Source organism: Streptomyces sp. NPDC127108 (genome assembly GCF_042677545.1).
Taxonomy (GTDB): domain Bacteria; phylum Actinomycetota; class Actinomycetes; order Streptomycetales; family Streptomycetaceae; genus Streptomyces.
In genome coordinates, this window is record NZ_JBHXTE010000014.1 from 90,340 (window position 1) to 147,027 (window position 56,688).

Annotated in this window: 49 protein-coding genes (2 of these 49 cut by a window edge); 26 read left to right on the top strand and 23 right to left on the bottom strand. The window is 72.5% G+C overall.

What is annotated here, in order from left to right:
- The 4 genes in view from ACFVHO_RS14110 to ACFVHO_RS14125 are tightly spaced (at most 45 nt apart) and all read right to left on the bottom strand, a layout consistent with a single transcriptional unit that may run on beyond the window.
- Positions 1-1,057 carry the 5' portion of a MoxR family ATPase gene (locus tag ACFVHO_RS14110; protein ID WP_385713328.1) on the bottom strand. 269 nt of this gene lie to the left of the window's left edge, so only the first 1,057 of its 1,326 coding nucleotides appear in the window; its start codon is at positions 1,055-1,057; the stop codon falls past the left edge of the window.
- Positions 1,054-3,333, bottom strand: coding sequence for a trypsin-like peptidase domain-containing protein (locus ACFVHO_RS14115; RefSeq protein WP_385713330.1), 2,280 nt, complete (start codon positions 3,331-3,333; stop codon positions 1,054-1,056). The genes ACFVHO_RS14110 and ACFVHO_RS14115 overlap by 4 nt, the downstream gene beginning before the upstream one ends.
- Positions 3,334-3,335: 2 nt before the next feature.
- The gene (locus ACFVHO_RS14120; RefSeq protein WP_385713332.1) at positions 3,336-3,773 is read right to left on the bottom strand and encodes a CU044_2847 family protein; all 438 of its coding nucleotides are present in this window, start codon (positions 3,771-3,773) and stop codon (positions 3,336-3,338) included.
- Positions 3,774-3,818: 45 nt separating this feature from the next.
- Positions 3,819-5,033 (bottom strand): ADP-ribosylglycohydrolase family protein, encoded by a 1,215-nt coding sequence (locus ACFVHO_RS14125; RefSeq protein ID WP_385713334.1) that lies wholly within the window; start codon positions 5,031-5,033, stop codon positions 3,819-3,821.
- A 308-nt stretch (positions 5,034-5,341) separates the two neighbouring features.
- On the opposite strand from ACFVHO_RS14125, the gene ACFVHO_RS14130 reads away from it, so the two are divergent.
- Positions 5,342-6,463 (top strand): glycerate kinase, encoded by a 1,122-nt coding sequence (locus ACFVHO_RS14130; protein WP_385713484.1) that lies wholly within the window; start codon positions 5,342-5,344, stop codon positions 6,461-6,463.
- 83 nt (positions 6,464-6,546) lie between these two features.
- On the opposite strand, the gene pssA is transcribed toward ACFVHO_RS14130, so the two are convergent.
- The 9 genes from pssA to ACFVHO_RS14175 form a co-directional block, all read right to left on the bottom strand.
- The gene (pssA, locus tag ACFVHO_RS14135; protein ID WP_385713336.1) at positions 6,547-7,404 is read right to left on the bottom strand and encodes a CDP-diacylglycerol--serine O-phosphatidyltransferase; all 858 of its coding nucleotides are present in this window, start codon (positions 7,402-7,404) and stop codon (positions 6,547-6,549) included.
- Positions 7,391-8,047, bottom strand: coding sequence for a phosphatidylserine decarboxylase (locus tag ACFVHO_RS14140; RefSeq protein ID WP_030361809.1), 657 nt, complete (start codon positions 8,045-8,047; stop codon positions 7,391-7,393). Before ACFVHO_RS14140 ends, pssA begins: the two co-directional genes overlap by 14 nt.
- 182 nt (positions 8,048-8,229) lie before the next feature.
- Positions 8,230-9,435: an acyl-CoA dehydrogenase family protein gene (locus ACFVHO_RS14145; protein WP_385713338.1), complete on the bottom strand. Its 1,206-nt coding sequence runs from the start codon at positions 9,433-9,435 to the stop codon at positions 8,230-8,232.
- A 2-nt stretch (positions 9,436-9,437) separates the two neighbouring features.
- Complete coding sequence (locus ACFVHO_RS14150) at positions 9,438-10,007, bottom strand: MaoC family dehydratase (RefSeq protein ID WP_385713339.1); 570 nt, start codon at positions 10,005-10,007, stop codon at positions 9,438-9,440.
- Between the two features lie 5 nt (positions 10,008-10,012).
- The gene (locus ACFVHO_RS14155; RefSeq protein ID WP_385713341.1) at positions 10,013-10,996 is read right to left on the bottom strand and encodes an HpcH/HpaI aldolase/citrate lyase family protein; all 984 of its coding nucleotides are present in this window, start codon (positions 10,994-10,996) and stop codon (positions 10,013-10,015) included.
- A complete protein-coding gene (locus ACFVHO_RS14160; RefSeq protein ID WP_385713343.1) occupies positions 10,993-13,044 on the bottom strand; it encodes a protein meaA in 2,052 nt (683 codons plus the stop codon). The genes ACFVHO_RS14155 and ACFVHO_RS14160 overlap by 4 nt, the downstream gene beginning before the upstream one ends.
- 17 nt (positions 13,045-13,061) lie before the next feature.
- The gene (ccrA, locus tag ACFVHO_RS14165; RefSeq protein WP_385713344.1) at positions 13,062-14,399 is read right to left on the bottom strand and encodes a crotonyl-CoA carboxylase/reductase; all 1,338 of its coding nucleotides are present in this window, start codon (positions 14,397-14,399) and stop codon (positions 13,062-13,064) included.
- A gap of 691 nt (positions 14,400-15,090) precedes the next feature.
- The gene (locus tag ACFVHO_RS14170; protein WP_385713486.1) at positions 15,091-15,918 is read right to left on the bottom strand and encodes a TetR family transcriptional regulator; all 828 of its coding nucleotides are present in this window, start codon (positions 15,916-15,918) and stop codon (positions 15,091-15,093) included.
- Positions 15,919-16,036: 118 nt separating this feature from the next.
- Positions 16,037-17,818, bottom strand: coding sequence for a 3-hydroxyacyl-CoA dehydrogenase family protein (locus ACFVHO_RS14175; protein WP_385713346.1), 1,782 nt, complete (start codon positions 17,816-17,818; stop codon positions 16,037-16,039).
- A 381-nt stretch (positions 17,819-18,199) separates the two neighbouring features.
- On the opposite strand from ACFVHO_RS14175, the gene ACFVHO_RS14180 reads away from it, so the two are divergent.
- A complete protein-coding gene (locus tag ACFVHO_RS14180) occupies positions 18,200-18,793 on the top strand; it encodes an adenylosuccinate lyase (protein WP_385713347.1) in 594 nt (197 codons plus the stop codon).
- 4 nt (positions 18,794-18,797) lie between these two features.
- Here ACFVHO_RS14180 and ACFVHO_RS14185 read toward each other — a convergent pair whose 3' ends face one another.
- Positions 18,798-19,298 (bottom strand): SRPBCC family protein, encoded by a 501-nt coding sequence (locus tag ACFVHO_RS14185; protein WP_385713349.1) that lies wholly within the window; start codon positions 19,296-19,298, stop codon positions 18,798-18,800.
- Positions 19,299-19,376: 78 nt separating this feature from the next.
- On the opposite strand from ACFVHO_RS14185, the gene ACFVHO_RS14190 reads away from it, so the two are divergent.
- The gene (locus ACFVHO_RS14190; RefSeq protein ID WP_385713351.1) at positions 19,377-19,982 is read left to right on the top strand and encodes a TetR/AcrR family transcriptional regulator; all 606 of its coding nucleotides are present in this window, start codon (positions 19,377-19,379) and stop codon (positions 19,980-19,982) included.
- Here ACFVHO_RS14190 and ACFVHO_RS14195 read toward each other — a convergent pair.
- From ACFVHO_RS14195 to ACFVHO_RS14205, 3 genes are all read right to left on the bottom strand, one after another.
- A complete protein-coding gene (locus tag ACFVHO_RS14195) occupies positions 19,979-20,395 on the bottom strand; it encodes a RidA family protein (protein ID WP_385713353.1) in 417 nt (138 codons plus the stop codon). The genes ACFVHO_RS14190 and ACFVHO_RS14195 overlap by 4 nt on opposite strands.
- 101 nt (positions 20,396-20,496) lie before the next feature.
- Complete coding sequence (locus tag ACFVHO_RS14200) at positions 20,497-22,098, bottom strand: alpha/beta hydrolase (RefSeq protein WP_385713354.1); 1,602 nt, start codon at positions 22,096-22,098, stop codon at positions 20,497-20,499.
- Positions 22,099-22,242: 144 nt separating this feature from the next.
- The gene (locus tag ACFVHO_RS14205; RefSeq protein ID WP_385713356.1) at positions 22,243-23,277 is read right to left on the bottom strand and encodes an Rv2578c family radical SAM protein; all 1,035 of its coding nucleotides are present in this window, start codon (positions 23,275-23,277) and stop codon (positions 22,243-22,245) included.
- Between the two features lie 149 nt (positions 23,278-23,426).
- Here ACFVHO_RS14205 and ACFVHO_RS14210 point away from each other — a divergent pair, with 149 nt between their 5' ends.
- From ACFVHO_RS14210 to ACFVHO_RS14220, 3 genes are all read left to right on the top strand, one after another.
- Positions 23,427-23,870, top strand: coding sequence for an SRPBCC family protein (locus tag ACFVHO_RS14210; protein WP_385713358.1), 444 nt, complete (start codon positions 23,427-23,429; stop codon positions 23,868-23,870).
- Between the two features lie 239 nt (positions 23,871-24,109).
- Positions 24,110-26,608 (top strand): MFS transporter, encoded by a 2,499-nt coding sequence (locus tag ACFVHO_RS14215; RefSeq protein WP_385713360.1) that lies wholly within the window; start codon positions 24,110-24,112, stop codon positions 26,606-26,608.
- 167 nt (positions 26,609-26,775) lie between these two features.
- Positions 26,776-29,223: a SpoIIE family protein phosphatase gene (locus ACFVHO_RS14220; RefSeq protein ID WP_385713362.1), complete on the top strand. Its 2,448-nt coding sequence runs from the start codon at positions 26,776-26,778 to the stop codon at positions 29,221-29,223.
- An 18-nt stretch (positions 29,224-29,241) separates the two neighbouring features.
- On the opposite strand, the gene ACFVHO_RS14225 is transcribed toward ACFVHO_RS14220, so the two are convergent.
- Positions 29,242-30,516, bottom strand: a complete 1,275-nt coding sequence (locus ACFVHO_RS14225) for a cytochrome P450 (protein ID WP_385713364.1) — start codon at positions 30,514-30,516, stop codon at positions 29,242-29,244.
- A 76-nt stretch (positions 30,517-30,592) separates the two neighbouring features.
- Positions 30,593-31,960, bottom strand: coding sequence for a glutamine synthetase family protein (locus tag ACFVHO_RS14230; RefSeq protein ID WP_385713366.1), 1,368 nt, complete (start codon positions 31,958-31,960; stop codon positions 30,593-30,595).
- A gap of 299 nt (positions 31,961-32,259) precedes the next feature.
- Between ACFVHO_RS14230 and ACFVHO_RS14235 the strand changes: the two genes are divergently transcribed.
- From ACFVHO_RS14235 to ACFVHO_RS14265, 7 genes are all read left to right on the top strand, one after another.
- Positions 32,260-32,448, top strand: a complete 189-nt coding sequence (locus ACFVHO_RS14235; protein ID WP_385713368.1) for a ferredoxin — start codon at positions 32,260-32,262, stop codon at positions 32,446-32,448.
- Positions 32,449-32,452: 4 nt separating this feature from the next.
- Entirely contained in the window at positions 32,453-33,670 is a 1,218-nt protein-coding gene (locus ACFVHO_RS14240) for an NAD(P)/FAD-dependent oxidoreductase (RefSeq protein WP_385713370.1), read from the top strand.
- A 12-nt stretch (positions 33,671-33,682) separates the two neighbouring features.
- Positions 33,683-34,489: an acetoacetate decarboxylase family protein gene (locus tag ACFVHO_RS14245; protein WP_385713372.1), complete on the top strand. Its 807-nt coding sequence runs from the start codon at positions 33,683-33,685 to the stop codon at positions 34,487-34,489.
- Between the two features lie 94 nt (positions 34,490-34,583).
- The gene (locus tag ACFVHO_RS14250) at positions 34,584-36,122 is read left to right on the top strand and encodes an aldehyde dehydrogenase (protein WP_385713373.1); all 1,539 of its coding nucleotides are present in this window, start codon (positions 34,584-34,586) and stop codon (positions 36,120-36,122) included.
- Positions 36,115-37,065 carry a 3,4-dihydroxyphenylacetate 2,3-dioxygenase gene (locus ACFVHO_RS14255; protein ID WP_385713375.1) on the top strand — a complete coding sequence of 317 codons (951 nt, stop codon included), beginning with the start codon at positions 36,115-36,117 and terminating at the stop codon, positions 37,063-37,065. Before ACFVHO_RS14250 ends, ACFVHO_RS14255 begins: the two co-directional genes overlap by 8 nt.
- A gap of 1 nt (position 37,066) precedes the next feature.
- The gene (locus tag ACFVHO_RS14260; RefSeq protein ID WP_385713377.1) at positions 37,067-37,912 is read left to right on the top strand and encodes a fumarylacetoacetate hydrolase family protein; all 846 of its coding nucleotides are present in this window, start codon (positions 37,067-37,069) and stop codon (positions 37,910-37,912) included.
- 159 nt (positions 37,913-38,071) lie between these two features.
- Positions 38,072-38,803: a gamma-glutamyl-gamma-aminobutyrate hydrolase family protein gene (locus ACFVHO_RS14265; RefSeq protein ID WP_385713379.1), complete on the top strand. Its 732-nt coding sequence runs from the start codon at positions 38,072-38,074 to the stop codon at positions 38,801-38,803.
- A gap of 32 nt (positions 38,804-38,835) precedes the next feature.
- On the opposite strand, the gene ACFVHO_RS14270 is transcribed toward ACFVHO_RS14265, so the two are convergent.
- On the bottom strand, positions 38,836-39,414 hold the full coding sequence (locus ACFVHO_RS14270; protein ID WP_385713380.1) for a MarR family winged helix-turn-helix transcriptional regulator: 579 nt from the start codon (positions 39,412-39,414) through the stop codon (positions 38,836-38,838).
- A 281-nt stretch (positions 39,415-39,695) separates the two neighbouring features.
- On the opposite strand from ACFVHO_RS14270, the gene ACFVHO_RS14275 reads away from it, so the two are divergent.
- The 8 genes from ACFVHO_RS14275 (at position 39,696) to ACFVHO_RS14310 (ending at position 47,355) form a co-directional block, all read left to right on the top strand.
- Positions 39,696-40,316 carry a cysteine hydrolase family protein gene (locus ACFVHO_RS14275; protein ID WP_385713381.1) on the top strand — a complete coding sequence of 207 codons (621 nt, stop codon included), beginning with the start codon at positions 39,696-39,698 and terminating at the stop codon, positions 40,314-40,316.
- 608 nt (positions 40,317-40,924) lie between these two features.
- Positions 40,925-42,325, top strand: coding sequence for a pyridoxal phosphate-dependent decarboxylase family protein (locus ACFVHO_RS14280; protein WP_385713383.1), 1,401 nt, complete (start codon positions 40,925-40,927; stop codon positions 42,323-42,325).
- Positions 42,322-43,875: a hypothetical protein gene (locus ACFVHO_RS14285; RefSeq protein WP_385713384.1), complete on the top strand. Its 1,554-nt coding sequence runs from the start codon at positions 42,322-42,324 to the stop codon at positions 43,873-43,875. The genes ACFVHO_RS14280 and ACFVHO_RS14285 overlap by 4 nt, the downstream gene beginning before the upstream one ends.
- Positions 43,876-43,926: 51 nt before the next feature.
- Positions 43,927-44,361, top strand: coding sequence for a hypothetical protein (locus ACFVHO_RS14290; RefSeq protein WP_385713386.1), 435 nt, complete (start codon positions 43,927-43,929; stop codon positions 44,359-44,361).
- A gap of 55 nt (positions 44,362-44,416) precedes the next feature.
- Positions 44,417-45,295 (top strand): hypothetical protein, encoded by an 879-nt coding sequence (locus ACFVHO_RS14295; RefSeq protein ID WP_385713387.1) that lies wholly within the window; start codon positions 44,417-44,419, stop codon positions 45,293-45,295.
- A 14-nt stretch (positions 45,296-45,309) separates the two neighbouring features.
- Positions 45,310-45,741 (top strand): hypothetical protein, encoded by a 432-nt coding sequence (locus ACFVHO_RS14300; protein WP_385713389.1) that lies wholly within the window; start codon positions 45,310-45,312, stop codon positions 45,739-45,741.
- A 13-nt stretch (positions 45,742-45,754) separates the two neighbouring features.
- A complete protein-coding gene (locus ACFVHO_RS14305; RefSeq protein WP_385713391.1) occupies positions 45,755-46,336 on the top strand; it encodes a hypothetical protein in 582 nt (193 codons plus the stop codon).
- Positions 46,337-46,620: 284 nt separating this feature from the next.
- Positions 46,621-47,355 carry a class I SAM-dependent methyltransferase gene (locus ACFVHO_RS14310; protein WP_385713393.1) on the top strand — a complete coding sequence of 245 codons (735 nt, stop codon included), beginning with the start codon at positions 46,621-46,623 and terminating at the stop codon, positions 47,353-47,355.
- 72 nt (positions 47,356-47,427) lie between these two features.
- Here the strand turns inward: ACFVHO_RS14310 and ACFVHO_RS14315 are convergent, their stop codons facing one another.
- The 3 genes from ACFVHO_RS14315 to ACFVHO_RS14325 all read right to left on the bottom strand — a co-directional run bounded on the left by ACFVHO_RS14315 (position 47,428) and on the right by ACFVHO_RS14325 (position 50,443).
- Positions 47,428-48,303, bottom strand: a complete 876-nt coding sequence (locus ACFVHO_RS14315; RefSeq protein ID WP_385713394.1) for a DUF4436 domain-containing protein — start codon at positions 48,301-48,303, stop codon at positions 47,428-47,430.
- Positions 48,304-48,349: 46 nt separating this feature from the next.
- Positions 48,350-49,498 (bottom strand): agmatine/peptidylarginine deiminase, encoded by a 1,149-nt coding sequence (locus tag ACFVHO_RS14320; protein WP_385713487.1) that lies wholly within the window; start codon positions 49,496-49,498, stop codon positions 48,350-48,352.
- Positions 49,499-49,759: 261 nt separating this feature from the next.
- Complete coding sequence (locus tag ACFVHO_RS14325; protein ID WP_385713396.1) at positions 49,760-50,443, bottom strand: TetR/AcrR family transcriptional regulator; 684 nt, start codon at positions 50,441-50,443, stop codon at positions 49,760-49,762.
- A gap of 202 nt (positions 50,444-50,645) precedes the next feature.
- Here ACFVHO_RS14325 and ACFVHO_RS14330 point away from each other — a divergent pair, with 202 nt between their 5' ends.
- The 5 genes from ACFVHO_RS14330 to ACFVHO_RS14350 all read left to right on the top strand — a co-directional run.
- Entirely contained in the window at positions 50,646-52,421 is a 1,776-nt protein-coding gene (locus ACFVHO_RS14330) for a serine/threonine-protein kinase (RefSeq protein WP_385713398.1), read from the top strand.
- 65 nt (positions 52,422-52,486) lie between these two features.
- A complete protein-coding gene (locus ACFVHO_RS14335; RefSeq protein ID WP_385713400.1) occupies positions 52,487-53,068 on the top strand; it encodes a TetR/AcrR family transcriptional regulator in 582 nt (193 codons plus the stop codon).
- A gap of 357 nt (positions 53,069-53,425) precedes the next feature.
- Positions 53,426-54,139, top strand: coding sequence for an urease subunit gamma (gene ureA, locus ACFVHO_RS14340; RefSeq protein WP_385713402.1), 714 nt, complete (start codon positions 53,426-53,428; stop codon positions 54,137-54,139).
- Positions 54,136-55,884 (top strand): urease subunit alpha, encoded by a 1,749-nt coding sequence (locus ACFVHO_RS14345; protein ID WP_385713404.1) that lies wholly within the window; start codon positions 54,136-54,138, stop codon positions 55,882-55,884. Before ureA ends, ACFVHO_RS14345 begins: the two co-directional genes overlap by 4 nt.
- Positions 55,885-55,986: 102 nt before the next feature.
- Positions 55,987-56,688: the 5' portion of an agmatine/peptidylarginine deiminase gene (locus ACFVHO_RS14350; protein ID WP_385713406.1), read on the top strand. 339 nt of this gene lie beyond the right edge of the window; the window shows 702 of its 1,041 coding nt (coding positions 1-702); it begins with the start codon at positions 55,987-55,989; its stop codon lies beyond the right edge, outside the window.

Below are 56,688 nucleotides of genomic sequence, written 5' to 3' on the forward strand. Positions count from 1 at the left end.
ACTCGCGCTCGCCGTTGCTGGTGATCACGACGACGGGGAACTGCGAGCAGCGCACCCGGCCGCGCAGCACGGGCGCCCGGACCTGCGGGTCCGCCGTGAGCACGTCGACCCGCGACTCCTCCTCCGGCAGCCGCGCCAGCTCCGGGATCTCGAACTCGCCCTCCTCGAAGACGGTGAGCAGGTCGTTCGGCAGGTCCACATCCCCCTTGTCGAGCTCGTCGACGAGCAGGACGCGGGGGCGCTCGCCGGGAACGAGGGCGGTACCGAGCGGCCCGAGCCGGACGTACGAGCCGATGTCGGTGCCGGTCGCACCGGGTGAACCGGACGGGCCGGACTGGCCGGACTGGCCGGACTGGCCGGACTGGCCGAGTGTGCCGGACGTTCCGGGTGCGCTGGACGTTCCGGGTGCGCGAAGTGGACCGGACGGACCCGGCGCATCCGCCGCCCCCGGCACACCCACCGCTCCCGGCACACCCACCGCCCCCGGCACACCCACCGCCCCCGCCGCGCCGCCGGAGTCCTCCGCCCGCTCCTTGCGCAGGTTGGACTCCCGCAGCCGCCCGATCGCGTCGTACCCGTACAGCGCGTCGCGCAGCGTGGAGCGGCTGTTGACCGGCCAGGTCAGGACGCGGCCGAGGCTCAGCTCGTGCGCGATGGCGTGCGCGAGCGAGGACTTGCCGGTGCCGGGATGGCCGGTGACGAGCAGCGGACGGCGCAGCAGCAGCGCGGCGTTGACGATCTCCGACTCGTCGGGGCCGATGAGGTACGGGCGGTGCGCCCGCGCGTCCGTACCGTCGGCGTCGCCCGCCCGGGCGCCGCCGCCGGGCGGGCCGAAGCGACGCCACGGCGGCGCCTCCGGGAACGCGACGCGCCGGGTCTCGCCGTCACCGCGGAACAGCCGCCAGTCCCCGGACGCCCCCGAGCCACTGGGGGAGCCGGTGCCGCCGGGCGGCCCTGAGCCGCCGGATGCCCCTCCACCTCCGGGCACCCCTCCACCCCCGGACGCCATCACACCCCCAGCCGCCCCCACCTGCTCCTGATCCCACTGCTCGTTCATGCGCTGCCTGCTCCTCGGCCGGGGGCGGGGGTCGGGGTCGTACTCGGTAGGGGGTCGTGGTCCATCCGCTGCGGGGGGACGTCGGGGTCGGTCAGGTGGGTTCGGGGGGCCTCCCACATGCTGGGCTCCCAGGTCGAGGGGTCCTCCCACGCGGTCGGCTCCTCCCACACCAGGGACGGGCGGCCGGCCGCAGGGCGGCTTGACAGTGCCTGGCCCCGGAACTCGCGTACGCGGTCGGGGAGGCGGTGCAGCAGCCCCGTGGGGGAGAGCGGGTCCAGGCGGTCCGCGTCGCCGTCGCCGCGGGCGTCGCGGTCCCACAGGACCACCGGGACGCCGAGCGCGAGGCAGACCTCCAGGAGCTGGCCGCGCAGGGCGGGCGGGCCGTGCAGGACGACCTGGTTGGCGTCGTGGTGGCCGACCGTCAGGAGCGCGGCGACCTGCCGGGCGTCGGCGTGCGTGCCGTCGACGACCAGGGGGCGGCCGTGGCCGTCGGCCCAGCGGCGCCGGTGCTCGGCCTCGCGGCGCGGCACCCGGCGGCTCATCTCCGGGCAGCGCAGCGTGAGCGGGTAGCAGACGCCGAGCGGCAGGCTCGGCACGAACTCGTTGGGGCTGCCCGCGTCCCACTCGTCGACGGGAAGGTGCAGGCCCACGCGGTCCACGGCGACGTCCACGGCGAGCGGAGTGCCGGCCGGGGCGGACAGCTCGGCGGCCTCCCGGATCAGCGCGCCCACCTGCTGCGGTGTCAGGGTCGCCTCGCTCGTACCGGTCTCCACGCGGCGTATGCCGCCGTCCGCGAGCCGCTGCCACAGACGGCAGCGGTAGCGCTCCGGCTCCCGCGGGCCGTCCTGCGCGAGTTCCGCGAGGAGCCGGACGACCGGCTCGCCCCGGGACGCCACCGCCCCCCAGTGCGTGGCGTCCGCGCGCCGCTGGTCGCGCGCCGCCGCGTGCACGCCGAGCCGGGCGCACACCCGCTCGCTCCAGACGCGCAGCGCGTCGCCCGGACCGGGCTCGGCGGCCGCCGCGACGTACTCGACGAAGTGCACGAGCGGCGGCACGGGCGGCGAGCCGGAGACCGGCACCGGGTCGTGGTACTCCTCCAGTCGCGCGATCACCGTAGCCACCTCGGGCTCGCGCAGCCGGGCGGTGCACAGCGGCCGCGGCAGCGGCGTGAAGCGCAGCGCCTCCCGTGCGGCCCGCGCGGGCAGCGTCGCGTCGGCGGCCACGACCTGGCTCAACGCCCGCTCCAGGGAGGCGAACTCGGACATCGAGAGCAGCCCGGCCGCGGTGACGGCCCGGCCGAGGGCGAGCAGCGGCGTCAGCTGCTCGGGCCGCGCGCCGTACGGCCCGGCCGTCGCCAGGGACTCGCTGAGCGTGGGCAGGGCCCTCGGCGCGGCGAGCAGGTCGGCGGCGAGCTCCTCGACGGCCGGGGCGGGCGCGCCGTGCGCGGGGGCGCGGCCCAGTTCGGCGTGGAGCCTGCGGACATGGTCGGCGCGTACCGCCGGGTCGCCCAGCAACGACCGCAGCAGGACCACGAGTTCGGCGGCCACCGGGTCGTCGGGCATCGGCGTCCGCGTGGTGCGGCAGCCGTCGACGACGGCGGCGGCCCCGGCGGCGTACAGCTGCTCGCGGATCGCCTGCCACGGCAGCGCCCACGTGCGCCGCACCGTCTGCCCGGCGCGCACCCCGTGGCCCGCCTCGCCTCCGCCCGCCGACCCGCCGTGCGCGAGCCGCCCCACGACCAGTCCGGCCGCGCCCGTCCCGCACTCCGTCCACAGCGGACCGCCGCTGAAGCCGGGGCCGATCGCGGCACCCGAGAACTCCCCGTCGAGATAGCCGAGCCGGTCATCGAGCAGTTTCAGGCGCGCGTCCGCGAACGTGATCGGGTCACCGCAGCCGTGCCAGGCCCGCAGCCGCTGCCCCTGCGCCATCTCCGTCCAGGCGACCGGCGCCGTCCCGGGCGGCGCCGGTTCGCTCAGCGCGAGCACGCACAGGTCGCCCTGCCACGCGGCGTCCCCGCCCCGGCGCGGCGGCAGCCACACCTCGATCTGCGCCTTGATCCGCACCGTCCGCCGCTCGAACCCCACCTGCAGTACGTCCTCGACGGGCCGCGACTCGCTCAGCGGCGCCAGACCGAGCGCTTCGTTGACGACGTGCGCGCAGGTCAGCACGCGGTGCGCGGACAACAGCGCGGCCGCGCCGACGGCCGCCTCGTCCGCCCGCGCGAGCACGGCGACGACGGGCGGCGCCCCCGCCGCCGCGCGCTGCCACCCGGTCACGCTCAGCCCTCGCCCCCGCCGCCCGCGGGCAGCCCGTCCGTCGGCTCCCCGGACCCCGTACGTTCCGTGTCCTCCGTACGCCGCCACGTCGCCGACACCGTCATCGTGGCCGTGCCCTTCACCCCGACGATGCCGAGCTTGAGGTCCTTGCCCACCTCGACGCCGAACTCGACACCGAACTCGTCCGGCGGGTGCTCCGCCCCGGACACCGAGGCGTGCACCTGGTCGAGGAGCGGCCCGAGCGGCCGCAGCGTCGCCCGCAGCGTGTCGGCGGCCAGCGCGGCGGCCCGGCCGCCCCCGCTGGACACCGGGCCCGGCACACCGAACTCGGCGGGCAGCCCGCCGTCGTCGGGGACGCCGATCGGCGGCGCTTCGCCCACGTCGGCGAGTCGCACGCGCAACGCGGCGCCGGAAAGGTCGAGTTCCAGGTACTCGGGCATGAGCACATTGTGCCGATCACCGCCCGGCGACGGCAGAGCTTCGCGCTACTCCACCGAGCCCGCCGACTCGGCCGACGCCCCTGACGGCCCCGGCTCCCCTGACGCGGCCGACTCCACCGGCCCTTCGGCCACCCCGCCCGCCCGCGCCACGTCCGCCGCTCCGCCAGCCCCCGCCACATCCGCCGCCCCGGCCCCCCGCGCCGCCAACCGTGCCGTCCGCTCCGCCAGTTCACTGATCCGTGCCCCGTCGTAGCCGAACACCGCGCTGCGCACCCGGTCCCGCAGCGGCTCGCGCCACCGCGCCGGGATGGCCGCCGCCCCGCACAGCACGCCCGCGACCGACCCCGCCGTCGCACCGTTCGAGTCGGTGTCCAGGCCGCCGCGGACGGTCAGCGCGATCGTGCGGGTGAAGTCCCCGTCGCCGTACAGCAGCCCGGCCGTGAGGACGGCGGCGTTCGGCACGGCGTGGATCCAGCCGAGCCCCGCCGTCTCGCTCTCCACTGTCGCCAGGGTCTCCTCCCAGCTCAGCGACGCCTCGTACAGCGACATCACCCGGCGCACCGTCCGCGCGAAGCGGCTGCCCGCCGGGATCACGGTGAGCGCCGCGTCGAGCGCGTCCCGCGGCCCGGCCGCGGTGAACGCCGCCGCGACCAGCGCCGCCGCCCACATCGCCGCGTACACGCCGTTGCCGGAGTGCGAGAGCACCGCGTCCCTGCGGGCGAGGGACGCGGCCCGGTGCGGGTCGCCGGGGCAGGTCCAGCCGAAGACGTCGGCGCGGATCAGGGCCCCGATGAACTCCTGGTACGGATTGTCGTACGTCGCCGTCAGCGGCGGCTTGAGCCCGTTCGCGAGATTGCGGTACGCGACGCGCTCCGCCGTGAACGTCTGGAGGTACGGAAGGCGCCGCAGCCACAGCTCGCCCACCTGCTCGGTGCTGAAGCCGAACCCGTGCGACTCCAGGAGTTCCAGGCCGAGGATCGCGTAGTCCACGTCGTCGTCGCGGCAGCTGCCGTCGATACGGCCGCGCACGCAGGCGGGCCACTCCGGCCGCAGCTCGAAGCCCACCGCGCCCTCCGGCGGCTCCGGCAGGTAGTCGGTGAGGGGGAGCGCGTCGGTGAGCCGCAGATAGCGGTCGATGCGGTCGCGCGTCCAGTGGTCGCCGCGCTCGACGGGCTTGCCGAGCATGTTCCCCGCGACCCGGCCGAGCCAGCCGCCATGGACGCGGTCCGCGAGCGGGATGTCCGGTGCCGTCGACGTCATGGGTCCGGTCTACCCGAAGGCGGGGGCGCGCCGCGCGCCGTCGACCGCGACCGGGGGATGATCGATCATCTCCTGCTCGACCTCCGCACCGCTTTGCCCCGACATGAGCGGAAATCTCGGGGCAGTGGATCAAGGCGTGACCCGGTCGACCATGGGCAGCGGCCCCCTCCTGCGGTTATGGTCGCAGCGGCGCGACTGCCTTGACGCGAGCAAGGCCCGGAGAGCAAGGGGAATGCAAGGTGGCGGACGCTGCAGAGACGGCGGGAGTCGGCGCGGCACACGGCGCCGGGGGCACGGGCCGCGGCCACGTGCTCATCGCCGCGGACAAGTTCAAGGGGTCCCTCACGGCCGTGCAGGTCGCCCAGCGCGTGACGGCGGGCCTGCGGGGCGTGCTGCAGGACCTTGATGTGCGGGCGCTGCCCGTTGCCGACGGCGGTGACGGGACGGTCGACGCGGCCGTGGCGGCCGGTTTCGAACGCCGTGAGGCGCGGGTCACCGGGCCGCTCGGCGCGGAGGTGGTGGCCGCGTACGCGCTGCGCGACGGCACGGCGGTCGTGGAGATGGCCGAGGCCTCCGGGCTGCAGCTGCTGCCCGCGGGGACGTTCGCGCCGCTCACGGCGACGACGTACGGCAGCGGCGAGCTGATCCGCGCGGCGCTCGACGCGGGCGCGCGCAGCATCGTCTTCGGCGTCGGCGGCAGCGCGACGACCGACGGCGGCGCGGGCATGCTGGCGGCGCTCGGCGCGCGGTTCCTGGACGCGGACGGTGAGCCCGTCGCGCCCGGCGGCGGCCCCCTGCGGGATCTTGCGTCGGCCGACCTGTCCGGCCTCGACCCGCGGCTCGCGGACGTCGACATCGTGCTCGCCAGCGACGTCGACAACCCGCTGACGGGCCCCAAGGGCGCGCCCGCGGTGTACGGGCCGCAGAAGGGCGCCACGCCGGACGACGTCGCCGCCCTCGACGCCGCGCTCGCGCACTTCGCGCGGGTCCTCGCGCGGGACGCCGGGCCGAAGGCCCTGGAGTACGCGGACGCGCCGGGCGCAGGAGCGGCGGGCGGCATCGGCTACGGAGCGCTGGTCGGCCTCGGGGCGTCGTTCCGGCCGGGCATCGACGTCATGCTGGACGTCCTCGGCTTCGCGCCCGCGCTGGACGGGGCGACGCTCGTCATCACGGGGGAGGGGTCCCTCGACGAGCAGACCCTGCACGGGAAGGCTCCCGCCGGGGTGGCGGCCGCGGCCCGTGCCGCCGGGGTCGACGTCGTCGCCGTCTGCGGGCGCCTCGCGCTGCCCCCGACGGCGCTCGGCACGGCCGGGATCCGCCGGGCCTACGCCCTCACCGACATCGAGCCCGACGTGGCCCGCTGCGTGGCCGAGGCGGGCCCTCTCCTGGAGCGCCTCTCGGCCAAGATCGCCACGGACTTCTTGACCTGAGCCCGCCCCGGGGCTACGAACGCCTGAGGGCCCGAACCGTACGGTTCGGGCCCTCAGGCCACGTACAAGCGTCGAACGCGCCGCTACGGCAACTGCGTCGCCCGCGCCTCACGCCGGTTGTCCCGGAAGTTGTTCACCCGGCGAGCCGTGGCGAACAGCGGAATCACCGCACCGAGGACGAGCTGCAGCGCGCAGCCGGTCTGGAGCAGCAGCTGCCCACCGGGCGCGTCGAAGGCCCAGGCGGCGAGCAGCCCCATCGCGGAGACGATCCAGGCGAGCATGGCGACCGCGAGCGGCCCCCGAGGCTTCGGGTACTCGACCCGGCTCACCATCAGCCAGGCCGTGCCGATGATCGCGAGGAGCGTGGCCACGAAGGGCAGCTCCAGGAGCACGATCGAGACCACCGTCAGCGCCCCGAAGGGCGAGGGCATGCCCTGGAACGTGCCGTCCGGCAGCGTCACGCAGGAGAATCTCGCAAGCCGCAGCACCACCGCCAGCAGGACCACGATGGCGCCCACCGCCGCGACCCGCTCGTGCGCGTCCCTCGCGACCATGCCGTACACGAGCACGAAGTACGCCGGTGCCAGACCGAAGCTGATCAGGTCGGAGAGGTTGTCCAGCTCCGCGCCCATCGGCGACGACCGCAGCTTGCGGGCCACGAGGCCGTCGAAGAGGTCGAAGACCGCCGCGCAGAGCATCAGGATGACCGCGGTGGCGGCGCTGTTGCGGGCCATGCCCGACTCGTCGCCCGACAGGTGCGGGATGAGGATTCCGGTGGTGGTGAAGTACACCGCCATGAATCCGCACGTGGCGTTGCCGAGCGTGAGGGTGTCCGCTATCGAGAGGCGCAGCGACAGCGGCATGTCCTCGTCGGCGTCGTCCACGTTGTCCACGGACTCGGGCACCCAGCCCGCCTGTGTCTCCGGATCAGTCACGGTCAATGCGAGTCACCCCAGCCACGGTCTTCTGACCCACTTCGACGTCCACCTCGACACCCTCGGGCAGGTAGATGTCGACGCGCGAGCCGAAGCGGATCAGGCCGATGCGCTCGCCCTGCTCCACCTTCGTGCCCTGGGGCACGTACGGCACGATGCGCCGGGCGACGGCGCCCGCGATCTGGATCATCTCGATGTCGCCGAGCTCGGTGTCGAAGTGCCAGACGACGCGCTCGTTGTTCTCGCTCTCCTTGTTGAACGCCGGGACGAACCCGCCGGGGATGTGCTCCACGGACGTCACCGTGCCCGCGAGGGGCGCGCGGTTGACGTGGACGTTCAACGGGCTCATGAAGATCGCGACGCGGGTGCGTCCGTCCTTCCACGGCATGATGCTCTGCACCACGCCGTCGGCCGGGGAGATCACCCGGCCCTGGGTGATCTCACGCTCGGGGTCGCGGAAGAACCACAGCATTCCGGCCGCGAGGGCGGTCGCGGGCACGGCGACCGCCGCCGCGCCCTTGGAGCGGCGGGCCTTGGCCAGGCTGAGTGCCGCGGTGGCGACGGTCGGCAGGAGCCACGGCGATGCTCCGCGCGCGAGGCGTACGCCGGCCAGGCTGTCGCGAGGTGCAGAGGTTTGGCTGTGGGGCATGGATGACCTTCGTAGCGGATGATGCCGCACTGCATACGGGGGGACGGCGGCTTTCCCGGGATCGTATCGGTTGCGAGCCACAACTGGGCAAGCCAGGAAGCCGAGTCGGCCGCCGGAGCGTGCTGACTGGGTGTGATCTTCTTCTCGAATAAATCTCGAAGGAATCACCCCAAGTCGGACATTCAGCCCTGGAATCGATACTCTTCGAGGAGTCGTCGGCCAATGATCATTTTCTGGATCTCGGCGGTACCTTCACCGATGAGCAACATCGGTGCCTCACGGTAGAGACGCTCGATCTCGTACTCCTTCGAGAAGCCGTAGCCACCGTGAATCCTGAACGCGTCCTCTACGACTTCCTTGCAGTATTCGGACGCCAGATACTTCGCCATTCCGGCTTCGAGGTCGTTTCGCTCCCCGGAGTCCTTTTTGCGTGCTGCGTTCACCATCATCGCATGGGCGGCCTCGACCTTGGTAGCCATCTCGGCCAGCTTGAACTGAATCGCCTGGTGCTGGGCGATCGGCTTTCCGAAAGTGTGACGTTGCTGGGCATAGGAGACACCCAGTTCGAAGGCACGCTGCGCGACCCCACAACCACGCGCGGCCACATTCACGCGGCCGACCTCGACGCCGTCCATCATTTGGTAAAAGCCGCGGCCGGTCTGTCCGCCGAGCACGCGATTGGCCGGAATGCGCAGGCCATCCATGATCAGTTCGGTGGTGTCGACACCCTTGTAACCCATCTTGTCGATCTTCCCGGGGATCGTGAGGCCCGGACGCACCTCACCGAAGCCCGGTTCCTTCTCCACCAGGAAGGTCGTCATCGACTTGTGGGGGGCCGTGCCCTCAGGGTGTCCTTCGTCACTTCTGACGAGTACGGCGACCAGCGTTGACGAGCCCCCGTTGGTCAGCCACATCTTCTGACCGTTGAGGACGTACTCCTCGCCGTCCTTGACCGCCTTCGACGTGATCGCCGACACGTCCGAGCCGAGCCCCGGCTCCGACATCGAGAACGCGCCCCGTACCTCGCCCGTCGCCATCCGCGGCAGGAAGTGGTCCTTCTGCTCCTGCGTGCCGTGCTGCTTGAGCATGTACGCCACGATGAAGTGGGTGTTGATGATGCCGGACACCGACATCCAGCCGCGCGCTATCTCCTCCACGCACAGCGCGTAGGTGAGCAGCGACTCGCCGAGACCCCCGTACTCCTCCGGGATCATCAGGCCGAACAGGCCCAACTCCTTGAGGCCGTCCACGATCGCTTGCGGGTACTCGTCACGGTGCTCGAGCTCCGTGGCCACCGGAATGATCTCTTTGTCGACGAATTCCCTGACGGTGGACAGGATTTCCCGCTGGACGTCGGTGAGCCCGGCGGTCTGGGCGAGTCGGGTCATGGCTACTTCTCCTGGCTCTTCAGCTCCGAGACGGGGGTGTCGCCCCGCAGGGGTGTCGGTTGAGGGTGGTGGTGGGAGACGGGCGGGCGGCCGGGCTGTTCGCCGCCGCGCTCCTTGATGTACGTCTCGGTGGGCACCATCACCTTGCGGCGGAACACGCAGACCAGCGTGCCGTCCTGCTTGTAGCCCTTGGTCTCCACGTACACGATGCCCCGGTCCGACTTGGACCTCGACGGCGTCTTGTCCAGGACGGTCGTCTCGCCGTAGATCGTGTCCCCGTGGAACGTCGGCGCCACGTGCTTGAGCGACTCGACCTCCAGGTTCGCGATCGCCTTGCCGGAGACATCAGGCACGGACATGCCGAGCAGCAGCGAGTAGATGTAGTTGCCGACGACGACGTTCTTGCCGAAGTCGGTCGTCTTCTCCGCGTAGTTGCTGTCCATGTGCAGCGGGTGATGATTCATGGTGAGCAGACAGAAGAGGTGGTCGTCGTACTCCGTGACCGTCTTGCCGGGCCAGTGCTTGTACACGGCGCCGACTTCGAACTCCTCGTAGGTGCGGCCGAATTGCATGATCCCTACGCCTCCGGGGCCTCGAACGTGCTGGTGCGCTTCATGCCCGCGGCCCGGCCCTTGCCGGAGATGACGAGCGCCATCTTGCGGCTGGCCTCGTCGATCATCTCGTCGCCGAGCATCGCGGAGCCCTTCTTGCCGCCCGCCTCGGACGTGTAGTAGTCGTACGCGTCCAGGATCAGCTCGGCGTGGTCGTAGTCCTCCTGGGACGGCGAGAAGATCTCGTTGGACGCCTCGACCTGGCCCGGGTGCAGCACCCACTTGCCGTCGAAGCCGAGCGCCGCGGCGCGCTGGGCGACCTCGCGGTAGCCGTCGATGTTGCGGATCTGGAGGTAGGGGCCGTCGATCGCCTGGAGGTTGTTGGCGCGGGCGGCCATCAGGATCTTCATCAGGATGTAGTGGTAGGCGTCCGCCGGGTAGCCGGGCGGCTGCTCGCCCACGACCAGCGACTTCATGTTGATCGACGCCATGAAGTCGGCCGGGCCGAAGATGATCGTCTCGACGCGCTGGGAGGCCGTCGCGATCTCGTTGACGTTGTTGAGGCCCTGGGCGTTCTCGATCTGCGCTTCGATGCCGATCTTGCCGACCTCGAAGCCCATCGTCTTCTCGATCTGGGTGAGCAGCAGGTCCAGGGCCACGACCTGCTGGGCGTCCTGGACCTTGGGCAGCATGATGCAGTCCAGGTTCGGCCCCGCGCCCTCGACGACGGTGACGACGTCGCGGTACGTCCACTCCGTCGTCCAGTCGTTGACGCGCACGACCCTGGTCTTGCCCGTCCAGTCGCCCTCGTTGAGGAACTTGACGATGGTGTGCCGCGCCTCCGGCTTGGCGAGCGGCGCGCACGCGTCCTCCAGGTCGAGGAACACCTGGTCGGCGGGCAGGCCCTGGGCCTTCTCCAGGAAGCGCGGGTTCGAGCCCGGCACGGCCAGGCAGGAGCGGCGCGGGCGGAGCCGGTTCACGGCGCCGGGCTGGGTCTGGGACGGGGTCATGCGGGGACCTCCAGGGGGTCGAGGTGGTTCGCTTTCCGGATCTCGTCGACGATACGGCCGATGATCTCCGTGATGCCGAAGTCCTTGGGGGTGAACACGGCGGCCACACCCGCCGCCTTCAGGTCCTCGGCGTCGCTGGTGGGGATGATGCCCCCGGCGATGACGGGAATGTCGTGCGCGCCCGCCGCGCGCAGACGCGTCAGGACGTCCGGCACGAGCTGCGCGTGCGAGCCGGAGAGGATCGACAGACCCACCGCGTGCACGTCCTCCGCGAGCGCGGCGTCCACGATCTGCTCGGGGGTCAGCCGGATGCCCTGGTAGACGACCTCGAACCCGGCGTCACGCGCGCGCACCGCGATCTGCTCGGCGCCGTTGGAGTGCCCGTCCAGGCCCGGCTTGCCGACCAGGAAGCGCAGCTTGCCGCTGCCGAGGTCGGCGGACGTCTTCTCGACCTTCTCGCGGACCAGGGCGAGCGGCGTGCCCGCCTCCGCGGTGACCGCCACCGGCGCCCCGGACACGCCCGTGGGCGCCCGGAACTCGCCGAAGACCTCCCGCAGCGCGCCCGCCCACTCGCCGGTCGTGACTCCGGAGCGCGCGCACTCCAGGGTGGCCTCCATCAGGTTGCCGGTCCCGGCCGCGACCTCCTTGAGCCGGTCGAGTGCCTGCTGGACGGTGGGGAAGTGGTACGGGTCGCCAAGGCCCTGCCGGTCCGAGGACTCCTGCCGGGTGGTGCGCCAGGAGCCGATGGCGTCCACGACGCGCGCCTCCACCGCCGGGTCGACCGTCATGATCGCCGTGTCCAGGTCGGCGGTGAGCGGGTTCGGCTCCGTCGTCTCGAAGACGTTCACACCGATGATCTTGTCCTCGCCGGCCTCGATCCGCGCCCGGCGCTCGGCGTGCGAGGACACCAGCTGCGCCTTCAGATAGCCCGACTCGACGGCGGCCATCGCGCCGCCCATCTGCTCGATGCGGTCCATCTCCGCGAGGGACTCCTCGACCAGGGCGTCCACCTTGGCCTCGATCACGTGCGAGCCCGCGAAGATGTCCTCGTACTCGAGCAGGTCGCTCTCGTGCGCGAGGACCTGCTGGATGCGCAGCGACCACTGCTGGTCCCAAGGGCGGGGCAGGCCGAGCGCCTCGTTCCAGGCGGGCAGCTGCACGGCACGCGCGCGTGCGTCCTTCGACAGCGTGACGGCGAGCATCTCCAGGACGATGCGCTGGACGTTGTTCTCCGGCTGCGCCTCGGTCAGGCCGAGCGAGTTGACCTGCACGCCGTAGCGGAAGCGGCGCTGCTTGGGGTTGGTGATGCCGTACCGCTCGCGCGCGACCCGGTCCCAGATGCGCCCGAAGGCCCGCATCTTGCACATCTCCTCGATGAACCGCACCCCGGCGTTCACGAAGAACGAGATCCGCGCGACCACGTCGCCGAACTTCTCCTCGGGCACCTGCCCGGACGCGCGCACCGCGTCGAGCACCGCGATCGCCGTGCTCATCGCGTACGCGACCTCCTGCACCGGCGTGGCCCCGGCCTCCTGCAGGTGGTAGCTGCAGATGTTGATCGGGTTCCACTTCGGGATGTTCGCCACCGTGTACGTGATCATGTCGGTGGTCAGCCGCAGGCTCGGCCCCGGCGGGAACACGTGCGTGCCGCGCGACAGGTACTCCTTGACGATGTCGTTCTGCGTCGTCCCCTGGAGCTGGGTGATGTCGGCGCCCTGCTCCTCGGCGACGACCTGGTACAGCGCGAGCAGCCACATGGCGGTCGCGTTGATCGTCATGGAGGTGTTCATCTGCTCCAGGGGGATGTCCTGGAACAGCCGCCGCATGTCGCCGAGATGGGACACCGGGACGCCGACCCGGCCCACCTCCCCGCGCGCGAGGATGTGGTCCGGGTCGTAGCCGGTCTGCGTCGGCAGGTCGAAGGCGACCGACAGGCCGGTCTGGCCCTTGGCGAGGTTGCGCCGGTACAGCTCGTTCGACGCCTCGGCCGTGGAGTGACCGGCGTAGGTGCGCATCAGCCACGGCCGGTCTTTCTGGCGCTCAGTCATGTATGGGCCCTCGCCCCTCAGATGTTGCGGAAGCGGTTGATGGCGTCGAGGTGCAGGGCCCGCTTCTCCGCGTCGCGCACGCCGAGTCCCTCCTCGGGCGCGAGCGCGAGGACGCCGACCTTGCCCTGGTGGAGGTTGCGGTGCACGTCGTAGGCGGCCTGCCCGGTGTCCTCCAGGGAGTACACCTTGGAGAGCGTCGGGTGGATCTTGCCCTTGGCGATCAGGCGGTTGGCCTCCCAGGCCTCGCGGTAGTTGGCGAAGTGCGAGCCGATGATGCGCTTCAGGGACATCCACAGATAGCGGTTGTCGTACTCGTGCATGTAGCCCGAGGTGGAGGCGCAGGTGGTGATGGTGCCGCCCTTGCGGGTGACGTAGACGGACGCGCCGAAGGTCTCGCGGCCGGGGTGCTCGAAGACGATGTCGATGTCCTCGCCGCCGGTGAACTCGCGGATGCGCTTGCCGAAGCGCTTCCACTCCTTGGGGTCCTGGGTGCGCTCGTCCTTCCAGAACCGGTAGCCCTCGGCGTTGCGGTCGATGATCGCCTCGGCGCCCATGGAGCGGCAGATCTCCGCCTTCTGCGGGCTGCTCACCACACAGATCGGGTTGGCGCCGCCGGCCAGCGCGAACTGCGTCGCGTACGAACCGAGTCCACCGCTCGCGCCCCAGATCAGGACGTTGTCGCCCTGCTTCATGCCGGCGCCGTTGCGGGAGACGAGCTGGCGGTACGCGGTGGAGTTCACCAGGCCGGGGGCCGCGGCCTCCTCCCAGCTCAGGTGGTCCGGCTTCGGCATCAGCTGGTTGGACTTCACCAGGGCGATCTCCGCGAGGCCGCCGAAGTTGGTCTCGAAGCCCCAGATGCGCTGCTCGGGGTCGAGCATCGTGTCGTTGTGGCCGTCGGAGGACTCCAGCTCCACGGACAGGCAGTGCGCGACGACTTCGTCACCGGGGTGCCAGGCGTTCACGCCGGGGCCGGTACGCAGGACGACGCCCGCGAGGTCGGAGCCGATGACGTGGTACGGCAGGTCGTGGCGCTTGGTGAGGTCGCTCAACTTGCCGTACCTCTCCAGGAACCCGAAGGTCGAGAGCGGCTCGAAGATGGACGTCCACACGGAGTTGTAGTTCACGGACGAGGCCATCACGGCCACCAGGGCCTCGCCCGGGCCGAGTTCGGGCACCGGCACCTCGTCCAGGTGCAGCGACTTGCGCGGGTCCTTGTCGCGCGTGGCGAGCCCGGTGAACATCTCCGTCTCGTCCTTGTGCACGGTCACCGCGCGGTACGACTCGGGCAGCGGCAGCGCGGCGAAGTCGGCGGCCGAGGTGTCCTGCGATTGGATCGCGTCCAGGATTTCCTGCATGGGTTGCCTCCGGCGAAGGGCGCTTCGAGGGGGAGCGCTCTGAGGGGTACGTCGGGGTGGTCCTTGAAAACGGGGTGGTGCCGTCGGTTCGGCGGAGGTGGTGCTCTGGCGGCGCCCTGGTGGGGCGCGGGGTGCCTGTGACGCAGGCGTCCGGGCGCGCTTGCCAGTGGCTCGCGGGGACAGCCGGTGGGGGAAGTTCTCCACCCGTCGGCCGCCCGGACAACATCAACGTATGACACCGCGTGCCAGTCGGCAAGACACTCAGTGCCAACAATTTCTCTCAGTTGTCACCGGGTGGGTTCATCTGAGCGATGATCGATCATTGCAGGTCAGGTGGGGTGCGGGTGGCTTTCCCTCGCGGGGCGCCCCAGTCCCGCCCCTTCTCCGAAACCGGGGCTGTGCCCCTGGACCCCCTGGGGGTGGGTGTCCCGTGCGGGTGGGACGGTCCTCCGCCGAATCGGCGCTCCGCGCCTCGTCCTCAAACGCCGGACGGGCTGAAAACTACTTCGCCGGGGCGGGCTGAAGGCACACCGGGGTGTGCCGAAGGTGCACCAGGGCGGGCTGAGGGGGCACCGAGGCGGGCTGAAGGTGCCGGGCTGTTGGTCAGCCGGTTCAAGGTTGGGCGGGTGGGTGGGAGAAAGCCTGTCCGGCGATTGAGGACGCGGCGCGAAGCGCCGAACGGGGGTGCGGGTCAGGTGCGGGTGCGGAGGGCCTTCTCGATGGTGCGCATGACCTCGTCGAGGGGCGCGTCCGTGCGGGCGACGGTGACGAGGACCTCGCCCCCGTCGGAGACGGTGGCCGCCGCCGAGGAGGGCGCCGTGTCCCGCCCGGCGGGGATGCCCGTGCCGAAGGTCCGCCGGACGATGCCGAAGGCGTGGTCCAGCTGCCCCTCCACGTCCCCCTGGCCCCCGGCCCGCAGCCAGCGCCGCAGGACGTGGTTGTGGGCCGTGACGACGGCGGACGCGGCGACCTCCGCGAGCAGCGGATCGTCGTTGCCGTGGTGGTGCGCGTGCTCGTCGAAGTGCCCGAGGAGATAGCGGGTGAAGAGCCGTTCGTAGCGCGCCACGGAGGCGATCTCACGCTCGCGCAGCGTGGGCACCTCACGCGTGAGCCGGTACCGCTCCACGGACACGGCGGGCGAGGCCGCGTACATCTTCATGACTTCCTTGATGCCGCGGCACACCGTGTCGAGCGGATGCTCGTGCGCGGGCGCCGCGTTGAGCACGGCCTCCGCGCGGATCAGGGTGTCGTCGTGGTCGGGGAAGATCGCCTCTTCCTTGGACCGGAAGTGACGGAAGAAGGTCCGGCGGGCCACCCCGGCCGCGGCGGCGATCTCGTCGACCGTCGTCGCCTCGTAGCCCTTGGACGCGAAGAGTTCCATGGCGGCGGCCGCCAGCTCGCGGCGCATCTTGAGCCGTTGTGCGGCGGCGCGGCTGCCCGCGGCGCTCTCCGGAGCGTCGGGCGTAGCTGTCGTACGTGAGGACTTGGCGGCCTTGGGCATGCCCCGAACGTACTGCATGTGCGCAGCTGAGTGCGCCTGCGGGACCGGGCTGCCCGACGGATCGAGCAGCCCGCCCCAGTCCGCGCGCTCGGCGCGCACCGCCTCGTGTGCTCTGGCCCCGGGGTCCGCGCGCCGGTCAGCGCCGGGCATATTCGCGGAATCCCCGGCCCGTCTTGCGGCCGAGGCAGCCCGCGGCCACCAGGTGTTCCAGGAGCGGCGCGGGGGCGAGCCCCGGCTCGCGGAACTCGCGGTGCAGCACCTTCTCGATGGCGAGCGAGACGTCCAGGCCGACGACGTCCAGGAGCTCGAAGGGCCCCATCGGGTAGCCGCCGCCGAGCTTCATGGCCGCGTCGATGTCGTCGAGGGACGCGTAGTGCTCCTGGACCATCTTGATCGCGTTGTTCAGGTAGGGGAAGAGCAGCGCGTTCACGATGAAACCGGCCCGGTCACCGCAGTCCACCGGGTGCTTCTTGATCGACGCGCACACCTCGCGGGCGGTGGCGTGCACGTCGTCCTCGGTCAGGACGGTGCGCACGACCTCGACGAGCTTCATGGCGGGCGCCGGGTTGAAGAAGTGCAGGCCGATCACGTCGCCGGGCCGTGAGGTGGCGCGGGCGCAGGCCACCACGGGCAGCGAGGACGTGGTGGTGGCGAGGACGGCACCGGGCTTGCAGACCTTGTCGAGCGTCGCGAACAGCTGCTGCTTGATCTCCAGGTCCTCGGCGACCGCCTCCAGGGCGAGGTCGACGTCGGCGAACGCGTCGTACGTACCGCTCGGAGTGATCCGGTCCAGCGTCTTCGCCGCCGCCTCGGACGTGAGCCGCCCCTTGTCGACGGAGCGCGAGAGCGACTTGGCGACCCGGGCCCTGGCCGCGACGGCCTTCTCCTCGCTGCGGGCGACGAGCACCACGTCGTACCCGGCCTTCGCGAAGACCTCCGCGATCCCGGACGCCATGGTGCCGGAACCGGCCACGCCGACGGAGCGGATCTCGCGCCCGCGCGCCTGCCGGGTGCCCTCCAGCGGAGTCGCCGCGTCCCGCACCACCTCGTCGCTGTCGGACGCCGCGTAGGTGTAGAAGCCCCGGCCCGACTTGCGCCCCGTCAGACCCGCCTCGCTGAGCTGCTTGAGGATCGGCGCGGGCGCGTGCAGCCGGTCCTGGGACTCGGCGTACATGGCGTCGAGGACGGTGCGGGCGGTGTCGACGCCGATCAGGTCGAGCAGCGCGAGCGGCCCCATCGGCAGGCCGCAGCCGAGCCGCATCGCCGCGTCGATGTCCTCGCGGCTCGCGTACTTGGCCTCGTACATCGCCGCGGCCTGGTTGAGGTAGCCGAAGAGCAGCCCGTCGGCGACGAAGCCCGGGCGGTCGCCGACGGCGACGGGCTCCTTGCCGAGCGCGCAGGCGAGGTCGGTCACCGCCGCCACGGCGGCCGGCGCGGTGAGCACCGACGAGACGACCTCGACGAGCTTCATGGCGGGCGCCGGGTTGAAGAAGTGCAGGCCCAACACCCGCTCCGGGTGCGCGGATTCGGCGGCGAGCCGGGTCACGGACAGCGCGTTCGTGCCGGTGGCGAGGACCGTGTCGGGGCGCACGATGCCGTCGAGCTCACGGAAGATCCGCTGCTTGATCTCGTACGACTCGGGGGCCACCTCGATCACCAGGTCGGCCTCGGCAGCCGCCCGCAGGTCGGTGAAGGCGCGGAAGCGGCTGAGGATGTCCTCGCGCTCGCCCTCGGTGAGCCGTTCGCGGCGCACGGCGCGCGCGGTGGAGGCCTCCAGGGCGGCGACGGCGTGGGCCGTGGCCTGTTCGCTGATGTCGATGCCGATGACCTCGCGGCCCGCGTGCGCGAGCACCTCGGCGATGCCGGTGCCCATCGTGCCGAGGCCGACGACGGCGACCGTGCTGAAGGGAGCGTCCATGTGTGGACTCCAGGAAGTGAGTGACGACTGAGGGGCGCACGCGCACGGCGCGTGGCGGGGGCGCACCGGACACGGGCCACGCGAGCGTGCGGGGCGACCGCGCGAGCGGGCGTGAAGTGGCGTACGGCGTGCGGAGGTTGCGCGAGAGGGGAACCGGCAGGCCCTGTCCCGTGGCCACGCCGTCCTGCGGTACGTGCGTACCGAACCGACAACACCCAAGACGGCTGCGTCACCAGGCCGTCAGGAGCTGAGATGCGAAGTGCGAGTACTGCGAACGAACTCTACGCGGGGAGTGTGCCCCGCTCACATGAGATTAACCCGCGAGTAACGAGCGCGCCAGCCCCCGGTGTCTGTGACGTCCGTCGCGACTAGGCTCGGCGCATGGATGCGGAGTTGCGGACGGTGACGGATCGCTTACGACGCGAGGCGGTGGCGTCGGGAGCGCTGGACGCGTACGAGAGACTGCTGGCCGCCGGTACCGCGGACGAGCTCGCGGGGGTGCTGCTCGCGGCCGGACAGCCCTTGTGGGCGCGGGAGTTGGCGGCGGTCAGGCTGGGGGTCCTGGGGGACCGGCGGGCCTTCGAGTCGCTGGTGCTGCTCCTGAACCACCGAGATCCGCCCCGCTGCGCCGCCGCCGCGTACGCCCTCGCGCGGCTCGGTGACCGGCGCACGGCGCGCGCGGCGGCGGCGCTCGCCACGAACGAACTGCGGGTGGCCTACGCCCTGCATCCGGTGCGACTCCTCACGGAACTGCGCGCCCCGGAGTCGGCGCCCGCGCTGATCGTCACCCTCCAGCGCCGCCTGACCCCCAACGACCCTTACGGCAAGGTCGCGCTGGCGTGCGTCGAGGGGCTCGGGGCCCTCGGGGACCCACGGGCCATACCGGTGCTCACGGCCGCCTGCGCGCACCCGCGCCTCGCGGCGGCCGCGGCGGCGGCGCTGGCCCGGGTGTCGGTGCGGGCGCAGGGTTCATGAAGGGTCACGAGGGCCGGTCGGGCGTGAGGCGGCGCAGGAGGCGCACGTAGGGGCTCCAGCGGGCGGGGCGGCGGACCGTGCCGGTCAGGGCGTGCTCCGCCCGGTCGAGGCTGTCCTCGAGGCAGGCGTCGTGGAAGGCGCGGTACGCCAGCGGCCAGGTCAGCCGGGCCGCGCCGCGAGCGCGCATCGTCAGGGTGTGGCGCAGGACCGTGTGCCCGCTGCCGTCGTCCAGCGGATGCACCGTGTACTCGTGGAACCCGTCGAATCCGCGCGGGCCGGTGAAGGCGAACCGCACCCACTGCCGGGGCGCGTACGCCGCCACGGTGTACCTGACCGGGCCGTGGCCGCCGCGCGACCCGGGCGTGAGCCCCCGGTCGAGCCTCATGGGCGGCCAGTCGGCCGTGGGCCACAGCGGGTCGTCTGCCCCGGCGAGGGCGTCGATGAGCCCGCCGACCGCGCTCGGCTCGACGGGCAGGAGGCGTTCGTGGACGTTGAGCACGGCCATGGTGGCTCCAAGGTCCTGAAGCGGGGGCTCCCGTTTTGGAGGGGCCTCTCTATTTAATTGGAGGGTACTCTCCAATACATGGCGAGACCACCCCGGTACGACGTGCACCGCTTTCTCGACGCCGCCGTCGAACTCGTCGCGGACTCGGGCCCGTCCGCGGTCACGATGGCGGCCGTGGCCAAGGCGGTCGGCGCGCCCAGCGGTTCGGTCTACCACCGGTTCCCGGGGCGTCCGGCGCTGCTCGCGGAGGTGTGGCTGCGGACCGTCGAGGGCTTCCAGGAGGGGTGGTTCGCGGCGCTGGGGTCGGGTGCCGGTGATCCGCGCGCGGCGGCCCGGGCGGCGGCCGTCCATGTGGTCGCGTGGAGCAGGGCGCACCCGCGCGCCGCGGCCCTGCTCCTGTACGGCGCCGCCGAGTTCGCCCAGGACGACTGGCCCGGGCCGAGCGTCCTGCGCGCGGAGGCGGGGCACCGGCGGGTGGGCGAGGCCGTGGCCGGGCTGTGCGCCGCGCTCGGCGCGGAGGCCGGGCCCGCCGCGGACCGGGTCGCGCTCGCCGTGATCGACCTGCCGCTGACGATCGTCCGCCGCCATCTGCGTCGGGGCGAGGAGCTGCCCGCGCACGCGGAGGAACTGGCGGGGGACAGTGCGCTGTTGCTGCTGGGCGACGGGCCCGGTCGGTACAGCTAGGCGTCCGTCGCGGCCTCCTCCGGGACCACCGCGAGTGCCTCGATCTCCATCAGGAACTCGGGCCCCATCAGCGCCGCCACCTGCACCGCCGACGCGGCGGGCAGCCGGGCCGGGTCGAGGAAGGCGTCGCGGGCGGCGCGGACCGCGGGCATGTGCGCCACGTCCGTGACGAAGTACGTCAGCTTGATCACGTCGTCGAAGTCCGCGCCCGCGGCCGCCAAGCAGCGCCGCAGGTTCTCGAAGACCTGGCGGGCCTGCGCCGCCGCGTCCCCCGCGCCGACCAGCTTGCCCTCCTCGTCCAGGGCGAGTTGACCGGAGACGGCGACGAGGCGGCCCGTGCCGGACACCACGTGGGTGTACGCGGTCGCGGGCGCGACCCCGTCGGGGGCGCTGATGTGTGTCAGTCGACTCATGGCCACCATGGTGGACCACGGCTCTGACAGCGCCCCCGGCGGAGTCCGGAGCCCGCGTACCGGCCGCGTGTCAGCCGCGGACGGCCGCGTGCGACCGGATGTCAGCCGCGGAAGCCCAACAGCCGGTGCAGTTCCGCCCCGCTGCTCGCCGCGTCGCCCCGGGTCGCGCCCGCGCGCGCCGCGCCCTTCGGCTTCGGTTCGGGCAGCGGCTTGCACACCGCGTCGACCTCACCGCCGCTGTGCGGCACCTTGCCGTTGGTCAGATACGTCGCCAGATACCGGTCCAGGCAGGCGTTCCCGCTCAGCGTGATGCCGTGGTTGCCGCCGCCCTGCTCCACCACCAGGCTCGATCCGCGCAGCTTGCGGTGCATGGTGATCGCGCCCTCGTACGGCGTGGCCGCGTCGTCGGTGGCCTGGAAGAGCAGCACCGGCGGCAGGGAGGTGTTGGTGACGTCGGGGTGGTGCAGCGACCGCACCGGCCAGAACGCGCACGGGGCGTTGTACCAGGCGTTGTTCCACGTCATGAACGGCGCCTTCGCGTGCGTGCGCCAGTTGTCGCGGCGCCACTGCGCCCAGTCACGCGGCCAGGCCGCGTCCCGGCATCCCACGGATGTGTACACCGAGTAGCTGTTGTCGCCCGCCGCGTCCACGGCGCCGAAGTTCTCGTACGCCTCGACCAGGAGGTCGGTGTCCTTGGTGCGCGCGTACGAGGAGAACGCCTCCGCCAGGAACGGCCAGTAGCCGTTGAAGTAGCCGCCCGGCATGAAGGTGTCCTCCAGCTCGGCGGCGCCGACCTTCTTGCCGGCCGGCTTCTTGGCCAGGGCGGCGCGCATGGCGTACCACCTGGCCTCGATCTTCGCCGGGTCCTTGCCGAGCCGGTACTGCTTGTGGTGCTTGGCCACCCAGGCCATGAAGGCCTTGTGGCGGCTGTCGAAGGCGTGGTCCTGGGTGAGGTTCGCGTCGTACCAGACGTTGTGCGGGTCGACCACGGAGTCCAGGACCATGCGGCGCACCCGGTCGGGGAACAGCTTCGCGTAGACGGCGCCGAGGTAGGTGCCGTACGAGTACCCGAAGTAGTTGATCTCGGGGGCGCCCACCGCCGCGCGGATCGCGTCCATGTCCTTGACCGCGCTCACCGTGTCGATGAACGGCAGGACGTCCGCGTACTTGGCGGCGCACGCCTCGGCGAAGGCCCGCGCCCGGTTGATGTTGGCCTTCTCCAGGGCGGCCGTGTGCGGCACCGTGGCGGGCCGTACCGGCTTGAAGTGGCCGGGGCGGCAGGTGAGGGCGGGCTTGCTCCTGCCGACGCCGCGCGGGTCGAAGCCGATGACGTCGTAGCCCGCGGCGACCTTCGCGGGAAGCGTCTTGGCGACGAACCCGGCCATGGACAGTCCGCTGCCGCCGGGGCCGCCGGGGTTCACCAGGAGGGGGCCCTGGTAGCGCTTGCCGGTGTGTGCGATCCGGGACAGGGCGAGCGTGATCTGCTCGCCGTGCGGGTGGTCGTGGTCGAGCGGCACCTTCAGGGAAGCGCACTGGAGCTTCGGGTGGTCCTTGGTGGCGCACTTCTTCCACGTGAGGGGGTGCGGGGTGTGCGCGGTGCGCGGCACGGCCCGGGTGTCGGTGCCCGCGGCGGACGGCACCGCCACGACGAGACCGGTCACCAGCGCGGCGGCGCCGCACAGTGAGACGGCGGTTGCTCTCATCGAGCCTCCCAGAGCGGAGGGTTCGGGGCCGCGAGGCCCACGACCCCCGCGGCATCGTCCCGGAAACCCCGCCGGGAAGCGGCGCTTCTCCGGGCGAACTACCTGAAAGGAGCATGACGAAGCCCGCCGATGGCCCAGCCGGGATCAGAGCAGCGTGAGCTGGGTGGCACCGGGTGCGGGGGCCGTCTCCCGGGGCTCCGGTATGCGGCGCGCGGCGCCCGCGCGGGACGGGCCGATGCCGAACTCCCGGGCCAGGTCGTGCACCTGGCGGGTGATGCGGCGCTGGTACCACTTCGGGGCGTACGCGCCGTCCGCGTACAGGCGCTCGTACCGCCGCACCAGATGCGGATGGTGGTGGGCGAGCCAGGCCATGAACCACTCCCGGGCGCCGGGCCGCAGATGCAGCGTCAGCGGCGTCACCGACGTCGCCCCTGCCGCCGCGATCGCCCGCACCGTGGCGCGCAGCTGGTCCGGGTGGTCGCCGAGGAAGGGGATCACCGGGGCCATCAGGACGCCGCACCCGATGCCGTGCTCGCTCAGGGTGCGCACGACCTCGAGGCGGCGCGCGGGGGCCGGGGTGCCCGGCTCGACCGTGCGCCACAGCATCTCGTCCAGGAAGCCCACGGACATCGAGATGCCGACGTCCGTGACGGCGGCGGCCTGCCGCAGCAGGTCCAGGTCGCGCAGGATCAGCGTGCCCTTGGTGAGGATCGAGAACGGGTTGGCGCGGTCGCGCAGGGCCGCGATGATGCCCGGCATGAGCGCGTACCGCCCCTCCGCGCGCTGGTAGCAGTCGACGTTGGTGCCCATCGCGATGTGCTCGCCGCCCCAGCGCGCCGAGGCGAGGTGGCGGCGGAGCAGCTCGGGCGCGTTGATCTTCACCACGATCTGGCTGTCGAAGTCCAGGCCCGTGTCCAGGTCCAGATACGCGTGCGTCCTGCGGGCGAAGCAGTACACGCACGCGTGCGTGCAGCCCCGGTAGGGGTTGACCGTCCACTCGAAGGGCATGCGTGACGCCCCCGGCACCCGGTTCACGATCGACCTCGCCCGCACCTCGTGGAAGGTGATGCCGCGGAACTCGGGGGTGTCGAAGGTCCGGGTGGTCACGGCGTCGGCGCCGAACAGGGCGGCGTCCGCGGCACCCCCTCGCGGCCCGTCGGACAGATTCTCCCAGCGCATGACGCCTCCTAGGTAGCACTGGCCACAGAATAGAACACATGTTCCCTTGATCGTGCGAACGTGGCCCGGACCCGATTTGGGGCGCCGGTGCGCGGGGTGGTTGGCTGACCGCTCAACCCTTGAGACACCCAACTGCTGGAGGAAGTGCAATGGCGCAGGTCGAGGCGACCACGGAGCGGATCATCGCGGCGCAGCCGGAGGACGTCTTCGATGCGCTGGCCGACTACAGCGGCACGCGCGCGAAGATCCTGTCGGAGCACTTCAGCGAGTACGAGGTGCGCGAGGGCGGCGACGGCGAGGGCACCCTCGTCCACTGGAAGCTCCAGGCCACCAGCAAGCGGATCCGCGACTGTCTGCTCGAGGTGAGCGAGCCCACCGACGGCGAACTCGTCGAGAAGGACCGCAACTCGTCCATGGTCACCACCTGGCGCGTGACCCCGGCGGGCGAGGGCTCCTCGCGCGTGGTCGTCGCCACCGTGTGGAACGGCGCGGGCGGCATCGGCGGCTTCTTCGAGAAGACCTTCGCCCCCAAGGGCCTCGCGCGGATCTACGACGCCGTGCTCGGCAAGCTCGCCGCCGAGGTCGAGAAGTAGCCCCACCCGGCCGGTTGGGGTCGCGCGCACGTCGGGCCCCGCCAACTCCCGTAACCCATCAGGGTTGTTGTCACGCTCACCGTTTCGAGTGGTTTCCGGAACGGTCCAGTTGTACGCCGTAGGGCTCCCACCGGCGCTTACGCGCGCCGGTGCGCGCCCGGGGGCGACTCGTCGCGCTTGCTCCAGTTGTCGCGTAATGCGAGAAATGGGCGGCGCAGGCGCGACGAGGGGAGCAGCAGGTGGGCGGGACGACGTTGGCGATGGGCGCCGGGCACGGCGAACGGGCGGCCACGCAGCCACCGGCGGCGGGCCCGGAGCGGAGCCGGGCCGCGGACCCGGACCAGCCGCGACCGGACGAGCACCAGCCGGACAAGGGCCCCCTCGCACAGGGACCACCACCGCCCCAGGACACCACCGGGACACCCCCGCACGGGCTCAGCCCCGCCCGGGTCCGGATGGTCTTCGTCGGCCTCATGCTCGCGCTGCTGCTCGCCGCGCTGGAGCAGATGATCGTCGCCACCGCGCTGCCGAAGATCGTCGGTGAGCTGCACGGCCTGGACAAGATGTCCTGGGCGATCACCGCGTACCTGCTGACCTCCACGGTCGGCCTGCCCATCTACGGCAAGCTCGGCGACCTCTTCGGACGCAAGGGCGTCTTCCAGTTCGCCATCGTCGTCTTCGTCATCGGCTCCGCCCTCGCGGGCGCCTCCCGCACCATGGACCAGCTCATCGCCTTCCGCGCGCTGCAGGGCGTCGGCGCGGGCGGCCTCATGATCGGCGTCCAGGCGATCATCGCCGACATCGTGCCGCCCCGCGCGCGGGGCCGCTACATGGGCCTCATCGGCGCCTCCTTCGGCCTGGCCTCCGTCGCCGGGCCGCTCCTCGGCGGCTTCTTCACCGACCACGTCTCCTGGCGCTGGTGCTTCTACTTCAACGTGCCGTTCGGCCTGGTCACCCTGCTCGTGGTGGCCCTCGTCCTGAAGCTGCCCAAGCCCGCGGCCCGAGGCCGGCTCGACGTGCTCGGCGCGCTCCTTCTCGTCGCCGCCTCCACCTGCCTGGTGCTCCTGACCAGTTGGGGCGGCACTGAGTACGCCTGGGGATCGCGCGTCATCCTCGGCCTCGCCGCCGGAGCGGTCGTGTCGACCGTGCTCTTCCTCGTCGCCGAGCGGTTCGCGGCAGAACCGATCATCCCGCTGCGCCTGTTCCGTGATTCCGTCTTCAACATCACGGGTCTCGTAGGGCTCGTCGTCGGCATCGCCCTCTTCGGAGCGGCCAGTTACCTGCCGACGTTCCTGCAGATGGTCGACGGCGCGAGCGCCACGGAGTCCGGACTCCTGATGCTGCCCATGATGGGCGGCGTCGTCGGCGCCTCCATCATCGCCGGTCAACTCATCAGCCACACCGGGCGCTACCGGATCTACCCGATCCTCGGCGGCGCCCTCTCCGTGGCGGGCATGTTCCTGCTCTCCCGGCTCGAGGCGGACACGCCCCGGCTGCACTACAGCATCTGGATGGCCGTACTCGGCGCCGGCGTCGGCCTGGTCATGCCCGTGCTCATCCTCGCCGTGCAGAACGCCGCGCCGCCCGCCGACCTCGGCACCGCGACCAGTGCCAACAACTACTTCCGGCAGATCGGCGGCAGCGTGGGCGCCGCGGTCTTCGGCACGCTCTTCGCCAGCCGCCTCACCGACGCCCTCGCCGAGGGCCTGCCCGCGGGCGCCGACCTGCCGGACGCCGAATCGATCACCCCCCAGCTCGTCCACGCGATGCCCGCCCCGCTGCGCGAGGGCTACATCCAGGCGTACGCCGACGCGATGCCACGGATCTTCCTCTACCTGGTCCCGGTCCTCGTCCTCGGCCTGCTGCTCGCCTTCTTCCTCAAGGAGACCCCCCTCGTGTCCAGCGCCGTGTCCTCGAAAGCCCCGCACGCCCCCCTCGGCGAGCAGGCCGCCGTCCCGGGAGCCCGGGCCCCGTACGCCCCCGGAGTGCCCGTCTGCGGCACCGTGCAGCACCCGGACGGCACCGTCGTGCCCCGCGCCGCCCTGACCCTCATCGACGTCGCGGGCCAGCAGATCGGGCGCGGCGCCAGCGGCGACGACGGGCGGTACGCGCTCGGCACCCCCGGCGCCGGATCGTTCGTCCTGATCGCCGCGGCGGGCGGCCACCAGCCGCAGGCCGTCACCGTCACCGTCGGCGAGCGCCCCGTGGAACTCGACGTGGTCCTCGGCGGCGCGGGCCGCCTCGCCGGGAGCGTGCGCACCGCCGACGGCTCGCCCGTCCGGGACGCCGCCGTCACCCTCACCGACGTCCGCGGCGATGTCGTCGCCACCGCCCGCAGCGGCCGCGAGGGCGCGTACGCGATCACGGAACTGGTCGCGGGGGAGTACACACTGGCCGCGAGCGCGCCCGCGTTCCGCCCCGCGGCCCTGCCCGTCAGCGTGCAGGCGTCCCGCGAGACCCGCCAGGACATCGAGCTGGCCGGGGGAGCGGTCCTGCGCGGCACCGTGCGGGCCGGCGGCGGGCGGCCCGTGGAGGACGCCCGCGTCACGCTCCTCGACGCGGCGGGCAACGTCGTCGACACCCTGACCACGGGCGCCGACGGCACGTTCCGCTTCGTCGACCTGTCCTCCGGCGAGTACACGGTGATCGCCGCCGGATACCCGCCGGTCGCCACGGTGCTCCAAGTCGCGGGCGGCGGACGGACGGAGCGGGACCTGCAGCTGGGCCACGAGGACTGAGCGCACACCCCCGGGGAGCGCGCCGGGCGCTCCGGAGGCGCCCCCGCGGCGGGCCAATTCGCCGATAGCGCCGCACCGCAACCTGATGCCGCCGTACGGTGGTTGGGGGCATTGCGCGGGTTGGGGGCGTTGCAGATCGTGCCCTGCCGAGGGAAGGAGCCGAGGCCATGGAGCGTGAGATCCCGGACGGTGAGCCGGTGACCCGCGGCGGCATGTCCGGCCGAGTCCCGCTGGCCGTGGTCGTCGTCGACGGGGACGGCCTCGTCTCCCACTGGAGCACCGGCGCACGACGCCTGTTCGGGTACACCAGGGAAGAAGCCGTGGGCCGCCCCGCCGGTGACCTCCTGCCCGTCTCCGGAGCCCTCCCGCAGGGCGGCGGCACCTACGAGGAGTACGACGCGCTCGGCCCCGACCTCGGCAGCTCCCTCGACGGACGGCTCTCCTACCCCGCCGCGGGCCGGGCCCGCCTGACCGCGTCGACCCGCGAACGCGAGCGCATCGACGTCCTGTGGTGGGCCTACCCGCTCGTCGGACCGGGTCCTGAGCGGCTGCTCGTGCTCGCCGCCGACGCCGCCCGCCTCGCCGCCGGGGGCGACCCGGACACCGAACGGGTCGAGCGCATAGCGCCCGGATTCGCGCTGCACACCGACTTCCCCGGCGCCGACGAACTCGCGGACCGCCTCCCCGAGATCCTGCCGAGCATGAGTGTCTCCGAGAGCGCCCGCATCGCCGCCCAGGTCCTCGAACTGGGCTATCCCGTCCTGGAGTTCAGCCGGCACGACCGCGTGCCCGTCACCCCCGACTGGGGCGTCCCGCGCCGCGCCGAGCGCCGGGCCCGCAGACAGCGCGCAGAAGCGGCCGCCGCCGCCGGGCACACGCCCCCGCCCGCGGCGGACGCCGACGACGGCGAGGACCTCGAATACGCGGCGGTGCGCGAGCGCCTGGAGTTCCTCAACGAGGTCAGCGGGCGCATCGGCACCTCCCTCGACCTGTCCCGCACCATCGTCGAGGTCAGCAAGGCCGTCGTGCCGCGCTTCACCGACGTCGCGGGCACCTATCTGCGCGAGCAGGTCGTCGCGGGCGAGGGCTTCCCCGAGGGCCCGCCCGACGAGACCACCCTGTGGCACCGCGTCGCCGTGGAGCACACGGACGAGCCGGGCCGCTGGGACGACGTCGTGCCCGTCGGCGAGTCCATGCCGTTCCCCGCGCACACGCCGTTCTTCCAGTGCATGACGTCGGGCGACCCCGTCCTCGTGCCGCGCATCACCGAGGAGATGGGCAACGCCATCGCCTCCCAGTTCGAGAAGCGCGACATCCGGCCGCTGATCAACCACCGCTCGATGCTGGTCGTGCCCCTGAAGGCACGCAACGTCGTCCTCGGCTTCATGATCCTGCTGCGCCACCGCGAGCGGCCCGTCTTCAACGACATGGACCGCGTCACCGGCGCCGAACTGGCCGCCCGCGCCGGGCTCGTCCTGGACAACGCCCGCATGTACACGTACCAGGAGTCGGTCGCCGACACCCTCCAGGACAGCATGCTGCCGCACATCCAGCCCCGCATGTCCGGCTGCGACATCGCCACCCGCTACCTCCCGGGCACCCTGCTCGGCCGCGTCGGCGGCGACTGGTTCGACTCCGTGAAGCTCCCCGGCGCCCGCACCGCCCTCGTCGTCGGCGACGTCATGGGACACGGCCTGAACTCCGCGGCGATGATGGGCCAGTTGCGTACGGCCGTGCAGACCATGGCCGCCCTCGACCTGCCGCCCGCCCAGCTCCTGCGCAACCTCGACGACCTCGCGCAGCGGCTCGGCGAGCACTACCTGGCGACGTGTCTGTACGCGGTGTACGACCCGATCGCCGGAGAGCTCCACCTGGCCAACGCGGGCCACATCCCGCCCGTCCTGGTGCGCGCCCTGGACGGGCGCAGCGAACTGCTCGACCTGCCCACCGGCGCGCCCATCGGCGTCGGCGGTGTGCCGTTCGAGTCGGTGCGGGTCCGGGTCGCGCCCGGCGACCGCCTGCTGATGTGCACCGACGGCCTGGTCGAGGTGCGCGGCGAGGACATCGGCGTGGGCCTCGCCGCCCTCGTCGAGTCGGCCGCCCACCCCGCCGCCTCCATGGACGACGCCTGCGACACGATCATCCGCGCGCTCGCCGCGACCTTCTCGGCGGCGGGCCGCGGCGGCCGCAAGGACGACGTCGCCCTGCTGATGGCCCGGTTGAACGGCGTGTCCTCCGCCGACGTCGGGCACTGGCGGCTCGCCCCCGACCCCAGCGAGGTCAGCAGGGCCCGCGACCTGGTCCGCCGCCAACTGCACGCGTGGGGCCTCGACGCCATCAGCGACACCGCCGTGCTCCTGGCCAGCGAACTCGTCACGAATGCCGTACGACACGCGCGCGGCAGCCGCATCGGCCTCCGCCTGGTCCGCTCCGGCCAGCTCCTGTGCGAGGTCGAGGACAGCGACGCGACCCTGCCGACGCTGCTCAGCGCGGGTCCCGCCGACGAGTTCGGGCGGGGGCTGCGCATCGTCACCAGCCTCGCCAAGGAGTGGGGGACCAGCCGGACGAGCACGGGCAAGACCGTGTGGTTCGAGCTGTCCCCGCAGCGCCGCTGACCGGCTTCCGGCTCGGCGTCAGACGGTGGTGATCCGCACCGGCAGTTCCTTGATGCCGTTGACGAAGTTGGACCGGACCCGGCGTACGGGGCCGCTGAGGCGGACGTCGGCGACGCGCGGGACGAGTTCCTCGAACATGATGCGGATCTCGGTGCGCGCGAGGAGATTGCCCAGGCACAGGTGCGGGCTCGACTTGCCGAAGGTGAGGTGGTCGTTCGAGGCGCGGGTGACGTCGAAGGCGTACGGGTCGGGGAAGACGGTCTCGTCGCGGTTGCCGGAGGCGAACCACATGACGACCTTGTCGCCCTCCTTGATGTGTTTGCCGCCGAGTTCGGTGTCGCGGGTCGCGGTGCGGCGGAAGTGGTACACGGGGGAGGCCCAGCGCAGGAACTCCTCGACGGCGGCCGGGATGAGGGACGGGTCCTCGCGGAGCCGGTCGAGCTGGTCGGGGTGCTCGATGAGGGCGAGCAGGGCGTGCGAGATGGCGTGTCGGGTGGTCTCGTTGCCCGCGACGACGAGGAGCAGGAAGTAGTTGTCGAAGTCCTGCGGGGAGAGCGGGACGCCGTCGCGGGGGAGTTCGTTGACCAGGCGCGAGACGAGGTCGGTCCCGGTGCCGCCGCGCCGCTGCCGGGCCAGCTCGCGGCCGTAGGCGAAGACCTCGGTGGCCGCGGGCGAGCGGAACGGCAGGTCCCGGTAGCGCTCGCTGTCCTCGCTGCCGAGCAGGACGTCGGCGTAGTCGGGGTCCGTGTTGCCGATGAGGCGGTTGCCCCAGTCGATCAGGCGGCGGTTGTCCTCGGCGGGGACGTCGAGCAGGCGGGCCAGGACGTTGATGGGGAAGTCGGCCGAGACGTGTGAGACGAAGTCGAAGGTGCCGTGCGGCAGGGCCGCGTCCAGCGTGCGGGCGGTCAGGCCGCGCAGGAAGTCGGTGTAGCCGCTGATGACGCTGTGTCCGAACTGCCGCTGGAGCAGGGCGCGCAGGGCGCGGTGGCGGGTTCCGTCCAGCTCCAGGAGCGAGGCGCGCAGCGCGATCTGGTCGTCGTCGACCTCTTCGAGGTTGACGAACCGGGTCGAGGTGAAGGTGTCCGGGTCGCGGTCGACGCGCGTGATGTCCGCGTGGCGGGTGACGGCCCAGAAGCCGGAGTTGGGCGCCGCCTCGGGCTGCCAGTGGACGGGTTCCCGGTGGCGCAGGGTGTGGAACATGCGCCAGGGGCTGAGGCCGTCGGTGAAGCGGTCGAGGTCGGTGAGGTCGACGTCGTCGAGGGGCAGGGGCTCGAAGGGTGCGGACGGCGCCATCACATGCTCCTTCAGGGAGGTCGGACCGGGTCTCGGGCAGGCCGTGGCGGCGGTCTCCGCCGTCGTTCGCGGGCCGTCACAGGTGGTAGGCGTACTCGGTGAACTCCCAGTCCGTGACGTACTGCTGGAAGCGCTCGACCTCATTGCGCTTGTACGTCAGGAAGGCGGCCACGAAGTCCTCGCCCAGGAGGCGGGACAGGTCGGTGTCGGCCTCCAGGGCGTCGAGCGCGGCGGTCAGGCTCATGGGCAGCAGGGCCGCCCTGGCGGTGTCGTAGCCGTAGCCCTCCAGTGGTGGCGGCGGTTCCCGTGCGGCGTCGACGCCGAGCAGGACGGCGGCGAGGGTGCCCGCGATCAGGAGGTAGGGGTTGGCGCTGGCGTCGCCCAGGCGTAGTTCGAGGCGGGTGCCCGGGCCGCGTTCGGGGGGTATGCGGATCATGGCGCTGCGGTTGTCGAGGCCCCAGTCGATCAGCCACGGGGCCAGGGTGTCGGGGCCGAAGCGCTTGTAGGAGTTGACGGTCGGGTTGAGCAGGGCGGCGAGGGCCGGAGCGTGGTCGAGCAGCCCCGCGACGGCGTGCCGGGCGAGCGGGGACAGGCCCTGCGGGCCGGCCGTGTCGTCGAAGGCGTTGGGCCCGTCGGGGCCCGCGTCGGCGTCGGTGACGGACAGGTGGAGATGGAAGCCGGAGCCCCCGGCGTCGTTGAAGGGCCTGGCCATGAAGGTGGCGAGCCGACGCTCCTTGCGGGCCAGTTCCTTGACGGCGCACTTGAGGCGGAAGGCGCGGTCGGCCGCTGCCAGGGCCTCGGAGTGGTGCAGGTTGATCTCGAACTGGGCGCCGTCGAACTCGTGGTTGCCGCATGTGACGCCGATGTCCAGGTCGCGCAGCAGCCGCAGCAGCCGCAGCAGGTGGTTGTCGGGGTCGGCGCGCAGGCCCGCGGTGTAGACGGCGCCCTTGGCCGCGCTGTAGCGGCGCCAGCCGCCGGGGGCGGCGGGATCGGCCTCGCACAGGAAGTACTCCAGCTCGGGCCCGGCGACGGGGCGCAGGCCGCGTTCGGCGCAGCGGGCGAGCACCGCGCGCAGGAGGTCACGGGGCGACTCGGGGGCGGGCATCCCGGTCCTGGGGTCGGTGACGTCGCCCAGGCAGGCGGCCACGCCCGGCTCCCAGGGCAACGTGTGCAGGGTCGTCAGGTCCGGTCGTACGACCACGTCGGGCAGGCCCGCGTCCAGGCCGCCGGTGACCGGGACGACGTCGCCCTGCGGGGTGGTGTGGTAGACGGCCCGGCAGAAGGCCAGCCCGTGCGCGCAGGCCGTCGGCAGGTGGTCGAGCAGCACGTCGCGGGCCCGGTCGGTGCCGAGCAGGTCGGGGTACACCACCCGGACCACGTCGATGCCCTCGTCGGTGAGCCGATCCAGGTGCCGTCGGATCACGGCGGGTTCGTGAGCGCTCACCGCTGCCTCCTCGGTGAGTTTGGGAACGCGGCGGTGGCGGGCGGAGCGAGGGCGTCCGCCACTTGTTTGAGGTCAAACGATAGCTAGACGGTAGAGGCGGCCGCGCTCCTCCCGCAAGGCTCGGCGCGTCAACTCCTGCCGCTGGAGCGGGCATTGACCGGCACGCCCCGGCTCCCTATGTTGTTTGGTACCAAACGAACTCCGGCGGGGTGTGCCGGCTCCGGAGGGACGTCCCGCCCCGTCGGGCACCGCGGCGTCCCACGGCGCGCCGGGGCGCCGCACCTCGGGAGGACCGGTCCATGAAGGTCGTAGTCGACAAGAGCAGGTGCCAGGACCACGGGCAGTGCGTGTTCGCGGCGCCCGACGTCTTCCGTCTCGACGACCAAGGCCGTCTCGTGCACGCCGAGGACGTCGACGAGTCGGTGCGCGACGAGGTCGAGGACGCCGCGGACGTGTGCCCGGTGCAGGCCATCCGGATCGAGGACTGACCCGATGACCGGGCACGTCCTGGTGGTCGGTGCGTCGCTCGGCGGCCTGCGCGCCGCCGAGCAACTGCGCGCCGCGGGCTGGCGCGGGCCCGTCACCGTGGTCGGCGACGAACCCCACATGCCCTACAACCGCCCCCCGCTGTCGAAGGAAGCCCTCGTCGGCGAGGCCCCGTTCGCCTCCCTGGCCTTCACGCCGAGGGCGGCCGCCGCCGACGTGCGGTGGCTGCTCGGGCGCCGGGTCACCGCGGTCCGGCTGCGCGAGCGGGTCGCGGTCCTCGACGACGGCGCGGAACTCGCCTTCACGGACCTGGTCGCCGCCACCGGACTGCGGCCCCGGCGGCTGCGCTGTCCCGGCCCGTCGGGTCCCGGGAGCGGCCGCCAGGTGCTGCGCACCCTCGCCGACGCCCGCGCGCTGCGCGCCGTACTGCTGCGTCCCGGGGTGCGGCTCGTGGTCGTCGGGGCCGGGTTCATCGGCTGCGAGGTCGCCTCGACCGCCGTGCGCCTCGGGGTGCGGGAGGTCACGGTGGTCGACGTCGTGCCGCTGCCGATGCTCCGGCCGCTCGGCGAACTCCTCGCCCGCGCGCTGCTGCGCCGGCACCGGGCGCGGGGGGTCCGCTTCCACCTGGGGGCGGGCGTGGCGGCGTTCGACGGCGACGGCCGGGTGTCCGGGGTCGTCCTGGACGACGGGCGGGTCCTGGCGGCGGACGTGGTGGTGGAGTGCGTCGGCGCGGTCCCGAACACGGACTGGCTCGACCACAACGGCCTCGACCTGAGCGACGGTGTGCTCACGGACGGGCACCTGCGGATGGGCGGCCTGCCGTACGCCTGCGCGATCGGCGACGTGGCCCGCTTCCCCGACCCCCGCCACGGCGGTCGGCCGCGACGCGTGGAGCACTGGTCCATGCCCGGCGACAGCGCCCGGCACGCCGCCCGCGTCCTCGCCGCACGGCTCGCGGGAACCGAGGCCGACCCGGCGCCGTTCGCACCCCTGCCCAGCTTCTGGAGCGACCAGCACGACTTCCGGATCCAGGCCTTCGGCGCCCCCGAACTCGGCACCGGCGACGTCCGGATCCTGGACGGCGACATCGACGGCGACGTCGTGGCGGGGTATCACGCGGACGGCCGCCCGGTCGGCGTGGTGGCCCTCGGCGGGCCCGGCGCCGCCGCCGCGGCGGCCCGGTACCGCGCCCGCCTCCTGCGGCACCCCGCCCCCCTCACCTGAGGAGCATCCGCCATGCCTCGCGTACGCGGCTACTTCCACCCCAAGACGGCGACCGGCGACGCGTCGATCGTCCCGGCGCCCCCCTGGCACTACTCCGGCGACCTGCTGACCGTCGAGTACCGCACCGACCCCGAGCGCGTCCGCGAACTCCTGCCGAGCCCCCTGGAACCCGCCGCCGACGACCCCGGGGCGGTCGCGCTGATATGGGCCGACTGGCAGTCCTGCGCGGACGCGGGGCAGGAACTCCTCGACCCCGTCAGGTCCCAGTACCAGGAGGCGTTCGCCGTGGTGCGCTGCTCCTACCGGGGCCGCCCCTACTCGCGGTGCGTCCACATCTGGGTCGACAAGGACTTCGCCCTGGTGCGGGGGTTGCACCAGGGCTATCCGAAGAAGCTCGGCGCCATCCACCAGACGCGCCCGCACCCCTTCGGCCCGGCTCCGCGGATCGAGCCCGGAGCCCGGTTCGGTGCCACGCTCGCCGCCGCCGACCGCCGTCTCGCCCAGGTGGTGGTGACCCTGCGGGAGCCCTCCGCCACGGCCGGGTTCGTCAACGCCCACCCGATGGCACACCACCGCTGGCTGCCGTCGATCGAGAAGGGCGGAGGGCTCGCCCTGGACGAACTCGTCGAGTCCCGCGCCGCCTCGGTCGAGGCCGGGCCCCCGTGGCGGGGCGACGCCCGGCTCGAACTCTTCGAATCGCCGACGGAGGAGCTGGCCCGCCTCGTGGTGCGGGAGCCGATCGCCGCGTACTACCAGCAGGTCGGGGTCGTCTGGGACGGCGGCCGCCTCCTGGAGACCGCGACCTCCGACGCCGAGTGACGGCGTGCCACGGCCGACCGGGAGAACTGGACATGCCACGAACAGCACCCCGCACACCCCGCACACGCCGCCCCCGTCGTCAGGGGAGGCGGCCATGACACGGCACACGGCTGTCGTCGCCGGAACCGCCGTCGACACCCGGCACTGGATCGCGGGCCGTCGCACCGGCTCCGCGAACACCTTCCCCGACCACTCGCCCATCGACGGCGGCCTCCTCGCCGAGGTCGCCCGCGGCACCGCCGCGGATGCGGACGCCGCCGTCGCCGCCGCCACCGCGGCCTTCCCGGGGTGGGCGGTCACGTCCCGCAAGGAACGGGCCCGCCTCCTGCACGCGATCGCCGACGGTGTGATGGAGCGCCTGGACGAGCTGGCCCGCGTCGAGACCGCCGACAACGGCGCCCTGCTGCGCGCGCACCGGCGCTCCGTGATGCCGCGCGTGGCACACAACTTCCGGTTCTTCGCCGACTGGGCGCTGACGCTGGACCAGGAGGACTTCACCACGCACGCCGGAGGCCGCAGGCACCGCAACCACGTCTCCTGGGACCCGGCGGGACCCTGCGCGCTCATCACCCCGTGGAACGCGCCGCTGATGCTCGCCACCTGGAAGATCGCCCCCGCCCTCGCCGCGGGCGACACCGTCGTCCTCAAGCCCGCCGAGTGGGCCCCGCTGACCGCGTCGCTGCTCGCCGACATCAGCGCCGGGGCCGGGCTGCCGGACGGGGTGCTCAACGTCCTGCAGGGGTACGGGGACGAGGCGGGCGCGGCGCTGGCCGGGCACCGGGGCGTGCGGCGCGTCAGCTTCACCGGCTCGGTGGCCACGGGGCGCCTGGTCGCGGCCGCCGCGGCGGCGAACCTGACCCCGGTCAGCCTCGAACTGGGCGGCAAGTCACCCCTGTTGGTCTTCGCCGACGCCGACCTCGACCTGGCCGTCGACCTGGCTGTGCGGCAGTACGACAACGCCGGTCAGGTGTGTCTCGCCGCCACCCGCCTGCTCGTCCAGGAGCCCGTCGCGGCCGAGTTCACCCGCCGCCTCACGGCGCGGGCCGCCGCCCTCACCCAGGGCGACCCGCGCGAGGACCGCACCGACCTGGGCCCCGTCGTGCACCCACGCCAACGGGACCGGATCGACGGCTTCGTGCGCCGCGCCACCCGGGCGGGCGCCCGCGCCGTCCTCGGCGGGAGCGCCGGGCAGGGGCCCGGCGGGCTGTACTACCGCCCCACGCTCCTCGCCGCCGTCGAGCAGGAGAGCGAGATCGTCCAGGAGGAGGTGTTCGGCCCCGTCCTGACGCTGCAGACCTTCCGCACGGAGGACGAGGCGGTCCGCCTCGCCAACGGCACGCGCTACGCGCTGGCCGCGGCCGTGGCGACCGGTGACCCCGCCCGCGCCGAGCGGGTCCCGGCGCGTCTGGTCGCGGGCACCGTGTGGGTGAACTGCTTCTACGTACGCGACCTCCAGGCGCCCTTCGGCGGCGCGTGGAACTCCGGCGTCGGCCGCGAGGGCGGCACCTGGAGCTTCGACTTCTACTGCGACGTCAAGAACACCGTGACGAGCACCGGCGCAGCGGCAGCGGAGAATGCCGCCGCCGCGGAGAGCACCGCCACCGCGCCCACGGACGGGAGAGGACATGGGTGACATCGTCGGGGCGGGGCTGCTCGCCCACGTCCCCACCATCGTGCTGCCGCACAAGGTCCGCCTGGACCTCAACGAGGGCCGGGAGTCCACCCTCGTCACGGGCCTGCGCCGACTGCGCGCGGACGTCTTCGACAGCGACGCCTACGACACGGTCGTGGTCCTGGACTCGCACTGGGCGACCACCGTGGAGTTCGTCGTCACCGCGCACGCCCGGCGGGCCGGCCTCTTCACCTCCGAGGAACTGCCGCGCGGGATGTGCAGGATGCCGTACGACTTCCCGGGGGACCCCGAACTCGCCCACGCCGTCGCGCGGTTCGCGGACCGGCACCGCACCTGGATCACCCCGGTCGACGACCCGTACCTGCCGATCCACTACGCCACCCTGAACCTCTGGACGTTCCTGGGCGAGGGCCTGCCCGACAAGCGGTGGGTGTCGATCGGGGTGTGCCAGACCGCCGACGTGGAGGACCATCTGCGCCTCGGCCGGGCACTGGCCGACGGCATCGCCGCCACCCCCGGCCGCCGGGTCCTGCTGATCGCCTCGGGTGCCCTGTCGCACACGTTCTGGCCGCTGCGCGAGCTGCGGGCGCACGAGGCCGCCGACCCGGTCCACATCCGCACCCCGCAGGCGCGCGCCGCGGACCTGCGGCGCATCGACTGGCTCACCCACGGGCGGCACGACCAAGTCCTCCAGGGAATGGGGGAGTTCGCCGCCTTCAAGCCGGAGGCCGGGTTCGCGCACTACGTGATGCTGGCGGGGGCGCTCGGCGGCGCCGCCTGCACCGCGCCGGGCCGCCGGTACGGGGAGTACGAGAACGCGATCGGGACGGGGCAGGCGCACCTCTGGTTCGACCGGCCCGAGGCGGGGTGGACCGGAGCCCGCGAGGCCACCGTGCCCCAGGGCCCGCCGCCCGCACCGCCCGGCCGCCCGAAGGAGGCGTGAGATGTCCGAGATCCGCCGCGTCCTGCTCGACGGGGCCGTCGTCGAGGTGCTCCGCGAGGGCGACGAACTCGTCGCGCGGGACGGCCGCCGCGTCAAGGCCGACCAGGCCCAACACCTGCCGCCGGTCGTCCCGACGAAGGTGATCGCCGTGCACCTCAACCACCGCAGCCGGGTCGAGGAGTTCGGGGTCCGGCTTCCGCCCGCGCCCACCTACTTCCACAAACCGGTCTCCGCCCTCAACGCCCACCGGGGCGCGGTGGTCCGCCCCGAGGGCTGCAAGTGGCTCAACTACGAGGGCGAGATCGCCGTGGTGATCGGCCGGACCGCCCGCAACATCTCCCCGGCCGAGGCGGGCGCCCACATCGCGGGCTACACCGTCGCCGACGACTTCGGCCTGCACGACTTCCGCGACACCGACGCGGGCTCGATGCTGCGCGTCAAGGGCTCGGACACGCTGTGCCCGCTGGGGCCCGGCCTGGTCACCGGCTGGGACTTCCGGCACAAGCGGCTGCGCACCTACGTCAACGGCGTGCTGGCGCAGGACGGTTCGACGGACGAGATGCGGTGGGACATGCACTACCTCGTCGCCGACATCGCGCGCACCATCACGCTGCTGCCGGGCGACGTCCTGCTGTCCGGCACTCCCGCGGGTTCGCGCCCGGTGCGGCCCGGAGACGTCGTCGACGTCGAGGTCGAGGGTCTGGGCCGCCTCACCAGTCACATCGTGAGCGGCCCGACACCCGTCCGGCGCGACGTCGGAGCGCAGCCCACCGAGTCCGAGGAGGTCCGCTCGACGGCCCTCGGCGGCGACTGGGAGTACCGGGGGATCCGGCCGCCGCGAGGCTGACCGGGCCGGGCGGGGCGGACCGTACCGGGCCTGCCACGGGGAAGCCCGGCACGGCCCCGCCCCGCACTCCCCGCGCCGTCCCGCCCTCGTCCCCCCCGCCGTCCCGGCGCATCCGCACCGCACCGGCCCCGCGCCCCCCACACCCCCGAGGAACCCGCCGTGAACCGCCCCGCACGTCCCCTGATCGCGATCCCCGCCCGCTTCTCCGCCTCCACCTCCGCCCTGCGCTACGGGGCCGAGGTCAACGCCCGTGCGCTGATCGAGGCGGTCTGGCGGGCCGGGGGCGAGCCCGTCACCATCCACCCCCACGCCCCCGGCGGCAGGGCCGACCCGGCCCTGGTGGCCGCCCGCCTGGCACGGTTCGACGGCGTCCTGCTGCCCGGCGGCGGCGACCTGGCCCCCAGCCGGTACGGCAGCGACCCGGTGCACGGCAGCACCTACGACGTCGATGCCGAGCAGGACGGCTTCGACCTGTCGGTCGCCCTCCAGGCCTTGCACGCCGGGCTGCCGCTGCTCGCTGTCTGCCGGGGTGCGCAGGTGGTGAACGTGGCTCTGGGCGGCACCCTGCGGGAGCACCTCGCGGGCTGGCGGCGCGAACACCGGAACCTGGTGCATCAGGTCGAGATCCAGCCGGGCAGCTCGCTGTACGCGATCACGGGTGCCCCGGTGGTGACGGCGTCGTGCTACCACCATCAAGGGGTGGACCGCGTGGGCGCGGGTCTCACGGTCACCGCCAAGGCCGCCGACGGCACCCGCGAGGCCTTCGAACTCCCGGGCAGGCAAGGGTGGTTCACCGGGGTGCAGTGGCATCCGGAGGACACGGCCCGGCAGGATCCCGCACAGCAGGCCCTGTTCGACGCCCATGTGCGGGCCGCGGGGCAGCGGTGGTGAGGCCGGTGACGGCCCGCTTCCCGGCGTCCGTGTCAGCTCTCGGTCCGGGGGCGCCTGCCGCTGCGCCGGGGGGCCGGCTCGGCCCCGTCGAGCAGTGCGGCACGCCGCTCCGCGCCCTGCTCCTCGACCTGGAGGACGACCTGCCGGAGTCCGGCGGCGACGCGACGGCACTCCGTGTCGCCGAGCCGCCCCGCGACGAAGGCCTCCTCCTCGTTGAACCGGGGGAACAGGTCCCGCATCAGCTCCGTCCCGGAGTCCGTGAGCCGGAGCAGCACGAGCCGGCCGTCGTCCGGATGCGCGCCGCGCCGGACAAGGCCCCTGGCCTCCAGGGTCCGTACGACTCCGGTCAGGGTGCCCTTGGAGATCCCGGCCTCCTCCGCCACGTGCCGGGTCTCCGACTCGCCCCAGATCCACACCACCCACAGCACGACGAAACCGGTCCAGGTGAGATCGGAGCCGCGCAGCACGGAGTTCTCCAGGTGCTGGCGGACGGCGGCCGCGGCCCGGTAGATGTTGGCCACCATGGCCATCTGGTCATGGTGGATCGGCGCACCGCCGAGCTTGTCCCACGCCAGTTTCTCGGCTTCGGTGATGGAGCGCTGACCGGGCACGGGCACCCTCTCCTTCGCTGTCTACGGGCCCTGTGCAGCCTGCGGGACCCGCGGCCCCAGCGTATCGTTCGGGGCCAAACCGCATGCTTCGGGGGAGCGTTGGCCGAATCGTACCCAGCGGCCGATCCACCCGTCTTCGAGCGCCCCAGCCCGGTGCTAGCGTCGAAGAACGCGCCATTTCATCCGCCTTCGACCCCGTACGCGACCCGCTGTCGCGCGGGCCGGGGCGACGACGTGCACCATCCGCCCACCATCCACCCTGGTAGAGGGGAAGAACCGTCATGAAGCGCGCCCTCGTGGTCATCGACGTCCAGAACGAGTACGTCACCGGCGGGCTGCCGATCAGCTATCCGGCGCCGGCCCTCAGTCTGGCCAACATCGCCGCCGCCATGGACGCGGCCACCCAGGAAGGCATCCCGGTGGTGGTCGTCCAGCACGCCGCCCCCGCGGGATCGCCCCTGTTCGGCCGCGACAGCCATGGCTTCGCCCTCCACGACGTGGTCGCGTCCCGGCCGCGCGACCACCTGATCGAGAAGACCCTGCCCTCCTCCTTCGCGGGCACCGACCTCGGGGACTGGCTGGAGCGCCAGGGCGTCGACACGCTCACCATCACCGGCTACATGACCCAGAACTGCGACGAGTCAACCGCCCGCGCCGCCGTCCACCGCGGCTACTCGGTCGAGCTGCTCTCCGACGCGACGGGCACGATCTCGCTGTCCAACCGGGTCGGCACGCTGTCCGCGGCCGAACTCCACCACGCGATCCTCGTGGTGATGCAGTCGTTCTTCGCGTCGGTGTCCACCACCGCCGAGTGGATCGCGGCGGCCCGGTCCAAGGCCTCCCTGGGACGCCCGGACTTCGCGGCCGCCACCGACGCCGGTCAACTCGGCACCGGCTCCTGATCCGGCGGCGCGCCGGGTTCCGCGGCGCGCCGCTCACCACCCCGCCGCTCCGGAGGCTTCGGCTTCCGGAGCGGTTCGCGTGCGGGGCCCTGCCCGGGGGGCATGGCCGGAATGTCGTATCGAACTGATGTCCGCAAAAGAAGGCGGGCCGTGGACGCAGATCTCCTGGTACCGCGCCGCCGCCGTTGGCGGGAACCCTCGGACCCGCGGCACCGGATTCGGCGCGCGCCCGGGGCGGCTGCCTGGGCTGTCGGCGCCGCGCGTGGAGCAAACCCTCCGAGGCGGGTTGGCCGGAACGGAGCCTGACGTGTTCCGTCACCTCCGATGCGAGTCAAAGTGAATGTGACGGCTGGGAGTTCGAGGTTACGGGATAGTCCGTACCGATTTTTGGACAGGCGCTGAGGAAAACGCCATCTCGGCAGAGCCAGGTCCTACGGTGGTTCCCACGCCAGACCATTTCCGCTGTTGCTTTCTTTGGCATGCCCGAAATTCGCCCCCGGGTTGAACGGAACATCTCGAAGGAGACCTCCGTGACGGAATTGCTCCAGAGCAGTCCAATGCTCGATGAGGCCTTTGCGGCGCAACGGTTCCGAGGGAACGCCGAAACCGTGCTCGCCAGGTTGGAGAAACACCTGGCCGATCTCTCGATCCGGGGTCTGGAACTCGCCGACCCGGCGCGGTTGACCGAGGCGGCAAGGGCGCTGATGACCACGGACCGCGAACAGCCCACCGTCTTCGACGAGGAGCGTCTCGCGGCGATCGTGGATCTCTACATCAGGACCGGCATCCAGGTCCATTCGCCCGGATACATGGGGCGGCAGTTCTCGGGGGTCGTCCCGCTCTCGGGAGTCATCGACTTCGTCAGCTCGGTCGTCAACCAGCCGTCCTCGTTCTACGAGGCCGGGCAGCTGCCCAACGTCGCTGAACGGATCATGGCCGACGAACTGAACCGCTTCATCGGCTGGGACCAGGACCGCTTCGCCATGGTGACGACGTCCGGCGGCTCCCTGGCCAACCTGACCGCGCTCCTCGCGGCCCGCAACCGGGCGTTCCCCGGCTACTGGTCCCAGGGCCACTCGGCGCTCGCGGCCCAGGTCAGGCCCGCCGTCGCGGTGGGCGCCGACGTGCACTACAGCGTCGCGCGGGCGGCCGGGGTGATGGGCATCGGGGAGGACCGCATCGTGCGCCTGCCGCTGGACGGGCGCCGGCGGATCGACGCCGACCGGGCGCGCCAGGCCCTCGACGCGGCCGCCGCGCAGGGCTTGACCGTCTTCTGTCTGGTGGCCTCGGCCGGCACCACGCCGGTGGGCGCCTTCGACCCGCTCGACCGGCTCGCCGTCATCGCCCGCGAACGCGGCCTCTGGTTCCACGTGGACGGCGCGCACGGCGCCAGCCTGCTGGTGTCGGACCGGCTGCGGCACAAGCTCCGCGGCATCGCCGAGGCGGACTCCCTGACCTGGGACGCGCACAAGATGATGTTCGTGCCCGCCCCGTGCACGCTGCTCTTCTACCGCGACCGGGAAAGCGGCCGCGGGGCTTTCCGGCAGACCGCCAGCTATGTCTTCGACGAACGCCAGGACATCTACACCGCACTCGACAACGGCGACAAGAACTTCGAGTGCACCAAGCGTCCGATGATTATGCCGCTGTGGGCGCTGTGGGCCATGTACGGGAAGTCCCTGTTCGCGGAGAAGATCGAGTATCTGTGCCGGTTGACCCAAGAGGCCCACGCGATATTGGAGGGCGAGCCGGACTTCGAGGTGCTGCACCGTCCCGAGGCCAACATACTCTGCTTCCGGTACCGGCCCGAAGGGGTGGAAGTGGACGACCTGCACCCGTTCCAGGTGGATTTAAGAAACCGTGTGAAGAGCCGTGGGAACTTCTTCATTTCCAAGGTCGACGTGGACGGAGTGGCCGCGTTGCGCGTGGTCATGATGAACCATCACATCACTTCCGGGCACTTTCAAATGCTCCTCGACGAGATACGAAAGGCAGGCCAGTCGCAGTGATAACCCCGCAGGCCGCCCTGATGCCCCCGGGCGGCGGCACCCAGGAACTTGTCAATTGGCTCATTCCCGACTGGGAACTCGTGCCGAAGTCCGTCGACGACGTCACCCGGCTCCCCTCGTTCGCCAGCAAGCTCCAGGAGTGCGAGCGGGTCTGCCAGACGCCGTACGCCGAGCTCCCCCACGAGGTCCAGGACGCACTGGTGCTGCGCCGGCTCCAGCAGATGTTCCACACGGTGATGCTCAACCCGCTGTGGCGGGAGCGCCTCGAGGCCGCCGGAGTGGTCCGCGCCCCCGATTCGTACGAGGCCTGGCAGCAGATCCCGCTCTCCGACAAGGAGACCCAGCGGGACTTCTTCATGGACACTCGGCCCGGCGTGGTGGTCCCGCAGGACCGGGGCGGCTTCGAGGTCGTGGCCAGCGGCGGCACCAGCAGCGGAAGCCCGCTCGAAGTCATCTACTCCCTGCGGGAGCTGCGCGACACCTACGCGGTGGCGGGCCGGTTCATGGGGGACTACCAGCTCAGCCCGTACCTCACGGGGACCGACCCCAAATGGCTGCTCACCACCCTCGCCGACTACCAGATGTGGAGCAGCGGCACCATGGTGGGCGGGGTGCTGCAGAGCGTGCCGGGCGTCAACTACATCGGCGCGGGGCCCGTCACCGCGCCGGTCCTCGAGCACATCTTCTCCTACCGGGGCCCGAAGGCCCTGATGGGCATCTCGGCGGGCATCGCGATCCTCGCCGACCTCGGCGCGAACATGAACCGCCGCTCCCGGGAGAGCTTCCGCGTCGCCCTCTACGGCAGCGGCGTGCTGCCCCAGCGCAAGCGGTCGGAGCTCAAGGCGCTCTACCCGAACCTCACGATCCTCAGCTACTTCGCCGCCACCCAGGCGGAGACCGTCGGACTCCAACTGTCGGAGGACTCCCCGGAGCTGGCCGCCGTTCCGGGCCTGCACCTCGTCGAGATCGTCGACGAGAACGGGCAGTGGGTCGCCGAGGGCGAGGAGGGGGAGCTGGTCGTCACCCGGCTGCACGCGCACGACGCACCGCTGCTGCGGCTGAAGCTGGGGGACCGGATGATCCGCAGGCCCCGGCTCGACGGGCCGGGACTGAGGACCCAGCAGTTCGAGTTCGCCGGCCGCACCGGCGACGTACTGCACCTCAACGACAGCCAGTACTCCGCCGTACGGGCCTACGGCGCCCTGCGCGACGAGTTGAAGGCGGCCGGGGTGGTGGACCTGGACGCGGTGGCGCACGAGATCCAGTTCGTCAACCACCGCGAGAAGAAGACCATCACCCTGTACGCCGCGGTCGACGACGTACAGGGGCTCAGCTACCGCACGGACACGATGCTCGGCCCGTACGGGCTGCAGCGGGTCCTCGTGAACGCCCTGCCGCGCTCCCTCTCGCTGTTCAACGGCGGGGAGGCCAACGCGGCTTCGATCGAGAAGACCGGATACGGCCTGCGGGTCGAGTTCGTCCCCCGGCACTCGCCGGACATCGAGCGCACCCACGTCGGCAAGGTGCCGCTGGTCCGGGACCGGGGCTAGCCCCGTCAGGTGTCACGCCCGACACCGGAGGAGTCAACGCAGGAGGCATCAGTGGCACTGAAACCGCAGATCAACATCATCGCCGTGGTCGACGTCATCGGCGCCCTCTCGGGCCGCACCTTGCAGAACGGCAACCTCTGCCTGGTGGACAACGGCGACTACACCAGCACCGGGCAGGGCACCCCGGAGCTGTGCACCTTCGTCAGGCCGGGCCAGGTGGTGCAGTGGTCGGCCCTCGCGGTCGACCTCCAGACGCCGGTCGACATCAAGGCCATCACCTTCCTCGGGCCGGACGGCACCGCCTCGCCGCTGAGCCGGCCGGCCTCGAACGAGGAGGGCGAGAAGCTCGACCTGGAGCACTGGGCGGGCATGGTCCCGCCGTACCTGGTCCCCGGCGTCGCGCACCGGTACCGCCTCGAACTGCAGATGTACGAGGGCGACCACAGCGTGCTGCACGTCGACACGCCCGCGCTGCTGCGCGTATGAGCCGGCCGGCCCGCCCGAACCGGCAGCCGACGACCTAGGACGACGAGGTGGAGTCATGGCCCAACAGCTAGCGATCATCGTGCTCGTGGACATCGGCAACGCACTGGAGACCAACACCCTGGAGGGCAACACCTATCTGTTCGACAACATGAAGCTGCACGGCTCGCACGGGCAGGGCACCGGCGACCTGGTGACCGCCATCCACGGCGCCTACTGGCGCGACGGCTCCCAGGCCACCGAGCAGGTCCTCAACTGGCTGCCGTACAGCCTGGGATCCATCCCGCCGACGGTCCCGCGCGGCTACGAGGCCGACCGGGCCCGGCAGAGCGACGAACTGGCCCTGGCCGAACTGGACGCGATCACCGCGAAGGCCGGCGCGGCGGGCGCCGACCCCGCGGCCGAGCTCACCGAGATCCGCAAGGCGGCGGGCACCCGGGTGAAGACCACCCGGCGCACCCGCGGCCGGCTCTCCGGGCAGAAGATCCTGGACGTCACCGGGCAGGTCGTCACCGACGCCACGGCCGCCTACAGCTACCCCGGCCCGGTGATCACCGACATCTACGGTCAGGCCGTCGACGAGAAGATCATGTATCCGGCGGCGTACGGGTCCCCGGACCTGGTCACCGACGGCTGGTACTGGTCCGCCACCGTCGACTCCTCCCGGCCCGGCACGTACGCGTACACGATGCGCATCCAGCTCCACAAGCTGGTCCAGCGGGGCAGCGAGACGCTCTGGGAGCCGGTGAACCTCACCTGCGAGTCCAAGCTCATGATCACCTCGGAGCCCAAGCGCAACGGCTTCAGTGGCGCGGGCCTCGGCTGGCTGCCGATCGCCCCGCCGGCCGCGGCGTCCCAGCCCCCGCCGTCGGCGGTGCCCCAGCCCCCGCCGCCCGCCGCCGGGCCCCAGCACGGCCCGGCGACCCCCAACGCGTAGACGAGGAGCGGCAGATGCCCACCAAGCCGAAGCGGGAGAGCGCCCCCGGCAAGCGGCCGATCTCCATCACCGCCGTGGTGGACTGCGTCGGCGCCCTGGCGACCGGCAGCGTGCACGGCAACCTGTACCTGTACGACACCAACAAGGCCGGGGGGTCCACCGGCCTCGGCACCGAGGAACTGCGCACCAGGGTCCGCCGCGGCGACCAGATCCTGTGGTCCGTCCTGGTCCTCGAATGCGAGGCGTACGCGGCGATCGACGAGGTATTGATCGACCCCGACGTGTGCGAGCCGGTGCGCAAGGTGTACCCGGGCACCGACATCGCGTACTGGATCGGGACGGTGAAGAAGGACGACGTCCAGGACCTCTCCTACCAGATCAGGTTCAAGTTCGGTTCGCGGGACGAGCCGATCACCAGCACGCTGTCCCCGAGCCTCGTCGGCTGAAGCAGGAGGAGCGATGACCGCGAGCACATCGACCGCCACGCCCGGCGGGGCCACCGCCGACGCGTTCGAGCACAAGCAGAACCCCGGCCAGCTGAACTCGGTCCAGCTGAACATCGTCACGCTGATCAACATGGAGCGGGCGACCGAGACCCAGTCCCTGAACGACGCGATGTACATGATGGACAACAGCATCGGCGGCCCCGGCCAGGGCACCAACCGCCTGGAGACCGTCTGCAAGCAGGGCCAGGTCCTGAACTGGATCGTGCGGCCCATCGACATGGACAAGCGCATCGACGGCACCTGGCCGCCCATGCCGAAGATCAACAGCATCGTCTTCCTCGACACGGAGACCGGTGACGAGGAGGACGTGGCCGAGCGGAAGATCTTCACCGAGCTGAAGATCTACGGGGCGCCGGACCGCATGCGCGACAAGTTCACGCCGGTCTACTACTACTGGGCCGGGACCGTGCTCAGCACGGCCAAGCCCGGGCTCTACCGCTACCGGCTGATCCTGGAGCTGGAACAGGAACGCTCCAAGGAGAAGCTGTACCTGAACACCGTGCAGCACCCCGCCATCAGGGTGCTGGGGGTGTAGCGGCCCCCACCCGCCCGAAGCGGCACGAGGCACGGCATCGGCGGTGCGGCACCGGGAATCGGCGCACAGGGGCAAGGTGAGGCGCCCGACGGGCAGGTGTGACGTCGGGCGCCTTTCGGTGCCGTACGCCGGGTCACCGGTGCCGCACGCAGGCGCACGCGGGGGGAACACGCCTCGAAAGCGCCGTGAAGGTGTGCGCGTGCGGCTTGTCGGGCGCCTCCCCGAGCGGTACACCGATCTTGTCGCCGGGTTCGGCGGCGCTTGGCGCACCCCGGGGAGCTGACATGGGCGTCACCAGTCGATACCAGGAGGCCTGGGAGGGCTTCTGGAGCGAGGCACCCGCGGAGGCGGGCGGTGTCTTCTGGGACTCCGAGCCCGCCCTCACCGCGGGCATCCATCTGGCCCTCTTCGAACCGCACTTGACGGCGCCGGACCTGCCGATGGTGGACCTCGGCTGCGGCAACGGCACCCAGACCCGCTTCCTCGCCGACCGCTTCCCGCGCGTCCTCGGCGTCGACCTGGCGGCCGCCGCCGTCGACCGCGCCCGGCACGCGGACCCCGCGGGCCAGGCCGAGTTCCGCCAGCTCGACGCGGCCGACAAGAGCACCGCAGAGCAGCTGCACGCCGAACTCGGCGACGCCAACGTCTACATGCGCGGCGTACTCCACCAGTGCGAGCCCGCCGACCGGCAGCCGCTCATCGACTCCGTCGCGGCCCTGACCGGCGAGCGCGGGCGGGCCTGCCTGGTCGAGCTGGCCGAGGCCGCGGGTCCTGTGCTGCGCGGACTGGCCCAGGACGCCGGGGGGCCGCCGCCCAAGCTGGCGCCGGTGTTCGCGCACGGCATCGCGCCGGGCGAGGTGACCGACGCCGCCGTCCCGGAGCTGCTGCGCTCGGCGGGCCTGACCGTGCTGGCCTCCGGTGAGCTGCCGCTGACCACGACCGAGTACAGACCGGACGGCACCCGCATCGAACTGCCCTCGAAGTGGCTGGTCGTGGGCCGCGGCGGGGCCACCGCATAGCGGCACGCCCGGGTGCGGCCCACGGGGGAGCGGGCGGCCGCGTCCTCACGGGGGGAGCGGGCCGTCGTGTCCTCAGGTGGGAGCGGGCGGGTCCGGGTGCCGGGCCTCCGCGCGCATGCCCATGACCACCACGGTGATGACGCAGAACGCGATGACCGTCTCCGCCCAGAGGAAGGCGATGTAGTCGAGGAGCGAGCCGATCGGGGGCGCGCCCGGTGCGGTGTTGCGGAAGGCCGCGAGGGCGAAGAGCGTCGCGGCCATCCAGCCGAGCGCGGGCCACGTCAGGCCCTTGCGCCTGCTCAGCAGGAACCACGCCCCGATCAGCACGGCGACGGCGAGCGCCCACATGGCGGCCATCATGAACACCGAGAAGATGAGCACGCTGGTGGAGCGTTCGAGGCCGAGCCGGAACACCGCCACGCCGTCCTCCTCGTACGCCTCGACCGAGGCCGCGAACAGCGCGTCGTTGTTGGACAGCGTCATCCGGACCGGCACGGGCTCGTCGCCCTGCACGGCGCCGAACTCCAGCGCCGCGTCGTAGGCGTCGAACGGATAGTCCGTGATGGATCCCGCCGTCAGGGTGACGGGCACGTCCACGGTCGAGATCCGGCTGTGGGCCGGGAACGTGAGGTCCCCGCGCGTCGAGGCCGACGTCTGCAGCGTGAGGGTGTCGGCGGGGGAGATGCCGCCGGCCTCCGCCAGGCCGCCGCGCGGGGTCACCAGGAGCCGCAGGACCAGCTCCCGGCCCGCCGCGTCGACCCGCTGGACCGACGCCTCGATGTCCACCCGGTCGGGAGCCGGGTCACCCGCGCGGTAGCGGGTGTCCAGGGCGTGCCGTTCGCCGAACTGGAGCCACACCCCGAAGGCCACGGCCGCCGCCACGGCGAGCAGTACGAGCCCCGCGATCAGGGCTCTGCCGCGGGACGGGGGGAGGCGTCGGATGACCACGGCCGCTCCGGAGGGGACAGGGGGAGGGGACAGGGGCAGGGGACGGTCAGTCGACCGGCTCGCCGGGCTGGTCGTGCGTGGAGCAGTGGATGCCACCGCCGCCGGAGGCGATGGTGTCGATCTCGACCTGCACGATGTCGCGCTTGGGGAAGTGCTCCTGAAGGATGCTCTTGGCGCGCTTGTCGGCCTTGCGGTCGCCGAACCTCGGCATGAACACGGAGTCGTTGGCGACGTAGAAGTTGGCGTACGTCGACACGAAGTCGTCGCCCTCGCCGGTGATCCGGTCCAGGTCGGGCTGCGGCAGGTCGATGACCTCGAAGCGGCGGCCCTTGGCGTCCGTGGCCTCGCTCAGCACGGACTTCGCCTGGTCGGCGGCGCGTGACCAGGAGTCGGCGGGCATCCCGGGGAACGCCCGGTCCAGGAGCACCACGCCGGGCGCGGTGAACCGGACGAGGCTGTCCACGTGCGCGTCGGTGATGTCCTCGCCGCGCACGCCCTTGAGCCAGACCACCTTCTCGACGCCCAGGGTCTCCTTGAGCTCGGCCTCGATCCGGTCCCGGCTCTTGCCGCGGTTGCGGTTGTCGTTGACGATCGAGCTCTCCGTGATCAGGAGCGTGCCCTCGCCGTCGGTCTCGAAGGAGCCGCCCTCGGCGACCAGGGGCGCCTTCTCGCGGGGGATGTCGTACTTCGACAGCAGGGTGCGGCCCACCCGGGCGTCGTTGGTGTGCTCCTGCTTGTCGCCCCACCCGTTGAAGTTGAAGTCGACGCCGACGACCTCGCCGTCCTCCTCCACGAACACGGGCACGGTGTCACGCGCCCACAGGTCGTCGACGGCCAGGGGGATGACCTCGACGTCGCGCCCGCACGCCCGCTGGGCGGCCTTGACCTGCTCGGGCCGCGCCATCATCACCACGTACTCGTACTCGCCGATGGCGCGGGCGATGCGGGCGATGTCCTCCCGTACGTAGGGCAGGTCCTCCTCCCACACCGACTCCAGGGCGGGCCAGGACATGAAGGTGCGGGCGTGGCTCTCCCATTCGGCGCCGAGGCGCCGCCCCTCGGTCTCGGTGCCCGCGCCCGCGGTGCCCGCGGCCCTCGTCGCGCCGGAGCCGCCGGGCCCGCAGGCCGCGGAGCCGAGGACGACGGCGCCGATGCCGGCGATCGCGCGCAGGGCGGAGCGGCGGCTGGGGCGCATCGAGGCGAGAGGTGACGCGGGGGCGAGCGAGGTGAGGCGGGAGTGGGGGGTGGGGCGGGTGAGGGGAGTGAGGGGGGACACGGTGAACTCCGATCATCGTGATGGTCACAAGCTAGCCGTCGGCAGGGTGGGGCGCTCGACGAGCGTGGCGCGGACGGCGGGCGCCGTACCGGAAGGGGCCGGGTGGCGCACTGCGCCAGGGCTGCGGCCGGACGGCCCCGTGGCGGTGGCCGTGCTGCCACTCTGACATGGACTGAAAATTCAGTCAAAGAGGGGTGCGGTGTGTCCTGGGCCGGCGAGGGGGCTCGTGTCGGCGGTGAGATCCGTGTCGGCGGCGCCCGCGGTGTCCGCGGCGCGTTCCAGGTGGGCCAGCTCCACCACCATGGCCTCCCGCATCAGCCGACGGGCGTGGGCCAGGGGGAGGACCTCGCTGAGCCAGCGCATGCTGAGTCCCTCCAGCGTGGCGACGAGCCGTTCGGCGGCCAGGGCGAGGGCGGGCGCGGGTGCGGTCGGGTGGACGCGGCGCAGGGCGTCGGTGAGCTCGCCGATCCAGATCGACCGGGCCTCGGCGAGCGCGTCCCTGAGGCCGGGGTCGAAGACGGCGGTGGCGCGCAGTTCGCCCCACGCCGTGCTGTTCTCGCGGACCTCGGGCACGTCCTGGAACTCCAGCAGGAGGGCGTGTTCGAGCGCCCGTCGGGGGTCGCGGGCGGAGTGCCCGGCCCCGGCGGCCCCGGCGGTGTAGCGCTCGGCGCGGTTGCTGATGAACTCCAGGGTCTGGCGCAGGATGCCCGCGCGGTCCTTGAAGTGGTAATAGACGAGCGCCGTGGAGACGCCCGCCTCGGTGGCGAGTTCCGTGACGCGCAGCCCCCGGACCCCGCGTCGGGCGATGACCCTGGCCGCCCCCCTCAGGATGACCGTCCTGCGGTCCGCCCCCACTCCTCCCACCGGCCCTCTCGCGCTCGCCCTGCCCGCCCTGCCCGCCTCGCGGGACGGGTGATCACCGTCCCGTATCGTCTCACATTGACTGAAACTTTAGTTAGCGGCACGATCGTCCCCCAGGGCGGCCCGCGGTCGCCGCGTCAGCACGCGCGGGTGCGGCCACCGGCCCGCCCCGCGCCCCGGCCCCTCTCGCGGAAAGAGCCACCGCATGTCCTCTCAGCCTCCCGGGGCGCAGTCCACCCGCACGCCCCTGTCGGCCGACGACCCCCGCGAGCTCGGCGGCTACCGTCTGCACGCCCGGCTCGGCGCCGGCGGCATGGGGGTGGTGTACCTGGCCCACACCCCGGGCGGGCGCCCCATCGCCCTGAAGGCGGTACGGGACGAACTGGCCGCCGACCCCGAGTTCCGGCGGCGGTTCGCGCACGAGGTGGCCAGCGCCCGCGGCATCCACGGCCTGTTCACCGCCCAGGTGGTGGACTCCGGCGTCGACGCCCCCACGCCGTGGCTCGCCACCGCGTACGTGCCCGGCCTCTCGCTGCAGCAGGTCGTCCAGCGGCACGGCCCGCTGCCCGTGCGCACGGTGCTGCTGCTCGTGGCGGGCATCGCGGAGGCGCTCCAGGCCATCCACCGGTCGGGGGTCGTCCACCGGGACCTCAAGCCGGGCAACGTCCTGATCGCCGCGGACGGCCCGCGCGTCATCGACTTCGGCATCGCGCGCGCGGCCGACGCCACCGGGCTCACCGGCACCGGCCTGCGCATCGGCACCGCCGCGTACATGGCGCCGGAGCAGGCGACGGGCCTGGCGGTGACCCCGGCGACCGACGTCTTCGCCCTCGGCACGCTCGTCGCGTACGTGTCCGGGGGAGCGCTGCCGTTCGGGAGCGGGCCCGAATCCGCCGCCCTGTACCGGGTGGTCCACGAGGATCCCGACCTGGCCGCCGTCCCGCTCGACCTGCACGACCTGGTGGGCCGCTGCCTGGCCAAGCGCCCCGAGGACCGGCCGTCGCCCGGTGAGCTGATCGCCGCCGTCCACGCCCACCCGGCGGTGGGCGGGCGCCCGGGGTTCACCGAGGGGTGGCTGCCGCACGGGGTGAGCAGTGAGATCGCGGACGAGGGGGAGGGGGCCGGGTGGGGCGGTGGTACGGGGCTGAGTACAGGCACGGATCGGGGCTCGGACTCGGGCTCGGGCTCGGACGAGGGAACGGTGCCGGGGTGGGATCCGGTCCACGCCCAGCCGACGCTCGCCGCCGCCCCGGCCACGCGGCGGGCGCCCGGGTCGAGGCGGGCCCCGGATGAGGCGCGGGGGTCCGGCGCCCCGTCGGCCCCCGGCACACCGCACGCCCTCGACGCCGGGCCCGGCACCGGCGCCGGCCCCGCCCCGCGCCGGGCCCGCCGCCGCGGCCGACGGCGCGGGACCCTCGTGGCGCTGACCACCGCGGCCGTCATCCTCGTCTCCCTCGGCGCCGCCGCGTACTACGTCCTGGACCGGCGCGCGGACACGGCCCGCGACTCCGCCGACAAGCCCCGGCGACCGCACTCGCCGTCTCCCCGGCCGACCCCACCGTCGCCCCGCCCGACCCCGCCGTCCCCCTCGGCCACGTCGCAGGCCGCGTACGTACCGGACTACACGGACGCCGAACTCACCGCCCCCGACCCCGACTACGAGTTCGACCTGGTGGCGGGGAAGGTGGTCCCGGCCGAGACCGCCACCTGGTACCTGGAGCGGACCGACACCGAGTTCGTGCTGTCCGAGGACAGCGACGCGTTCATCGCCGCCGGGTACGTCCTGAGCCCCGCCGACTGCGTCCGGGGCATCGAGACGGAACCGGTCACCACGCTCCCGTTCGACGAGCTCGCCGACGAGCGCCCCTTCTGCGTCCGCAGCCCGGACGGGAAGAGCGTCGTCGTCGTGCGGCTCGTCGAGGCGGTCCCGGAGGAGGGGCCGGTCACGGTGGTCATGAGCCGTCACCGCAAGGGCGGCTGACCGTCCTGCGCCCGCGGCCCGGCCGAGATCACCGGGTCCGGACCGGCCCGGTAAAGTTCGGATCCATGGCGCCTCGCACTACCCAGATCCTCGAAGCGGCCGCACGGCTGATCGCCCGTCGCGGAGTCCGCGGCCTGCGCGTCGAAGAACTCGCCGCCGAGGCGGGCGTCTCCACCGGGCTGATCTACTACCACTTCAAGGACCGCACCGGGATCCTGCGCCAGACCCTGGAGTTCATCAACGACCGCGCCGAGCGCTACACCACAGGCCGCGACCCCGAGGCCGAACCCCTCGCTCCGCGCGAGGAACTGGAGGAGATCCTCCTCCTGGAGCTCCAGGACACCCCCGAGGTCAGGGAGAACAGCTCCGCCTGGGGCGAGTTGCGGGCGAGCGCCGTCTTCGACGAGGTGCTGCGCGAGGACCTGGCCCGGGCCACCCTGGTGTGGGTGCAGGAGGTCGCCGCCCTCCTCGGGCAGGTGCAGCCGATGACTCCGGCACCCGCCCTGGCCGCGGCCGGGGAACGTCTCACCGCGCTGCTCGAAGGGCTCAGCATGCGCTGGCTCAGCGGCGGGATGCGGCTCGACCACGCGCGGGACCTGATGCGCGGCGCCATCGACGCCGAACTGGCGCTGCTGCGGCGGAAGTAGCGCCTGCGCGGGCCCGCCGCCCGCCAGCCCCAGGGCGAGCCTGCCACACGCCAGTTCCCGCGCGAGCCTGCCGCCCGCCGGTCCGCCCCTGCCCCCTGCTCGCGGCCCGCTGACTCTTCCCCGTCTTCCCGCCGCCTTCACCTCGGCCAGGCCTCCTCCCCGGGGTGTCTCGCCAGGTCTCCCCTCGGTGTCCCATCAGCCGACGACGACGGCAACCACTCACTTCCAGACTCTTGACTGAAAATTCAGTCAGTGCCACAGTGACGTCACTCCCGCCGACGGCGCAGGCTCTGCCCGCCGTCGAGCGCCGAGTCCCTGCGAACTTCTGCGAGATTTCCCGGAGCGAGGGATGCACCCATGCCGCTGACACCCACCGAACGCGACCGGCTGCTGCTGTTCGGCGCCGCCGAGCTGGCCAGGGCCCGGCGCGCGCGGGGGCTCAGGCTCAACGTCCCGGAGGCCACCGCGCTGATCGCGGACACCGTCTGCGAGGCGGCCCGCGACGGCCTGCGCCTGGCGGCGGCGATCGAGCGCGGCCGCGGTGTCCTCGGCCCCGACGACGTCCTGCCGGGCGTCGCCGACGTGGTCACCGAGCTCCAGGTCGAGGCCGTCTTCGACGACGGCACGCGTCTCGCCGTGGTCGGCGACCCATTCGGCGCGCGGCCCCGGTGCGACGACGCGCCCGGCGCCGTCCTGCCGGTGTCGCCGGACGTCGAGCCCGTCGAGCCGGTCGTGACGCTGACCGTGCGCAACACCGCCTCCGTGCCGGTCAGCGTGACCTCGCACTTCCACTTCTTCGAGGCCAACCCGCGCCTGGACTTCGACCGGGCCGCCGCCTACGGCATGCGGCTCGCGGTGCCCACCGGCTCGTCCACGCGCTTCGACCCCGGCGGGTCCGCGCGAGTGGGCCTGGTGCCGATCGGCGGTGCCCGGGTCGCGATCGGCTTCGCGGGCCTCGTCGACGGGCCCCTCGACGCCCCGGGCGCCCTGCGGGCGGCGCTGCGCAAGGCGGCGGCCTGCGGCTACCTGGGTGCCGCCCCCTCGGACCGCCCGGAAGGAACGCACGCATGAGCAGGCCCACGCGACACAGCGATCACTGCGCTCCGGGGAGTCGGCACATCGACGCCCACGAGTACGCGTCCGTGCATGGTCCGCGGGCCGGGGACCGGGTGGTCCTCGGGGATTCGGGGCTTGTGGTGCGGGTGGAGTCCGATGCGCAGTTGGCGGGGGACGAGTTCCTGGCCGGGTTCGGCAAGACGGCCCGGGACGGGTTGCATCTGAAGGCCGCCGCCGTGCGGGAGACCTGTGATGTCGTGATCAGCAATGTGCTGGTGATCGATGCCGTGCTGGGGATCCGGAAGGTGTCGATCGGGATCCGGGAGGGGCGGATCCACGCCATCGGGCGGGCGGGGAATCCGGACACCCTGGACGGGGTGGACGTGGTCGTCGGCACCGGGACCTCGATCGTGTCCGGTGAAGGGCTGATCGCCACCGCGGGCGCCATCGACACGCACGTCCACCTCCTGTCGCCGCGCATCATGGAGGCCTCCCTCGCCTCCGGCGTCACCACGATCATCGGGCAGGAAACCGGGCCGATGTGGGGGGTCGGGGTCAACTCGCCGTGGGCGCTGCGGCACGCGTTCAACGCCTTCGACGCCTGGCCCGTCAACATCGGCTTTCTCGGGCGCGGTTCGTCCTCCCACGAGGCCCCCTTGATCGAGGCCCTCGCGGAGGGCGGAGCCTGTGGCTTCAAGGTGCACGAGGACATGGGCGCGCACACGCGGGCGTTGGACAACGCGCTGCGGGTCGCCGAGGAGCACGATGTCCAAGTCGCGCTGCACAGTGACGGGTTGAACGAGTGTCTGTCGGTCGAGGACACCTTGAGCGTGCTGGAAGGGCGGACCATTCACGCCTTTCACATCGAGGGGTGCGGGGGCGGGCATGTGCCGAACGTCCTGAAGATGGCGGGGGTGCCGAACGTCATCGGCTCGTCCACCAATCCCACCCTGCCCTTCGGGCGCGATGCCGTGGCCGAGCACTACGGCATGATCGTCTCGGTCCACGATCTGAAGACGGACCTGCCCGGTGACGCGGCCATGGCCCGCGACCGGATCCGCGCCGGGACCATGGGGGCCGAGGACGTCCTGCACGACCTCGGCGCCATCGCCATCACCTCGTCCGACGCACAGGGCATGGGCCGGGCCGGTGAGACCGTCCGCAGGACCTTCGCCATGGCCGGGAAGATGAAGGCCGAGCTCGGCCCCTTGGACGGAGACAGCGCAGGCGACGACAACGCGCGCGTCCTGCGCTACATCGCCAAGCTGACCATCAACCCCGCCCTCGCCCACGGCCTCGCCCACGAGGTCGGCTCCATCGAAGTCGGGAAGATGGCGGACATCGTGCTCTGGCGGCCCCCGTTCTTCGGCGCGAAGCCACAGATGGTGCTCAAGTCCGGCTTCCCCGCGTACGGCGTCACCGGCGACCCCAACGCCGCCACCGACCGCTGCGAACCCCTCGTCCTCGGCCCGCTGTTCGGGGCCCACGGCGCCGCGCCCGCCGACCTCTCCGTGGCCTTCGTCAGCCGCGCCGCCGCCGAGTCCGGCTCCGCCGGCAGGCCGTACGACGCCCTGACCACCCGGCGCCGCCGCGTCGCCGTGCGCGGCACCCGCGGCATCGGCCCCGCCGACATGGTCGGCAACGACCGCGTCGGCGAGGTCCAGGTGAACGCGCGCAGCGGCCTCGTCACCCTCGACGGCGCGCCCCTGCGGTCCGAGCCCGCGCAGGAAGTCTCCCTGAGCCGCCTCTACTTCCTGTGACCCCACCGTCGGCCGCCCCTTCCATCCCCCCTTTCATCCCCCCCTTCCGTCCGCCCCGCCCCTCCTCCTTCACCAGCCCCTCCGCAAGAAGAGAGACACCTCATGACCGCGTTCCGTATGCCCGCCGAGTGGTCCGAGCACGAGGGCTGTCTGATGGCCTGGCCCACCCGCGTCGACCTGTGGGGCGGCGTGCTCGACGACGTACAGGGCGAGTACGCGCAAGTCGCCCGCGCCATCGCCGAGTTCGAGCCGGTCACCATGGTCGCCCCGCCCGGCCACGGCGACGCTGCCCGAAGCCGGTGCGGCGACGGCGTCACCGTCGTCGAACTCCCCCTGGACGACTCGTGGTTCCGCGACAGCGCCCCGCTGTTCGTGCTTGACGGAGACGGCCGCCGTGCCGGAGTCGACTTCCGCTTCAACGCCTGGGGCGAGAAGCACCACCCGTACGACGCCGACGACCGGATCAGCGGGCTGCTGCTCGACCGCCTCGGCGTGGAACGCATCCCCTCCGGCATGATCCTGGAGGGCGGGTCGATCACCGTCGACGGCGAGGGCACGCTCATCACCACCGAGCAGTGCCTGCTCCACCCCAACCGCAACCCCGGCATGAGCCGCGCCGAGATCGAGACCGAGCTGAAGGACAAGCTCGGCGTCAGCAAGGTCATCTGGCTGCCGTACGGCGGGCTGCTCGACACCGAGACGGACGGTCACGTCGACGGCGTCTGCGCGTTCGCCGCGCCCGGCCGGGTCGTCGTCTCCCTTCCCGACGACCCGGCGCACCCCGACCACGCCCGGATGCGCGCC

What these genes read in the sequence shown, in the direction of transcription:
- ACFVHO_RS14120 (WP_385713332.1), bottom strand. Translation starts at nt 3,773, where the DNA reads ATGCCCGAGTACCTGGAACTCGACCTTTCCGGCGCCGCGTTGCGCGTG.
- ACFVHO_RS14125 (WP_385713334.1), bottom strand. Translation starts at nt 5,033, where the DNA reads ATGACGTCGACGGCACCGGACATCCCGCTCGCGGACCGCGTCCATGGC.
- ACFVHO_RS14140 (WP_030361809.1), bottom strand. Translation starts at nt 8,047, where the DNA reads ATGCCCCACAGCCAAACCTCTGCACCTCGCGACAGCCTGGCCGGCGTA.
- ACFVHO_RS14145 (WP_385713338.1), bottom strand. Translation starts at nt 9,435, where the DNA reads ATGACCCGACTCGCCCAGACCGCCGGGCTCACCGACGTCCAGCGGGAA.
- ACFVHO_RS14150 (WP_385713339.1), bottom strand. Translation starts at nt 10,007, where the DNA reads ATGCAATTCGGCCGCACCTACGAGGAGTTCGAAGTCGGCGCCGTGTAC.
- ACFVHO_RS14155 (WP_385713341.1), bottom strand. Translation starts at nt 10,996, where the DNA reads ATGACCCCGTCCCAGACCCAGCCCGGCGCCGTGAACCGGCTCCGCCCG.
- ACFVHO_RS14160 (WP_385713343.1), bottom strand. Translation starts at nt 13,044, where the DNA reads ATGACTGAGCGCCAGAAAGACCGGCCGTGGCTGATGCGCACCTACGCC.
- ccrA (WP_385713344.1), bottom strand. Translation starts at nt 14,399, where the DNA reads ATGCAGGAAATCCTGGACGCGATCCAATCGCAGGACACCTCGGCCGCC.
- ACFVHO_RS14170 (WP_385713486.1), bottom strand. Translation starts at nt 15,918, where the DNA reads ATGCAGTACGTTCGGGGCATGCCCAAGGCCGCCAAGTCCTCACGTACG.
- ACFVHO_RS14175 (WP_385713346.1), bottom strand. Translation starts at nt 17,818, where the DNA reads ATGGACGCTCCCTTCAGCACGGTCGCCGTCGTCGGCCTCGGCACGATG.
- ACFVHO_RS14180 (WP_385713347.1), top strand. Translation starts at nt 18,200, where the DNA reads ATGGATGCGGAGTTGCGGACGGTGACGGATCGCTTACGACGCGAGGCG.
- ACFVHO_RS14185 (WP_385713349.1), bottom strand. Translation starts at nt 19,298, where the DNA reads ATGGCCGTGCTCAACGTCCACGAACGCCTCCTGCCCGTCGAGCCGAGC.
- ACFVHO_RS14190 (WP_385713351.1), top strand. Translation starts at nt 19,377, where the DNA reads ATGGCGAGACCACCCCGGTACGACGTGCACCGCTTTCTCGACGCCGCC.
- ACFVHO_RS14195 (WP_385713353.1), bottom strand. Translation starts at nt 20,395, where the DNA reads ATGAGTCGACTGACACACATCAGCGCCCCCGACGGGGTCGCGCCCGCG.
- ACFVHO_RS14200 (WP_385713354.1), bottom strand. Translation starts at nt 22,098, where the DNA reads ATGAGAGCAACCGCCGTCTCACTGTGCGGCGCCGCCGCGCTGGTGACC.
- ACFVHO_RS14205 (WP_385713356.1), bottom strand. Translation starts at nt 23,277, where the DNA reads ATGCGCTGGGAGAATCTGTCCGACGGGCCGCGAGGGGGTGCCGCGGAC.
- ACFVHO_RS14210 (WP_385713358.1), top strand. Translation starts at nt 23,427, where the DNA reads ATGGCGCAGGTCGAGGCGACCACGGAGCGGATCATCGCGGCGCAGCCG.
- ACFVHO_RS14220 (WP_385713362.1), top strand. Translation starts at nt 26,776, where the DNA reads ATGGAGCGTGAGATCCCGGACGGTGAGCCGGTGACCCGCGGCGGCATG.
- ACFVHO_RS14225 (WP_385713364.1), bottom strand. Translation starts at nt 30,516, where the DNA reads ATGGCGCCGTCCGCACCCTTCGAGCCCCTGCCCCTCGACGACGTCGAC.
- ACFVHO_RS14235 (WP_385713368.1), top strand. Translation starts at nt 32,260, where the DNA reads ATGAAGGTCGTAGTCGACAAGAGCAGGTGCCAGGACCACGGGCAGTGC.
- ACFVHO_RS14240 (WP_385713370.1), top strand. Translation starts at nt 32,453, where the DNA reads ATGACCGGGCACGTCCTGGTGGTCGGTGCGTCGCTCGGCGGCCTGCGC.
- ACFVHO_RS14245 (WP_385713372.1), top strand. Translation starts at nt 33,683, where the DNA reads ATGCCTCGCGTACGCGGCTACTTCCACCCCAAGACGGCGACCGGCGAC.
- ACFVHO_RS14250 (WP_385713373.1), top strand. Translation starts at nt 34,584, where the DNA reads ATGACACGGCACACGGCTGTCGTCGCCGGAACCGCCGTCGACACCCGG.
- ACFVHO_RS14255 (WP_385713375.1), top strand. Translation starts at nt 36,115, where the DNA reads ATGGGTGACATCGTCGGGGCGGGGCTGCTCGCCCACGTCCCCACCATC.
- ACFVHO_RS14260 (WP_385713377.1), top strand. Translation starts at nt 37,067, where the DNA reads ATGTCCGAGATCCGCCGCGTCCTGCTCGACGGGGCCGTCGTCGAGGTG.
- ACFVHO_RS14275 (WP_385713381.1), top strand. Translation starts at nt 39,696, where the DNA reads ATGAAGCGCGCCCTCGTGGTCATCGACGTCCAGAACGAGTACGTCACC.
- ACFVHO_RS14295 (WP_385713387.1), top strand. Translation starts at nt 44,417, where the DNA reads ATGGCCCAACAGCTAGCGATCATCGTGCTCGTGGACATCGGCAACGCA.
- ACFVHO_RS14300 (WP_385713389.1), top strand. Translation starts at nt 45,310, where the DNA reads ATGCCCACCAAGCCGAAGCGGGAGAGCGCCCCCGGCAAGCGGCCGATC.
- ACFVHO_RS14305 (WP_385713391.1), top strand. Translation starts at nt 45,755, where the DNA reads ATGACCGCGAGCACATCGACCGCCACGCCCGGCGGGGCCACCGCCGAC.
- ACFVHO_RS14310 (WP_385713393.1), top strand. Translation starts at nt 46,621, where the DNA reads ATGGGCGTCACCAGTCGATACCAGGAGGCCTGGGAGGGCTTCTGGAGC.
- ACFVHO_RS14320 (WP_385713487.1), bottom strand. Translation starts at nt 49,498, where the DNA reads ATGCGCCCCAGCCGCCGCTCCGCCCTGCGCGCGATCGCCGGCATCGGC.
- ACFVHO_RS14330 (WP_385713398.1), top strand. Translation starts at nt 50,646, where the DNA reads ATGTCCTCTCAGCCTCCCGGGGCGCAGTCCACCCGCACGCCCCTGTCG.
- ACFVHO_RS14335 (WP_385713400.1), top strand. Translation starts at nt 52,487, where the DNA reads ATGGCGCCTCGCACTACCCAGATCCTCGAAGCGGCCGCACGGCTGATC.
- ureA (WP_385713402.1), top strand. Translation starts at nt 53,426, where the DNA reads ATGCCGCTGACACCCACCGAACGCGACCGGCTGCTGCTGTTCGGCGCC.
- ACFVHO_RS14345 (WP_385713404.1), top strand. Translation starts at nt 54,136, where the DNA reads ATGAGCAGGCCCACGCGACACAGCGATCACTGCGCTCCGGGGAGTCGG.